Consider the following 57,671-nt stretch of genomic DNA (forward strand, 5'->3'; position numbering starts at 1 on the left):
CGCTCAGGCGCTGCGACTTCGCATACTTCGCGCTGGCCGGGATGCCAGGGCCATGCAGCCACTCGGCCAGTTCGGCCTCGCTCATCACCTGCGGATGCTTGGCCAGCAGATTGCTGCGCAGGTAGGCCACGAACTGATCGGTGGTCACGCTCTGGAAGGCGTGGCTGTCGAACCAGCCCCGCAGGAAAGGATCGAACACGGCGCGGCCGGCGCGCTGTTCGAGCGTGCGCAGGAACCAGGCTCCCTTCGGATAGGCCAGGCCTTCGTCGGTGTAGGTGCTCGAGCCCGTATCCGGGTCGCGCGTGACCAGCGCCTGCTTCTCCTTCGGGATGTCCTTCAGGGACTCGATCGCCTCCTCCTGCGCGAGCTGCAGGTTCATCAGCGCCACTTCTTCGCCGTACAGCACCTCGAGGATGCGGGTGGTGACGTAGGTGGTGAAGCCTTCGTTGAGCCACCAGTGCTTCCACGAAGCGTTGGTCACCAGGTTGCCCGACCAGCTGTGCGCCAGCTCGTGGGCGATCAGGTCGACCAGGCTGCGGTCGCCCGCGATCATGGTCGGGGTCAGGAAGGTCAGGCGCGGGTTTTCCATGCCGCCGATCGGGAACGAAGGCGGCAGCACCAGCATGTCGTAGCGTCCCCAGCGATACGGGCCGTAGAGCGACTCGGCAGCCTCGACCATCTTCTCGGTGTCGGCCAGTTCATATTCGGCGGCCTTGATGCGCAGCGGTTCGGCGTACACGCCGGTGCGGCTGCCCAGGGTACGCGCTTCGAGTTCGCCGATGCCGATCGCCAGCAGATAGGAAGGGATCGGCTGCGGCATGTTGAACTTCCAGCCGCCCTTGCCGGTGGCCTTCGGATCGTTATCGGCGCTCATCACGACGCGCAGGCCTTCGGGAGCCTCGATACGCGCGCTGTAGGTGAAGCGCACCGAGGGCGTGTCCTGCACCGGCACCCAGGAGCGCGCGTTGATCGATTGCGACTGGCTGAACATGAAGGGGCGCTTGCCCGACAGGGTCTGGGCAGGCGTGAGCCACTGCAGGGCGCTGGCGGTTGGCGCGGTGCGGTAGTGGATGCGCACCTTCGGCGCCTGGCTGGCCAGGTGCACGTGCAGGGCCTGGCCCTTCTCCTCGTCGAATTTATCCAGCGTGTACTTCACCGGGGTCCAGCGGCCCTTGGCGTCCTGGGCTTCGATCTTCGCAATGGTCAGTTCGCGCGTGTCGAGGTCGAGCGTGCGCGCGGATTGGTCGAGCCAGTCGAGGCTCAGTTCGGCGTAGCCGGACAGGGTCTTCTTCGCAAAATCGGCCTTCAGGTCCATGTGCAGCGCGCGCGTGCGGACCTGGTCGTAGTTGGCGTAGCTTAAAGGGTCGAGCGCGAAGGCATGCGCGCTCCACGTGCCAAGGATGGCGCACGCGGTGGCGCGCAGCAGGGAACTGGTTTTCATGGTGTCTCGTCGATGGTGAAGCGGCCCGGTCTGGCGCCGGGGAGAGCAGCTGAGCAGGATAGCACTTTCGATCTGAGGGTGAAAGCGCTGGCAAGGCCGGTGGGCGTTCAACTGCTGTAGTGCTGTGGGTTCCAGAACCCATCCTACGAAACCGGGAGCGGGATGATCAGGCGCTGTACCGGTGGGCACGGGGCGCCCACCCTACGTGACGGCATCCTCCCGTATTGACGCGCTACGCGGGCGCCGACTCTGCTATGATCCGCGCTTTTGCCCGCACCACCCTATGGATGCCTTCCTGGTCGCCACCGGCATCGTCGGCCTCGCTGAAATCGGCGACAAGACGCAGCTCCTTGCCTTCCTTCTCGCCGCCCGCTTTCGCCGTCCCCTTCCCATCGTCGCCGGCATCTTCGTCGCGACACTGCTGAACCATGCCTTCGCCGCCGCCGTCGGCGCGCTGGTGAGCGAGCTGCTCGGACCATCGGTGATGCGTTGGGTGCTCGGCCTTTCCTTCCTGGGCATGGCGGTGTGGACCATGATTCCCGACGAGGTCGACGAGACCGAAGCCTCGCTGGCGAAGTTCGGCGTGTTCGCCACCACCGTGCTGTCCTTCTTCATTGCCGAGATGGGCGACAAGACGCAAGTCGCCACCGTGGCGCTGTCCGCGCGCTACCAGGACATCGTGGCGGTCGTGGCCGGCACGACCTTCGGCATGATGCTGGCCAACGTGCCGGCCGTGTACTTTGGCGAGCGTATCGCCAACAAGATTCCGCTGACGCTGGTGCACGGGATCGCGGCGCTGATCTTTGCGGGGTTGGGGATTGCGACCTTGCTCGGCGCGGGCGAAAGCTTCGGATTCTAAGAATTACCCGTAGGGTGGGCGCTCCGTGCCCACGCGTGAACGATGAGCAGTGTTGGTCCACGTTGATGCGCCAACACCATGTGAGCGTCACGCGTGGGCACAGGGGCGCCCACCCTACGTTATGACGCGATGATACTCAACGCCAGCGCGCCATCCACTTGTCGTAGAAGCCCAGGTCGCGCGGCACGGCGCCGGGAATGGCGCAGATCGCGCCGGCGAATTCGTTGGCGCGCGCCAGCGCCAGTGCCAGCGGCCAGCCGCGCATGCGGCCCAGCAGGAAGATCGCCGAGAAGGCGTCGCCCGCCCCCACCGTGTCGATGACGAAGGGCGGCGCCGGCGTGTCGCGGGTGTCGATCGTGCTGCCGTCGCGGCCGAAGTAGACCGAGCCACGGTGCCCCAGCGTGACGATCAGCGCCTGCAGGCCGAACATCTGCACCAGGCCCGCGCAGGCGGAGCGGGTTTCGTCGGCGGCCATGGGCGGGTCGTTCGGCCCGAGCTGGAAGTACCAGCCGAACAGCGCCTGCAGTTCTTCCTCGTTGACCTTGGCGATGTCGGCCGCGTGCAGCGCGTGGAACACGGTGCGCTCGCCGACCTGGCCGTCGCGCAGGTTGAGGTCGAGGAAGCGGATCGCCGGCGTGCCCTGGCTGGCCGACAGCAGTGCCTGCAGCGTGCTGCGCGAACGGTCGCCGCGCTGGGCCAGGGTGCCGAAGTAGATGGCTGAAGGCGTGACGCCGGCCAGCGCCTTCAACGCCGCCTCGCGCTCGATGTAGTCGTAGGCCTGGTTCGGCACGATCACGAAGCGGTGCCCCTTGGCCGTGCGCTCGACCAGCACGCGGCCGGTCTCTTCGATGGCGTCGCGCTGCAGGCCGGCCTGCGACATGGCGAAGCGCTCGAACTCGGCGCGCACGCTCTCGCCGTTCCTGTCTTCGCCGACGCGGGTGATCATCAGGTTCGGCGCCATGAAGGCGGCAAGGTGGCGCGCGACGTTGAAGGGCGCGCCGCCCACGACCTGTTCGGTGGCGAAGTCGTCGACGAGCGCTTCGCCGAAAACGACTGCGGTCTCAGGCGAGGCCAAGGCTCAGCCTTCGAAGGGAACGGTGTCCTTGAAGGACGCGCGCTCGGCCAGCTTGTCGTGCAGGCGCGCCAGGTTCGGGTGCGCGCCGCGCCAGTCGATATCGGGGAAGCGGAACGTGAGCCAGCCCAGCGCGCAGCCGACAGCGACGTCGGCCAGGGTGTAGTTCTTGCCCATGCAGAAAGCCCCGTCGCCGAGCTTGTCGGACATCACCTGCAGGCCGGCGCGTACCTTGCCGAGCTGGCGCTCGATCCATTGCGGGCTCTGTTGTTCCTGTGGACGCAGGGTCTTTTCCAGGCGTACCAGCACGGCCGCGTCGAGCACGCCGTCGGCCAGCGCTTCCCACACCTTCACGTCCGCGCGGTCGCGGCCGTTCGGCGGCAGCAGCTTGCAGACCGGCGTCAGGGTATCGAGGTATTCGGAGATCACGCGCGAGTCGTAAATGGCGCTGCCGTCTTCCATCAGCAGGCAGGGCACCTTGCCTAGCGGGTTGGACTGGTGGATCCGGGTGTCGGCGGCCCAGACGTTGTCGAGCTCGAAAGTGTAGTCGAGCTTCTTTTCAGCCATGACGACGCGGACCTTGCGCACATACGGGCTGGTGTTCGAACCGATGAGTTTCATAGATGCTCGGAAAGGGGGAGTTTGATTAGAACCTGTCTCGGTAGGGAAGAGGAAGTTGATGGCGATGCATGGCAAGCGAGAGCAAGGCGTGAGGAGGCCGCATGGCGAGCCATGCAACGACGAACAACGCAGCAATCGCTTGTCAGGCGCGTCAGCAACGACTCTTCCCTGCTGAGATAGGTTCTATAAGTATAACATTGGCCTTGTGCCAAAAAACCGCCGCGCCAGGCGCGTTCGCTGCGTCCGCAACAAGGAGCCTTGCCCGGTCCAATGGTAAAATCCGCGTTTTTGCACGGACGCCCGCCATGACCGCTACCGCCCCACTTTCCTCCCTGTCGGCCCTGTCGCCGCTCGACGGCCGCTATGCCGCCAAGACCGACAAGCTGCGCCCGATCCTGTCCGAAGCCGGCTTCATGCACCATCGCGTGATGGTCGAGATCGCCTGGCTGCAGGCCCTGGCCCAGGCCGGCTTTGCCGAGATCAAGCCCTTCTCGATCGAAGCGAGCACCCACCTCGACGACCTGGCCGCCGGCTTCGACGAAGAGGACGCCGCACGCATCAAGGAAATCGAAGCGGTCACCAACCACGACGTCAAGGCGGTCGAGTACTGGCTCAAGGAGAAAGTAAAAGACGTGCCGGAGCTGGTCGCGGCGTCCGAATTCATCCACTTCGGCTGCACCTCGGAAGACATCAACAACACCAGCCACGGCATGATGCTCAAGGCCGCACGCGATACCGTGCTGCTGCCGGCCCTGCAAGCCATCATCGCCAAGCTGCTTGACATCGCCCACGTGAACGCCGAGCTGCCGATGCTCTCGCGCACCCACGGCCAGACCGCCAGCCCGACGACGCTGGGCAAGGAATTCGCCAACGTGGTCGCGCGCCTGCAGCGCGCCGTGAAGCGCATCGCGGATGTGGAAATCCTCGGCAAGATGAACGGCGCGGTCGGCAACTACAACGCCCACCTGTCGGCCTACCCGGGCTTCGACTGGCCGGCATTCTCGAAGGACGTGATCGAGAACCGGCTTGGCTTAACGTTTAACCCGTACACCATCCAGATCGAGCCGCACGACTACATGGCCGAGATGTTCGACGCCATCGCGCGCGCCAACACCATCCTGCTCGACCTGAACCGCGACATCTGGACCTATGTTTCGCTGGGCTACTTCAAGCAGAAGCTGAAGGCCGGCGAGATCGGTTCGTCGACCATGCCGCATAAAGTCAACCCGATCGACTTCGAGAACTCGGAAGGCAACCTGGGCCTGGCCAACGCGGTGCTGCGCCACATGGCCGAGAAGCTGCCGGTCTCGCGCATGCAGCGCGACCTGACCGATTCGACAGTGCTGCGCAACATCGGCGTCGGCTTCGGCTACGCCCTGCTGGCCTACGACAGCTGCCTGCGCGGCCTGAACAAGCTGGAAGTGAATGCCGCCCGCCTGGAAGCGGACCTGGACGCGAGCTGGGAAGTGCTGGCCGAGCCGGTGCAGACCGTGATGCGCCGCTACGGCATCGAGAACCCGTACGAACAGCTGAAGGAACTCACCCGCGGCAAGGGCATCACCCGCGAAGCGCTGCAGGAATTCATCGGCAAGCTGGCGGTGCCGCAGGAAGCGAAGGACCTGCTGCTGCAAATGACGCCGTCGAACTACACGGGCCTGGCGGCCCAGCTGGCCAAGGCGATCTGAGCCGGCGTACCGGTTTGAAAGCAAAAGCCCGCGTCAGCGATGACGCGGGCTTTTTTCTGTTTGTGGTGCAGGGAAACCTACTGCTGCCACACCAGCTTGACCGCCACCGTGCGCGGAATCTCGGAGCGGTAGGCGATCCCGCCATATTCCGCATGGCTGCCGTTCAGGTTCCTGCCCACGACCGACAGCTCCAGGTTCGGCCGCAGCCGCCAGCCGAAGCGGGCGTCGAGCGCCGTGTACCCGGGCACGGCCGGGCTGTCGAGATCGTCCACCTTGCGCAGCGCCACCTCGAACTCGCGCGCGGCGTCGATGCTGTAGTGCGAGCGCAGCTGCCAGACATGCGAGGGGTCGAGACCGACCCGCTGCAAGCCGCCGACATCGTTGCTGCCCTGCTTCAGGCGCAGGCGCTCGCGCATCGCGGTCAAGCCGCCGGACAGGCGCCAGGCCCTGGTCGCCTGGAAGCTGCCCCACATTTCGACGCCCAGCGCATGCCCTTCCATCAGGTTCGCGAAGCTGACCGCCGTCTGGCTCGGCGCCAGTTCCTGGGTGCGCAGGTGGTCATAGTCGTTGTAGAACAGCGTCGCCGAATACGACAGGCGCGACAGCGGCTGGCCGCGGTAGCCCAGCTCGAAGACCTTGGCCACTTCCGAGCGCACGTTTTCTCCGCCAGCGAGGATGTAGGGCGGGCGGCCAGGGATGTGGGCGTCGGCATCGATGCGCGAGGGCGCCCGCACCGCCCGCGAGGCCGCGGCCCAGAACGCGTGGCCCGGCGTCGCGCTCCACGACAGGCGTGCGCTCGGCAGCAATTCGGCACCGGTATAGGGATTGCGCTCGACGCGTGCGCCGAGGGTGGCGCGCAGCGTCGGCGTAAGCGCGATCTCGTCCTGCGCGAACAGGCTGAGCCAGGTCTGGTTCAGGCGTTCCGGCAGGAAGGCGACATACTGGCTGCTTTCGGTCCTGTCCCAGCTGTAGCGGGCATTCGCGCCCCAGGCGATGCTGTGCGCGCCGGTGGCGGCCAGCGTGTGCTGCAGCTGCAGGTCGACGATGTCGAGCGACTGGGTGAAAGTCGGCGGCACCTGGCGCCGCGTGTAGTCGTAGTAGAGCTGCACGTTGATGTTGCCGCCGTCGGCCAGCGTGTGCACCCATTCGCCAGTAAGGTTCAGCCCGCGGGTGTCCACCGTGTCCAGGCCGGGGTTTTCACCCGAGACGGCGATCGTTCCGGGCGCCGGCTGCTCGAAGGCGCCGCGGTTGGCGTTGCCGATGAAGCTGAAGCGGTCGGCGCCGCGTTCCCAGTCGGCGCGCACACCCACCTGGGCGGCGTGCCAGGCGTCGTCGATCGGGGCGCCGCTGGCCAATTCGGTATGCCCGCGGGCCTGCGCCTTGCCATACACGCGCCAGCTGCGTTCGCCGTTGCGGCCTCCCTGGCGGAAGGCGACGTCGGCGCCGTTGCTGGCGCCGCGCAGCACGGCCAGGCTGCCCTGGGTGTCGCGCGCCGAGCGCGTCGTGATGTTGATGACGCCGTTCACCGCGTTCACGCCCCACAGCGTGCCACCCGGGCCGCTGACCACCTCGATGCGGTCGATGTCTTCGAGCATGACGTCCTGCACGTCCCAGAACACGCCGGAAAACAGCGGCGTGTAGACCGAACGGCCGTCGATCAGCACCAGCAGCTTGTTCGGCGCGCTATTGCCGCCGCCGTTCAGGCCGCGCGCCGTGATGGCATAGCCGGCGCCATTGACCTGGGCCACCTGCAGGTTGGGCGCAAGGCGCAGCGCCTCCGGCAGGCTGGCGGCGCCGGCGCGGCGGATGTCGTCGGCCGTAATGACGAACACGGATGCCGGGGCGTCGAGCAGGCGCTCCGGCTTTTTCGATACCGAGGTGACCTGGATATTGGCCAGCTCCTCGATCGAGAGATCGGCGAACTCGCCCTGAGGCAGGCCAGGAGCGGAGGCGTCGTCCGCCGCGCTAGCGAGGCCCGGCGCAGCCAGGCCCAGCGCGGCGATGCCCACAAGAAGGGCCAAGGCACGCGGACGCGCGGGGAACGATGGGCGGTGCATAGCTTCCTTTGACACAGTGCGACAGGGCCGCGTTTTAATCATGAATTCGCGCTGACCTCGATTTTACATTCTGCGGCTTTGCGGCTGTGCACGTTTAACAAACCATGATAGTGTACAGAAAGAAATAGTGGCCTTTCCAGCACCTTGTAGCCTTTTTTGCTATAGTTTTCTTCCAATAAGTACTAGCCCGGACTATTCATGCAGCGTTACTCTTCCGTCGCCATTGCCCTGCACTGGCTGATCGCCTTGCTGGTTGTCGGCACCTTCACGCTCGGCCTGGTGATGACGGACATCCCCGGCCTGACGCCGACCAAGCTGCGCTATTTTTCCTGGCACAAATGGGCGGGCGTGACAGTGCTGGCGCTGGCTGCGCTGCGCCTCCTGTGGCGTCTGCGCAACCGTCCGCCGGCCTATCCGGACGCGATGCCGGCTTGGCAGCGCAGCGCCGCGCACGCGCTGCACGGCCTCCTGTATGTGCTGATGTTCGCCGTGCCCCTGTCCGGCTACTTCTACAGCCTGGCGGCCGGCGTGCCGGTGGTCTGGTTCGGCGTGTTGCCGCTGCCGGTGCTGATCGAGGCCGATGCTGCCTTGAAACCCGTGCTCGGCGCCCTGCATTACTGGCTCAACATGCTGCTGGCGGCCCTGGTCGCTTTCCACGTGCTGGCCGCGTTCAAGCATTTGCTGTTGGATCGCGACGGCGTGATGCAGCGCATGCTGCCGCTGTCTTCCAAATAAGTTGCAAATGAATTCAACACAAGGAGTCCCAGAGATGAAACCCATCCGCGCCCTGCTGGCCGCCGCCCTGCTCGCCGGCGCCGCTGTTCACGCCGCCCCGCTCAAGACCGACCCGGCGAAAAGCGGTGTCTCGGCCGTGTTCAAGCAGATGAACGTGCCGGTCGAAGCGAAGTTCAAGACCTTCACGGCCCAGATCGACTATGACGCGGCAAAGCCCGAAGCCTCGAAGGCCGCGGTCGACATTGCCACCACCAGCATGGACCTGGGCGACGCTGAGTACAACCGCGAGGTGGCCAAGAAAGAATGGTTCAATACGGCGCAGTTCCCGAAAGCGACTTTCGTATCGACATCGATCAAGCCGGCCGGCGCCGGCAAGCTGAACGTCGCCGGCAAGCTGACGATCAAGGGCAGGACCGCGGACGTCGCCTTCCCGCTCACGGTAAAGACGCAGGGAAAAGAACAGGTTTTCGAAGGGCAGTTGCCGATCCGGCGGTTGGCTTTTAACATCGGCGAAGGCGAGTGGAAAGACACGAGCATGGTCGCCGATGAAGTTGTCATCAAGTTCCGCGTCACCGCGGGCCAATAAGCCGAAAAGTAAGTTGAACCAGTCCGTTGAACAAGTAGATCAACCAACCAGGGAATGTAACCCATGAAACTCAAGTGCCTGATCGCTGCCACGCTGGCCACCAGCGCCAGCTTCGCCTTTGCCGCCGCCGATACCTACCAGATCGAGCCGAACCACACCTACCCGAGCTTCGAAGCCGACCACATGGGCATCTCGGTCTGGCGCGGCAAGTTCACCAAGACCTCGGGCACCATCGTGCTCGACCGCGCGGCGAAGACCGGCAGCGTCGACATCACGGTTGACATGAACAGCGTCGACTTCGGCCATGCAAAGATGAACGAGCACGCACGCAAGCCGGACATCTTCGACGTCGAAAAGTACCCGACCGCGACCTTCAAGGGCGACAAGATCCGCTTCAACGGCGACACCCCGGTGGCGGTCGACGGCCTGTTCACCCTGCATGGCGTGACCAAGCCGCTGACCCTGACGATCAACAAGTTCAAGTGCATCGACCACCCGATGCTCAAGCGCGAAGTCTGCGGCGCCGATGCGTCGGCCACTTTCCAGCGCAGCGACTACGGCGTCAACTTCGGCCTGCCGCGCTTCTCGCCGGAAGTGAAGCTGGCGATCCAGGTCGAGGCAGTCAAGCAGTAAAACGCACCAACGAAAAAGCCCCGCTACCGAAAAGTAGCGGGGCTTTTTACATCACGAAGCGATTACTTGCCGTCGCGATCCGAGTCACCCGGAATCGCGCGCTCGACGCGGTCCCAGGCGGCGCGGCTGGCGACCTTGGCGTGGTCCCAGGACAGGCGCGAATTGCCCTTGGTGCTGTTCCACTCGTCCGACAGGTGGTGCTCGTTCTGGTCAAAGCTGCCCTGGTAGCGGCCCTTGGCGTTGTAGCCCAGCGCGTAGGCCGGCTGGTAGTCGTCATAGGTGTAACCCGGGGTGTAGTGCGACTGGGTCTGGTAGTTGTCGCGCCAGTAGGCATCTTCGTGCGCCGGGTTGACCATGCCGCCGACGCCCTTGCCGGCCATGCCGCCGACCGCAGCGCCCACGCCCGCACCGACGACTGCGCCGATCGGGCCGCCGACGGCGCCGATCGAAGCGCCTGCCGCCGCACCGCCGCCGGCGCCGACGCCCTTGGCCAGGTTATGGTCGTGCAGCTCGTCGCCCGGCTTCGAGTTGATGACTTCGCCCGCGCCCTTGCCCACTGCGCCGCCGGCCAGGCCGCCGATCACGGCGCCGGCAGCCATGCCGACCGGACCGCCGACCGCGCCCACCGAAGCACCGGCTGCCGCGCCGCCCATGCCGCCGACGCCTTGCGCCAGGTTATGGTCGTGCAGCTCGTCGCCCGCTTTCGGGTTGACCACTTCGCCCGCGCCCTTGCCGGCCGCGCCGCCCGCCAGGCCGCCCACGACAGCGCCCGCAGCCATGCCGATCGGGCCGGCAACGGTGCCTGCAGCCGCGCCCAGGGCAGCGCCGGTGCCGGCGCCCACGCCCTTGGCCAGGTGGTGTTCGGGCAGGTCGTCGCCCGCTTTCGGGTTGACCACTTCGCCCACGCCCTTGCCGGCCATGCCGCCGGTCACGGCCCCGATCGCGGCGCCCGCCGCCATGCCGACCGGACCGGCCGCCGCGCCGATGCCGGCGCCAGCCAGTGCGCCGCCGACGGCGCCGACACCGGTGCCGATCACGTGCGAGCCGCCGCTTTCGGTCCACGAACGGTGGATGTGCTGGGCGTCTTCGTCCGAACGGGCGTTCACGCCCATCAGGATGCCGCCGTTCTTGATGCCTTCCTCATAGTGCTTGGCGCGCTCTTCCGGGATGCCGGCGCCGATCAGTGCGCCGATCAGGCCGCCGGTGATGCCGCCCGCGCCGGCGCCGGCCAGGGCCGCTGCCAGGGGGCCGGCGACCACCAGGCCGACGCCCGGCAGGACCAGCGTGGTGCCGACCGCGGCGATACCAGCGAGCACGGCGCCGATGGTGCCGCCGATGCCTGCGCCGATGCCGGCGCCTTCGGCCGCTTTGCTGCCCAGTTCGGTATCGGTGTCGCCGAAGTGGGTCTTGCGGGTCGAATCCGACATCATCAGGTTGACGTCGTCACGGCCATAGCCGCGATCGGAGATCGAGCTATAGGCGCGCTCGGCGCTGGCGCGATCAGGGAACAGGCCGGTGACCATGCGCGACTGCTGGTTGTTCGTCGTGTCGTAGCTCATGATTGATCCTTTCAAGGTTCGTGGTGCAGTGGACTTTGCAACATGGATCGTTGCCAGTTCACGAACAATATGCCTGCCCAGCCATATGCTTCTGTTCGCTGACGCACTCACCTCAGGACATTCCGAGAGGAAAGAAAAACACTGATAAAACAATGGCTTGGAACACGACTGCGCAATTCATCGTCTAACGTTACTTGCCGCACCGACCCACTGTGGCTGGCCTACGTAGACTTTTTCACATGGCCACGGCAATCAATTGGCCTGGGGTAGTCTTTTCACTATGAGGAGGAACTAAAATGCTATTCATCATTTGGATCGTAGTCGGTGGTATCCTGGGTTGGCTCGCCAGCATGGTCATGAAGACCGATGCTGAGCAAGGCATGATTCTGAACGTTGTGGTTGGTATCGTTGGCGCCTTCCTGGGCGGCTGGCTGCTTTCCCCGCTGTTCGGGACGGGCACCATCAATTCGGATGACTTCAGTGTCTCGTCGCTGCTGGTTTCCTTCCTGGGCGCCGTTATCCTGCTGGCCATCGTGAACCTGCTGCGCCGCGGCCGCGTTCGCTAATAAGAGTTGGTAAGTCCCTGATAAACCAACGCTTTCATGCGTTGGTTTTTTTTTGCTTGGAACATCGCATGCGCCCCAGAACCCTCGTCATCATCTTGATCACCAGCATCCTCACCTTGCTGGCGGGCTTTCTAGCCCTCAATTTCATGCCGAGCGAAAAACAGATCGAGACCCAGCTGACGCGCCAGTATGACATCCACGACGCCCAGTTCCGGCGTTCGATGGGCGTGCTGCTCGGTCCACCCATTATCGAGGGCAACAAGGTCGAGGTGCTGCTCAACGGCGACCAGATCTTCCCGGCCATGCTGGAAGCGATCCGCGGCGCGCAAACCAGCATCACCTTTGAAACCTATATCTACTGGTCGGGCACCATCGGCCACGAGTTTTCCCAGGCCCTGGCCGAGCGCGCGCGCGCCGGGGTCAAGGTCCACGTGATGCTCGACTTCATCGGCAGTATCAAGATGGACGACGAATCGATGCAGCAGATGCGCGACGCCGGCGTGCAATTGCAGCGCTACCACAAGCCGGCCTGGTGGAAACTGGCGCGCCTGAACAACCGCACCCACCGCAAGCTCCTGATCGTCGACGGCGTGGTCGGCTTCACAGGCGGCGTCGGCATCGCCGACCAGTGGCGCGGCAACGCCCAGGACGAGGACCACTGGCGCGATACCCATTTCCGCGTCGAGGGCCCGGTGGTGGGGCAGATGCAGGCTGTGTTCACCGACAACTGGACGAAGGCCACCGGCGTCGTGCTTGACGGGCCCGACTATTTCCCGCCGCTCACGCCCAGAGGCCCGATTCCCGCCCAGATGTTCTCGAGCTCGCCCACGGGCGGCAGCGCCAGCATGCACCTGATGTACCTGATGGCGATCACCGCCGCGCGCCAGTCGATCCTGCTGTCGGCCTCCTACTTCGTGCCGGACGAGCTGGCGATCCGCGCCCTGGTCGCCGCGGCGAAGCGTGGCGTCGACGTACGCATCATTACGCCAGGCAAGGAAATCGACTCCGACGTCGTGCGCATCGCCTCGCGCGAACGCTGGGGACCGCTGCTCGAAGCCGGCATCCGGATCGCCGAATACCAGCCAACCATGTACCACGTAAAAGCGCTGATCGTCGACGACATGATGGTCTCGGTCGGCTCGACCAACTTCGACAACCGCTCGTTCAGCATCAACGACGAGGCCAACCTGAACCTGCTCGACCCGGCATTCGCACGCGCCCAGCGCGAAGTCTTCGAGGACGACTGGAAGCGCGCGCGGCCGATCACCCTGCAGGCCTGGCGCCAGCGCCCGTGGACCGAGAAACTGGCCGGCGAAGCGGCCTCGCTGCTGGGAGCGCAACTGTAGTCATCGGTGATGCATCGCGTGCTGTTCTCGCATATAGGCGGCGTGGCGATACCCGTAGGGTGGGTGTCCCGTGCCCACCAGACGGATGAGCAGGCGCGGGGCAGGCTTTCGGTGGGCACGGGGCGCCCACCCTACAGCCGATCCGTTGATTCATCGCCTGATTCATCGCCTGAGCCGCCCGTGTCTTGACAGGCAATTAGTGGTTGACGAGCCAGCCGTAGAGTATCCATACTCCGGGTTGCTCCGCGGAGCCCGACGCATCCGACAACCATCCCTGACACACGCGAATGAAAAAGACTCTCCTCTCGCTCGCCATCCTGACCAGCTTTGCCGCACAAGCGGACGAAGGCATGTGGATGCCGCAGCAGCTGCCACAAGTAGCCCAGCAACTGAAAGCCGCCGGCCTGGAGCTGGACCCGAATACCCTGACCAAGCTGACCGAATTCCCGATGGGCGCCGTTGTGAGCCTGGGCGGCTGCTCGGCCTCCTTCGTGTCGCCGCAGGGCCTGGTCATCACCAACCACCACTGCGTCTACAACAGCGTCGCCGTCAACTCGACCCCCGAGCGCGACCTGCTGGCCAACGGCTTCCTGGCCAAGACCCTGGCCGAGGAAGTGCCGGCCGCCCCGGGCAGCCGCGTCTTCGTGACCGAGGAAGTGACCAACGTCACCGACCAGATCATCGACAAGAAAGTCGCCAAGCTGACCGGCAAGGCCCGCATTGATGCGATCGAGAAGAACCAGAAGGAAATGGTTGCCGCTTGCGAGAAGACCCCGGGCTACCGCTGCACCGTGCCGAGCTACTACGGCGGCCTCGAGTTCTACCGCCTGAAGCAGCTGGAAATCCGCGACGTGCGCCTGGTGCACGCGCCGCCGGCCGGCGTCGGCAAATTCGGTGGCGACACCGACAACTGGATGTGGCCGCGCCACACCGGCGACTACGGTTTCTACCGCGCCTATGTTTCGAAGGACGGCAAGGCTGCCGATTACTCGGCCGACAACGTCCCTTACGTGCCGAAACACTTCCTGAAGGTCGCCACCGAAGGTTCGAAGGAAGGCGATTTCATCATGGTCGCCGGCTACCCTGGCCGCACCAACCGCCACCGCCTGCCGTCGGAAGTGCAGTACACCTTCGACTGGAACTACCCTGCTTTTGTGCAGGCTTCGGGTGAAGTGCTGGCCATTATCGAGCGCGAGACCAAGAACGACCCGGCCGCCAAGCTGAAATACGCCGGCCAGATCGCCAGCGTCAACAACTACTACAAGAACCGCAAGGGCATGCTGACCTCGTACGAGAACAGCGACTTCCTGGCACGCAAGACCGCCGAGCACGCCGCACTGAAGGCCTGGGTCAACAGCGACGCCGCCCGCAAGAAGCAGTTCGGCGCCGACATCGAGACCGCCGAGAAGCTGATCGCCGAGCGCGACGCCCACGCCAAGCAGGGCTTCTACCTGGGCTACGCCCAGCCGCGCTTCCTGAGCTCGGCGCGTACCCTGTACCGCCTGGCCAACGAGCGCACCAAGCCGGACGCCCAGCGCAAGTCGGGCTACCAGGAACGCGACATGGCGCGCCTGACCTCGGTCATCACCGGCCAGGACCGCACCTATGACGAAAAGGTCGACAAGGCCCTGGTCATGAACTTCCTGAGCAAGTACCTGGCCCAGCCGGTTGCCGAGCAGGACAAGGCCTTCAACGACGCCCTGGGCATCCGCGCAGGCATGAGCCAGGACGAGCTGAAGGCCGCCCTGGACAAGGCCTACGCTGGTTCGAAACTGGCCAACAAGGAAGAGCGCACCGCCTGGCTGAAGAAGTCGCCGGCCGAATTCAAGACCAGCAACGACAGCTTCATCAAGGCCGCGGTCGCCATGTATGACGCCGACATGAAGGACGAAGCCAAAGAGGAAGAACTCGCCGGCAAGATCCAGAAAGCCTACTCGGGCTACATGAAAGCAAAAATCGCCTACATGAACAGCAAGGGCCAGGCCGTCTATCCGGACGCCAACAGCACCCTGCGCGTGACCTTCGGCAAGATCATGGGCCGTGACCATGGCGCCGACGGCACCGGTTCCTGGACCGCGTTCACCACCGTCAAGGGCGTGGTTGCGAAGCACACCGGCGAAGGCGAATTCAACGCCCCGGCCGCCCAGCTGGCCGCGATCAAGGCCAAGGACTTCGGCAAGTACGTCGACCCGGCCCTGAAGACGGTGCCGGTCAACTACCTGGCGACCCTCGACATCACCGGCGGCAACTCGGGTTCGGCAGCGCTGAACAAGCGCGGCGAACTGATCGGCCTGGCTTTTGATGGCACCCTGGACTCGATCATCTCGGACTGGGACTTCAACGCCGCCAACACCCGCGACATCCAGGTCGACATCCGCTACATCCTGTGGAACATGAAGCACGTCGACAAGGCGGACAACCTGTTGAAGGAAATGAACGCGCTGTAATTTTCAGTGAACGTTCCGCGAGGGAGGCCAAGGCTTCCCTCGACGCACAAAGCCACGCTGCCGCAAGGCGCGTGGCTTTTTGTTTTCTACCAACTGATATATTGACCAAAAGTAAAATCTATTTAATAATAAATTATCTGCCAGACACCCTGCCACTGCATGTCCTGATCGTGCTGCGCCACTTCGAAACGCTCCTGCTCGCGCCCACCAGAGCGCATCTTCTCGACAGCGTCCGGCAGCTCGCCTATTCTTTCGGCTTCGAATCCTTCGTCTATGGCGATAGCGCGCCCGGTCGCTCGCGCCAGCCCCAGCAGAGCTTTGATGCCACCGACCTCGTTTCAGGGCAGCTCCTCACGGCGTATCCAGAGAGCTGGACCAGGCGCTACATCGAGGCCGGCTACGTCGACGTCGATCCCCTGATTGCCCTGTGCAGCCGCTCTCCGCTGCCGCAGCTCTGGCATCGTCTGGCGCTGCCGGGCGACAGCCGTACCGGCGCGTTCTTCGACGAAGCGCGTCAGCACGGCATCGCGGCAGGCATGACCTGCTCGCTCATTGGCAGCAATGGCGCCCTGTCGCTGCTGAGCCTGACGCTGGAGCGCAACCGCGAGCGCGACCGCCGCGTCGTCGAGCGCCATGTCAGCCAGGGCCACATGCTGATCAGTTACCTGCACGAGAGCGTACGCCGCCTGGACGCGCAGGGCACGGCTGCCCCGGCGCCGGTGCGTCTGACCGCGCGCGAGAAGGAAGTGCTGACCTGGGTCAGCGCCGGCAAGACCTCCTGGGAGATCGCGCGCATCCTGGCGCTCGCCGAAAGGACGGTAGTCTTCCATGTCGACAATGCGATGAAAAAACTCGACACCAGCACCCGCACCCAGGCCGTCGCCAAGGCCTTTTCGCTGGGGCTGATCGCGCCCTGAGCCTTCCCTGCGCCGGCACCTGTAAGGGCTTACAGGTCCCTTCCCCGCGCCAGATTTCTACAATATGCACGCCTGTGCGATGTCTCGCCGTCGCCGCATGCCTGGCGTGCGCAAAACATACGAGCGCGCGGGCGCATGCGGTCCCGTCCGGGACGAGCACAAATCCACCAGCAAGGAATGAAATGAGCAAAACCGTTTTGACCGCCCTCTGCGCCCTCGCCCTGGCGGGCTGTTCCACCGTTGCCGAGAAAACCAACTTCGTCTCGGACGAATCGATCAAGTCGCAGGCTGCCGGCGCGATCGGCTACGCCCCGGCCGACCTGACGCTGGTAACGCGCCGCACCGAGGGCACCAATACCTATGCCGTGCTCAAAACCAAGGACAAGAAGGAATACGCCTGCACCATCAATGGCGGCAATCTCCTGACGATGGGCATGACCAATCCGCCCGTCTGCAACAAGCGCTGAATCCCCAGTCTGCCAAGCCTGGCCTCGCCCACCCGTTGAACGCGTTTCCTCCATCATGATTACCGATATCGACGATCTCAAGAAGCAACTCAACAGCCCTACGCCCAGCGAGGCCATGCAAGCCGAGAAGGAAGCCGCGGCGCTGGCCGAACAGGGCAATGTCGAAGCCGCCGAGATGCTCGTCAGCGTCTACGCGGACGGCACCCCGGCGCTGCGCGCCGACCGGGTCAAGGAATTCAAGTACACCAAGATGGCTGCCGAGCTCGGCTCGGCGTTCAGCCGCTACTGGCTGGCGAACCTGCAGCGCCAGTCGAAGGATTTCGCTGGCGCCCTCGAGAATGCCCGCCTCGCGCACCAGATGGGCGAGTCGAACGCGGCAACCCTGCTGGCGCGGATGATGCTGGCCGGCGAAGGCCAGCCGGCAAAACCGCTCGACGCGCTGCAACTGCTGTCCGAGAGCGTTGAAGGTGGATGCAACACCGACGCGGCCATCCTGCTGGCGGAAGTCTACCTGGGTGGCAAGCACATTCCATGCGCGCCGCAGAACGCCTACGACGTGCTGCAGCGCCAGGCCGGCATGTTCGACATCATGCGCCATGTTTCGCCGCCAACGTATGCGCGCTCACTGTACCTGAAGGCCGAGGCGATCCGCATGGGCGCCACCCCGGCCGCTGGAGAATCCTACGCCGACCTGATCGGCAAGGCAGCCCAGTTCGGCGAAGAGGACGCCGTCGCCGTGAGCCAGGGCATGAAGAACGATGCCGAGGAACGCCAGCGCGAGGCCGAGTGGGAGGCCATCGCGCGCTTCCCGGCCTACGGCGGCAAATGGAAGATGTTCCCGAACATCGGTCGGCTGGTCGCCTCGGTCAGCAAGAGCCATACCTCGGTATCGAGCTTCAACGGCAACGTCAGCACGACCACCTCGCACTGGCGCGTCGCCACCTTCGAAACCGCCTCTGGCCGGCAGTTCACGGCCAGCATTCCGGCCCGGGACAGCCTGGTCCAGGGACGCGCCTACGCCGTCCTGTTCGTCGGCCCCGAGAACGAGGACAGCGGCGTGCCGACGACGATCTTCGACCTCGAGGACGGCAGCGTGACCAAGGCCAACGGCAACATCGTCACGGCCTATCCGAAGAACAGCACCAAGCTGCTGGCCTTCCTGGCCGGCTTCGCGCTGGTATGGATGGTGTTCGCTGGCCTCGCCCTGCTGGCCTCGGCGACGCCCTTCGGCCTCATCTGGCTGGGCGTGACCGGCACGCTCATCTACAAGCTGCGCAAGAAGCGCCGCGGCGGCTACGACGAAGCGGTGCAGCAGGCCGGCTACTTCTTCGGCAAGCACTGCGCCAGCCTGCGCTGAGCCCGTCCATGGCCGCCGCCGGCGGCCAGCAAGAAAACGCCGAACTGAACTGAACCCCATAAGTTGGACACCAACTTATGGGTTTTTTTCATGGCGAAGTATGACGAGCAATCCAAGCTGTCGTTGGCGCGGCAATACTTAACTGGCAAGTTGAAACGAAAAGGGCTGAGCCCTGTGCAATACAGAACCCAGCCCTTGGCTGTCTAGCAAACTTTACGAGGTCAGTTCAGTCGAGCACGGCGTTTTTGGTGCGACGCTCCGGCCGGTCAGTCCTTCCTGTTCAGCCGGCTGTGCCGCACGCTGTACAGGAAGTAGGTCGCCACCGCAGCCGCCATCCAGATGAAGAACACGCGGTAGGTCGCCATTGGCAGGTCCTTCATGATATACAGGCAGGCGGCAATCGACAGGCCCGGGATCACGTAGGGACCAAAGGGCACCTTGAAGCCGTGTTCGGCATCCGGGCCCTGCTTGGCGCGGATCACGGGCACCGCGATCGAGACCACGATGAAGGCCGTCAGCGTGCCCATGCTGACCATGTCCCACAGGAAGGTGGCGTCGACCAGGCCGGCGATCAGGCCCACCACCAGGCAGACGATCAGGGTGTTCGACACGGGCGAACCGGTGCGCGGATTGACCTTCTGGAAGGTCTTCGGGATCAGGCCGTCGCGGCTGATCGCGTACAGGATGCGCGTCTGGCCGTAGATCGTCACCAGGGTCACCGAGAACACCGAGACCACGGCGCCGGCCGACAGCACCAGCGCCGGCCAGGCCTGGCCGGTGACGTTCTGCAGGATCACCGACAGGCCGGCCTGCTGGCCTTCGAACATGTGGGCCGGTTGCGCGCCCATCGCGGCCATCGCCACCAGCAGGTAGAAGGCGGTGACGATGATCAGGGCCGCCAGGATCCCGATCGGCACGTTGCGGCGCGGGTCCTTCACTTCCTCGCCGGCGGTGGCGATGGTGTCCAGGCCGATGAAGGAGAAGAACACGGTGCCGGCGGCGGCGGTCACGCCGGCCATGCCTGCGAAGCCCTTGCTGGTGTCCGTGTTGAAGAAGGGCTGGAAGTTATTCGCGTCGAAACCGGTAAACGCGATCGCCGCGAAAAAGGCCAGGATGGCCAGCTTGATCACCACCATGACCGCATTGGTCGTGGCCGATTCCTTGGCGCCGCGCACCAGCAGGATGCAGCACATCCCCACCAGCAGCACCGGCGGCAGGTTGAAGTTCCCGGCATGCACGCTCAGGTTGCTGTGGTCGGACACGAACATCGGCGAGCGCAGGTGCTCGGGGATCTGCCAGCCGAAGGCATTTTGCAGGAAGTTGTTCAGGTAATCGGACCAGCCGATCGCCACCGCGCTGCCGGCCAGTCCGTATTCGAGCAGCAGGCAGGCCGCGACGATGAAGGCCGCGAATTCGCCGACGGTGGCGTAGGCGAAGGAATACGAGGAACCCGAGGCCGGCACGCGTCCCGCCAGTTCGGCATAGCACAGGGCGGTCAGGCCGGCGGTGAGCGCGGCGATCAGGAACGACAGGATCACGGCTGGTCCCGCCTTCGGCACGGCTTCCACCATCGTGAAGAAAATGCCGGTGCCGACGGTGGCGCCGACGCCGATCATCGTCAGCGGGAACAGGCCCAGCGAGCGCGTCAGGGTGCCGCCGCCGTGGCTGTGGCTGTCGTCGTGCGCACGCTCAGCCGATTTGGTACGAAACAGCTTCTGGCCCAGGGTCAGATTCACGGAGTGTCCTTTGGTCACGCTAAATTGGAAAATGGCTGAGCATGAAGAAACAGCCAAAGTTCGCGATTATAGGGCTGTTCTGCTGTGGCTGAGAAAATAGTTTTCTCAAAATATGCATCCGCAATGCGTATTTATGAGCTAGAATATTTCCGTCAATTACAGAACAGTATCCGATGCGCCTGACCCGCTTTTCCGACATCGGCCTGCGTGTGCTGATCTATCTCGAACGCGCCGGCGAACGCCCGCATCCGGTGACGGTTGCGGAGATCGCCACGCAGTTCGACATCCCGCTGAATCACTTGGTGAAGGTGGTCGGCCACCTGGCCCGTGCCGGCTGGGTGCGCGCGATGCGTGGACGCAACGGCGGCCTGCGCCTGGCCGCCGATCCGCAGGTGCTGACCGTCGGCCAGGTATTGCGCGAGCTCGAAGGCGACGACGAGCTGGTCGACTGCGAGGGCACGAAGTGCGCCCTCAGCCTGGATTGCCAGTTGCGCGGCGTGCTGCGCGCCGGCATGCGCGCCTTCTACCAGGAGATGGACCGCTACACGCTGGCCCGTATCACGGAAGGCAATACCGGCGAGCAGATCGTGCGCATGCATAAGATGTTCTGGAGTGGCAGCCCCGACAGGCTGTCTCCAGGCTTTTCGTAGGGTGGGGACTTGTCCCCACGCGGTACAGCGGATGCCGTACCGACTGCTTGCCCAGTGCAAGCATTTTTTAAAACTTTAAAGTTGCATTTAAAATGCAAGAACTGAGGAATACACGATGATCTCCGCCGCTTCCCGTCCCTACATCGATGCCAGCGTCCCCGTCCTGCGCGAACACGGTCTCACCATCACCACCCTGTTCTACAAGAACATGCTGGGTGAGCATCCGGAGCTGACGCGCCTGTTCAACATGGGCAACCAGGCGCGCGGCGCGCAGCAGCAGTCGCTGGCCTCGGCCGTGTTCGCCTACGCGGCCAACATCGGGACGCCGGAAGCCCTGGGGCCGGTAGTGAAACGCATCGTCCACAAGCACGTGTCGGTCGGCATCCGCGCCGAGCACTACCCGATCGTCGGCCGCCACCTGCTGGGCGCGATCGCCGCCACCTTGGGCGAGGCCGCCACCAAGCCGCTGCTGGACGCCTGGGCCGAAGCCTATAACTCGCTGGCGAACCTCCTGATTTCGGCCGAAGCCGAGATGTACAGCACCGCCGGCGTCGAGCCCGGCGAAACCCGTCCAATGCGCGTGACCGAGGTGAAGCGCGAGAGCGACAACGTGCTGTCGATCCGCTTCGTCCCGCTTGATGCCAAGCCGCTGCCGCCCTTCCAGGCCGGCCAGTACGTCAGCGTCGCCGTCGACCTGCCGGGCGGCCGTCACCAGCTGCGCCAGTACAGCCTGTCCGACGCCGCGGGCAAGGACAGCCTGCGCATCTCGGTCAAGCGCGAAGACGCCCAGGACAGCACGCCGGCCGGCGAAGTGTCGAACTGGATCCATGCGAACGTGCAGGTCGACAGCGTGCTGCAGGTGACCCACCCGTTCGGCGAATTCACGCCGGATACCGAATCGGACGCGCCCATCGTGCTGCTGTCGGCCGGCGTCGGCATCACGCCGATGGTATCGGCACTCAACCGCATCGCCATGGTCAATCCGCAGCGCCAGGTGATCTTCGCCCACGCCGCTCGCGACGCGCGCCATCACGCGCTGCGCGACGACGTGGCCGCAGCGCAGGCCGTGATGCCGAACCTGCAGGTGGCAACCTTTTATGAGGAAGTGAACGGCGAAGCCGGCGTGCTGGCCGGGCGCATGGACGTGGCGCGTTTGCCGGCCTGGGACCGCGAAGCGGCCGAGGTGTGGATCTGCGGCCCGCTGAAGTTCATGCAGGCGCAGTGGCTGGCCCTGCTGGACGCCGGCGTGCCTCCGGCGCGCCTGCACCGCGAGGTGTTCGGGCCGGAGTTGCTGGATCACCTGCTGTAAAAAACGCGGCGTTTCCCGTAGGGTGGGCACTTTGTAGTGCTGGCATTTAGCCAGCCCCACTGCCCACGCGTTACGGGCGTATCCTTACCACGTGCCGTGAAAGGTCGCTCGCACGGCGTCACGGTGCCACGATCGATGGGCCGTGGCTCGCGGCTACTTCGCGGGCGATACCTCACCATCCATAGCCAGATCAGCCGCACGTAACGCGTGGGCACAGCGTGCCCACCCTACGGCCGCCGTTCCGTCCGTCTTCTTACAGAATCTGCACCGTGCGCCCGCTGATATTGCGCTGGGCCGGCTGGCCGTACACGCGGATCGGGCCCGAGCCGCTCGCCTGCGCGAACACCGACTGGCGCACGGTGGCCGAAATGCCGCCCGAGCCGCTGGTCGACAGCTCTCCCTTTTCGCTGCTCAGGTTCGCCATGTCGACGCTGCCCGAGCCGCTCACGCTCGCGTTCAGGCGCTGCACCGTGCCGCTGGCCTGCACCAGGCCCGAACCGCTGACCGTGGCGCGCGCGTACTCGCCGCGCACCTGGCCGACGATCAGGCGCCCCGAGCCGCTGACGGCCATCTTGGCGCTGCCGGCACGCAGTTCACTGGCATCGATCTTGCCCGAACCCGATACCCGCGCATCGAGCTCGGCAACCTCGCCGTACAAGCGCGTCACGCCCGAGCCGCCCTGGCGCACGTCGAGCGGCTCGCCCTTCAGGTCGCGCACCGTCACGTGGCCCGAGCCGCCGGCGTTCAGTTCGGTCAGGCGCGGCACGGTGTAGGTCACCTTCAGCGGCGTGGTGCTGCGCAGGCGCCCTTCGGTGCCGATGTGCAGGGTCGAGCCGCGCGTTTCGGTCTGCACCAGGTGCACCAGGTTGCTGTCGCCCTCTACCACCAGCGAAGGGGCGCCGCCGACGCGCACCTCGACGATCATCGAGCCGCCGACATCCAGCCCGGTCAGCGCGGCCACTTGGCGCGTATCGCGCGTCGCTACACCGTCGCCGTCGACGGTCTTGCCGCTGAACGGCGTGTGAACCGCGTATTCGCTGCCCGGAGGCGCGGCGACGATGATGCAGCCGCTGAGGGTAGCGGCGACGGCGATAGCAAGCAGAGTACGCATGGTGTGAACCTTTTTCCTGTCGTGGTTGGGCGCCGCAGCGCCGATGTTGCCACTTTAGGATTTGCTCACACCGCTGTCGCCTTCCCTGCGACGGATTGCGCTTTTTACGGCCTGAAGCGTAAAAACGGGGACCTCAGCGCTGGCCGAGCCGGGTTTCGCCGAACAGGGTCTTGTACTGGTGCGGCTGCGAGCGCCAGTACTGGGGCGGCGCGGCCACCTGGGCGCCCAGCTCGGCGGCGGCATGCCAGGGCCAGCGCGGGTTGTAGAGCATCGCGCGTGCCAGCGCCACCATGTCGGCCTGGCCCGATTGCAGGATGTGCTCGGCCTGGGTCGGCTCGGTGATCAGGCCCACGCCGATGGTCGGCATCGTGGTCTCACGCTTGATCCGTTCGGCAAAGGCGATCTGGTAGCCGGCGCCCACGGGAATCTTCTGCTGCGGCGACAGGCCGCCGCTCGAGACGTGGATGAAGTGGCAGCCGCGCGCTTCCAGCGCTTTGGCGAAGACGACGCTGCTCTCCAGGTCCCAGCCGCCCTCGACCCAGTCGGTGGCCGAGATGCGCATCCCGACCGCCACGGTCTCCGGCACCGCCGCGCGCACCGCCTCGAACACCTCGATCGGGAAGCGCATGCGGTTTTCCAGGGAACCGCCGTATGCGTCTTCGCGCCGGTTCGACAGCGGCGACAGGAACTGGTGCAGCAGGTAGCCGTGGGCGCCGTGCAGCTCGATGGCGTCCAGCCCCAATGCATGCGCACGGCGGGCCGCGTCCACGAAACCGTCCTTCACGCGCTGCAGTCCTTCGGCATCGAGCGCCAGCGGCACGGTCTCGCCTTCGGCGTGGGGCACGGCGGACGGCGCCACGGTCTGCCAGCCGCGCGGTTCATCCGGCTTGATGTTGGCCCCGCCCAGCCAGGGCGCGGCGCTTGACGCCTTGCGCCCGGCGTGCGCCAGCTGCACGGCGATCTTGATCGGCGAGTGACGGCGCATCGCGGCGACGATCGGGCGCAGCGCCTCGGTATGCGCATCGGACCACAGGCCGAGGTCGTCGGGCGAGATCCGGCCCTCGGGCGTGACGGCGGTGGCCTCGATGATGAGGAGCGCCGCGCCGGACAGGGCCAGCTGGCCGAGGTGGATCATGTGCCAGTCGGTGGCCAGGCCATCAATGGCCGAGTACTGGCACATCGGGGCGATGGCGATACGGTTGGACAGCTCGAGCGGCCCGAGTTTATAGGGGGAAAACAACTTGCTGCTCATGAAGGGCTCCGGGTTCTTGTTCGAGCCACAAAGTCTAGCGAAGCTTGAGCAATTGTGCAGATGCAAGGAAGCGTTTGGATTATTGTAGGGTGGACACCTGTGTCCACGCGGTGCCGCGCCCGAGTCGCGGAGCAGCATGATCTCGCCGGGGTTGTAGGGTGGGTTCTTGAACCCACGCGGTACGGTACATGAACAATCGTAACGCGGACTCGTTCGATGTCGCGTCTGCTCATCGGGTGAGACCGCGTGGACACAGGTGTCCACCCTACAAAAACAAAAAAAGCCGCGATTCCTCGCGGCTCTTGCACTACACGTTACGCCATCAACTCACGCGCACCACCATCAACCCGGCGCGCAAACCCACCCGCACATCGGGATTCGGGAACACCACCATCTCCTCATCATGAAAAACGGTGTACACCGTTTCCCCATCGGTGGCGATCACCTCGCCACGCTTGAGCGAGGCGAAGTTCGGCGTCTCCTTCGAGAAGCTCATCGTGAACGCGTCCGACAGCTTGACCACTTCCTGCGCCACCTTGAACACGTGCGGTTCGGTTTTCGCAGGCAGGCCGGGCAGGCCGCGCAGCAGGGCGTCCAGCGCACGCGACGCGTCGGCGAACTGGGCCAGGTTGTTCTGGCCCAGCGTGCCCACGCGCCCCAGCTCCACCGTACTGCCCGCGGCGCCATGGTGCTCGCTCGAGTAGTAGCTGTAGGTGCCGGCCGACTTCGGGTTCATGATGATGGCGCCAATCGCCGCCTGCCCGAGCCAGCCGATCAGGGCCTCCTTGCGCTCCTGTGCGATCAGGTCCGGCACGATCGCGAACATCGGATAGTGCGAGGCGCGGATCGCGGTGTGCAGGTCGAGGTGCCAGCGCACCGGGCCGGCATCGGCGAAGAAGGCCTTCGTCGCGGCGATGATCTCGTCCGCGCGTGCGCTCTCGAAGGTACCCGCCAGCGCCCCACGATCCGACCTGAACATGCGGTTCAGGTCGGCGTCGATGAAGCGCTTGCCGGCGGCGATGGCGTCGATGTTCCCGACGCACAGCATCAGGTCCACGGCAAGAAGCCGCGGCTCGCGCGACAGCGCCTCGATCACGTGCGCGACCATTTCGATCGGCCCGGTCTCGTCGCCGTGCACGCCGACCGACAGCAATACCGCCGGACGGGCGGTGTTGCCGTCGGCGGCACCGCTATCCCTCTTCACCGTCAGGATGCCCTTCGCGGGCGTCCCGACCACAAAACCGGCATCCGTGAAACGCTGCGCGACCTGGCCGAAATCGGCCTCGGCCAGCGCGCGCACCGCTTCAGGCACCACGGGTGGTTGGGCGGGCGCGCTCATCTCAGGCAGCCAGGCGCTCGGGGTTCGAGCCTTCCGACAGCGCCCAGACGTCCAGCATGGCCTGCTCGAGGTCGAGCGCCTGGGAATAGCCGGTCAGGCCCTTCTCCGCCGTCACGGCGTCGACCGCGGCGATCGGATCGCCGCTGCCGGCGCGCTCGATCACCTGCAGCAGCAGGCGCTGCTGGGTGCGGCGCAGTGCCTGCATCGCGTAGTTGCGCAGCTGTTCCTGCGACTTGCTCTGGGCCGGCAGCTTCAGGCCGCGCTCGAGCGTGTCGATGCCGGCGCGCTCGCGCAGCGCCATGCCGACCTGCAGGAACTGGGCCAGCGACATGCCGGCCGGACGCTGCACCGACACCGCCGCGAACAGGAAGGTAGCCAGCGACTCGATGGTCTCGACCGCTTTCCAGGCACCGACGAAGTTCTTGCTCAGGCCGGCATGGCCATCGGCTTCCGACTTGGCCGGCATCAGCTGGCGCAGCTGGTCGCCGTTCGCGAACAGCGAGGTCAGTTCCGTCATGCCATCGGCGCCCTGCGGCAGCGACAGCACGCCTTCGATCACGGCGCGCAGCAGTGCGCGGGTGCGGGCGTCGACCGCGATCGAGACTTCACGCGGCACGTTCAGCGCGTCGGCGTCGAGCGCATCGAACACCGGCGCCAGCTGCAGCGCCGACCAGCCGCGGCCCCAGGCCTTGACGACCTCGGTCTCGTCGACACGGTGCTCGGCAGCCAGGTCGCGCAGCATCAGCGGACCGCAGCGGTTGACCGCCTCGTTGGCCAGCACGGTGGCCAGGATGGCGTTGGCCAGCGGGTGATCCAGCGGATCGCGGGTAGCGACCAGTTGCGCCGGGAAGTAAGGACGCAGCACGGTCTCTGCCCATGGCTCGTCCACCAGCGGCAGCGCGGCCAGGGTGCGCTTGAAGCGGTTCTTGACGTTGGCGATGACGACCGCCAGTTCCGGCGCCGTCAGGCCCTGGCCGAGCGCCTTGCGGCGCTGCAGTTCGGCGTCGCTCGGCAGCTGTTCCAGCTCGCGCGAGACGGCACCTTCGGCTTCCAGGTTCGCGATCAGGGCGGCGTAGCTGTCGACAACCGACGCGCTGCCTTGCGCCTGGGCTTCGCGGGTCAGCAGGTGGGTCTGCTGGGTGTTGTCGCGCAGGACCAGTTTCTCGACGTCGCCAGTCATCTCGTTCAACAGGCGGTTACGGTCGGCTTCAGGCAGCTTGCCGGCGCTGACTTCGGTGTCCAGCCAGATCTTGATGTTGACTTCGTGGTCCGAGCAGTCCACGCCTGCCGAGTTGTCGATCGCATCGGTGAAGATGCGGCCGCCGTTCAGTGCGAACTCGATACGGCCGGCCTGGGTCGCGCCCAGGTTGCCGCCCTCGGCCACCACCTTGCAGCGCAGTTCGTTGCCGTTGACGCGGATACGGTCGTTGGCGCGGTCCTTCACCTGCGCATGGGTCTCGTTCGACGACTTGATGTAGGTGCCGATGCCGCCGTTGTAGAACAGGTCGACCGGGGCCATCAGGATGCGGTGCATCAGCTCTTCCGGCGCCAGCGCGGTTTCCTCGATGCCGAGGACAGCGCGCACCTGCGGGGTCAGCTCGATCGAACGGGCGCTACGCGGGAACACGCCGCCGCCCTGCGAGATCAGCGATTTGTCGTAGTCGTCCCACGACGAACGTGGGAGCGCGAACATGCGCTGGCGTTCCTTGAACGAGACTTCGACGTCCGGTGCCGGATCCAGGAAGATATGGCGGTGGTCGAATGCAGCCACCAGCTTCAGCTGGCGCGACAGCAGCACGCCGTTGCCGAACACGTCGCCCGACATGTCGCCCACGCCGACCATGGTGATCGGGGTCGTGCTCATGTCGTGGCCCAGTTCGTAGAAGTGGCGCTTGACCGCCTCGAAGGCGCCCTTCGCGGTGATGCCCATCTTCTTGTGGTCGTAGCCGTTCGAGCCGCCCGACGCAAAGGCGTCGCCCAGCCAGAAGCCGCGCTGCACGGCGATGCTGTTGGCGATGTCGGAGAAGGTCGCAGTGCCCTTGTCGGCTGCCACCACCAGGTAAGGATCGTCCTGGTCATGGCGCACGGTCGCTTCCGGCGGCACGATCGCGCCGCGCACGCGGTTGTCGGTCACTTCCAGCAGGCTGGAGATGAACATGCGGTAGCAGGCTTCGCCTTCGGCGGCCATCACTTCACGCGGCGCGTCCTTCGGCATCTGCTTGCAGACGAAACCGCCCTTCGAGCCGGCCGGCACGATGACGGCGTTCTTGACCATCTGCGCCTTCACCAGGCCCAGCACTTCGGTGCGGTAGTCTTCCATGCGGTCCGACCAGCGCAGGCCGCCGCGGGCGACCGGGCCGCCGCGCAGGTGCACGCCTTCGAAGCGGCGCGAGAACACGTAGATCTCGCGGTAAGGGCGCGGTTCCGGCGCCAGCGCGAGGCTGCTGGTGTCGACCTTGAAGATGATCTTCTCGCCGCTGTTCTGGAAGTAGTTGGTGCGCACGGTCGCCAGGGCCAGGTCGACCAGGGCGGCCATGATTTCCTCGGTGTCGGCATGGTTCACGCTCGACAGACCGGCCTTCAGCGCGGCCAGCTTGGCGCTGCCGGCATTGTGCTCGGCGTCGCCCAGCTTCGGATCGAAGCGCTGGATGAAGCCGGTGACGAATTCCTTGACCAGGGCCGGCTGGGTGCGCAGGGTCTCGGCCATGTAGCGCACCGAGAACTTCGAGCCCAGCTGGCGCCAGTAGCTGATGTAGGCGCGCACTAGCTGCACTTCGCGCATCGACAGGCCGCCCTCGACGGTCAGGCCGTTCATGCGGCCGTCTTCGGCTTCGTCGTTGAACAGGGCCGCGAACAGCTCTTCGGCGACCGGCGCGATGCCCGGTTTCACCAGCTTGCTGCCGCTCTCGTCGTCCACCGCCAGCGCGGTGACATGGTGGCGCACGCCGTCGGCGGTCGTGATGGCCCAGGTCTGCTCGCGGTCGACCGCGATGCCGGCGTTCTGCAGGGCCGGCAGGATGCGCGACAGCGAAGGCACGTTCTCGCCCGAGTACAGGCGGATCGAGGCGTCGCGCGCGGCGTTGCCGTCGCCGCTGCCCGGTTCGATGCGCACGGCGACGCGCTCGTGCTGGCCGATGCTCAGCATGGCCTGCAGGTCACGGAAGGCGACTTCCGGCGCGGTCGCGGTGACGAAGGACACCGGCAGGTTGGCGCCGAGCTTGCGCAGGGCGCTGCGCTGGGCGTGCTCTTCGACGCCGTTGGTCATGGCGGCGAAGCGGTCGTGCCAGCCGTCCAGCACGGACAGCAGCGGCTGCTGGATGTCGGTTTCGAGGTCGAGCGGGTTGCGGGCGGCGTGGGCGATCAGGTAGACGCGGGCCAGCGGACCGTCGGCGACCAGGGTCTGCACGCGCACGTCATGCGCGCCCGAGCTGTCCTTCAGGGCCTGTGCCAGCGAAGCAGCCACCGCTGCGCTGTAGCGCTCGCGCGGCAGATAGACCAGCGCGTTCAGGTGGCGGCCGTAGACGTCGCGGCGGGCGAAGACTTTCGGGCGCGGCTGCTTGTACAGCGAGACGACCGAGCTGCACACCTGTGCCAGCCACTCCGGATCGGCTTCCAGCGCTTCGGTGCGCGGCAGCGACTCGAGGATTTCCAGGAACTTCTCGGCGCGGAAGCCTTCCTGGCGCACGCCGGCCAGGCTCAGGACCTTGGCAACGCGGCCGCGCGCGAACGGCAGGCGCGCCAGCGGGGTCGAGGTGGCGGCGCGGGTGAACAGGCCGACGAAGCAGTGCTCGCCGAGGATGTTGCCTTGTGCATCGGTGTTGCGCACGCCGATGAAGTCGAGCGGCTGGTCGCGGTGCAGGGTGCCCTCGACGTCGGCCTTGACGATCGACAGGGTCTCGGCGCGGCCGGCCAGGGTCTTCAGTTCGCCCGGGATGTTGGCCAGGCAGGTGCCGTAGACCGGGTGCGAGGTGTCCTTCAGCACGCCGATGCGGCTCGGGATGTCGCGCGCCAGTTCGTCCTGGCCCGGCTGTACGACGTAGTAGGCGTAGCCGAAGGGCTCGAAGCCTTCGTTCTTGGCCCACTCGAGGAAGGCGGCCACTTCCTGGCCGGCCGGGGTGCCGGAGGAGGCGGCGGCCGCGGCCACTTCGGTCATGCGGTCGCCCATGGCGACGGCATCGCGGTGCACGACGGCGGCGTCGTTGGCGACCATGCGGATGCGCGCGGTCAGCTTGTCGAGTTCTTCGAAGGCGAGTTCGTCGTTCAGCAGCACCAGCACATAGGATTCCAGCGGTGCGCCGGCTGCGCCGACGGCAGTGACGACGCCGTTCGCGTCACGCTGGACCGGCAGCACGGCGTTCATCACGCCGGCGGCAAGGACGCGTTCCTTGCGCAGGGCCATCACGAACGAGTCGACCAGGTAAGGCATGTCGTCGTTCAGGATCAGCAGGGCGGTCGCGATACCGCCTTTGGTGTCGGTGTAGCGCATCTGCGCGATCTGGCAGCCCTGCCCGGTGCGCTTGGCAACCTGCATGAAACCGTCCCACAGGACGGGGGCCAGGGCTTGCGGCGCGATGCCGGCCAGGTCCTCTTCGTCGAGCGACCCGAGCCAGGCGCTGATCAGCGCGGTCACCGGTTCGCTTGCGCCTGCTGCAGGCTGGTTCGTGACCAGCGTGAGGGTCTGGGTGCGCAAATCTTGCGTCATGTCGTTCATTCTGCTTCTCCAATGCTTGATGTTGTCGCAGCAAGCGCGCTACGGCTTGTGGCTTTGCGCGCCCCGGCGTTTGGTGGACAGGGTTGTCCCGTCCAGGTCCTTGGCTTCCTTGTCCCGGAAGCGTGTAACTCGTTATCGTTCGATGGCGGTGCATCGTGTGCCGTCCATCGGCGTTTTGCTGCTTTGTGGCGGCGTGGTGCGTGCCGCGTTGTCTCTGCTCTGCTGCCGTACCGCGTGGGTTCGAGAACCCACCCTACGGTGCTTTGCTGCTTGCGGTGCTACGCGCCGCGTTACCTGTTCTTTACCGCCGTACCGCGTGGACTCGGGAGTCCACCCTACGGTGCGTCGCTTTTGTAGGGTGGGCACTTGTGCCCACGCGGTCTCACCGTTCGGTCATCCAACACCCTCAAACCACACCACGGTTTTCGTAGGGTGGACACCTGTGTCCACGCTGTCTCACCGGTCGATCACCCTGCAAATCAACAGAAGTCGTACAGGCCCGGCAAGCCGAGAATGCGCTCCAGCGCCTCCAGCGCCGTATGGCACTCGATCGCCAGCTGCGGGTCCATCAGGTCCTTCGGTTCGACGCGGTCGCGGTAATGCTTTTCAACCCACTCGACCAGTTGCGCATACAGCGCCTCGGTCATGATCACGCCGCCGTGCATGGCTGCGGCCTGCTCGTCGGTCAGGGCCACGCGCAGGCGCAGGCAGGCGGGGCCGCCGCCGTTGCGCATGCTCTGGCGCAGGTCAAATTCGATCAACTCGTCGATCGGCCTGCCGCTCGTCACCAGGCCGCCCAGGTAGCGCGCCACCGCCTCGTTCTCGCGGCACTCGTGCGGCACCACCAGGGCCATCCTGCCGTCCGGCTTGGACAGCAGCTGGCTGTTGAACAGGTAGCTCGCGACGGCGTCGGCCACCGGCACCTGGCCGGCATCCACACGCACCGGCACGAATTCGAAGCCCACGTCAGCGGCCGAGCGGCGCAGCGCCTCGATGGTCGCCGCCTCGTCGGCAAAGGCCTGCTCGTGATAGAACAGCACGTTGCCGTTGCCGACCGCGATCACGTCGTTGTGGAACACGCCCTGGTCGATCACGTCCGGATTCTGCGAGGCGAACACGGTGCGGCTCGGGTCCAGCCCGTGCAGGCGCGCAACCGCCTGCGAGGCTTCCAGCGTCTGGCGCGCCGGGTATTTTTTCGGCGCCGGGGCGGAAGGATCGAACTCGACGCGGCCATACACGAAGAACTCGACGCCCGGTGCGCCGTGGTCGGCCGCAAAGCGCGTGTGGTTCGCCGCGCCCTCGTCGCCGAAGGCCGGCGTCGACGGCAGGGTGTCGTGCACTACGAAGTGGTCGTGGTTGGCGAAGATCGCGCGCAGCGTGCGAGTGGCCTGCACATGCTCTTCCGAGCGGTGCAGCTTGTTGTTCAGGTTGGCGGCGGTGAAGTGCACGCGGCCGTCGCGGGTGTCGCTTGATGGGCTGACGGTCGCCGCGTTCGCGGTCCACATGGGCGCGGCCGACCAGGCGCAGGACAGGATCACCGGGGCCTCGCGCCAGGCTTGCGCCAGCACGTCGGCATCCGTCCCCGAAAAGCCGAGGCTGCGCAGCAGCCGGAAGTTCGGACGCGCCTGCGGCGGCATCACGGCCTGCGCGAAGCCGCGCGCGGCCAGCGCACGCATCTTGGCCAGGCCCTGCAGCGCCGCTTGGCGCGGGTTCGAGGCGCTGCGCACATTGCTGAACGAGGCCACGTTGCCGAACGAGAGGCCGGCGTAGTTGTGCGACGGACCGACCAGGCCATCGAAGTTGTATTCGCGAGCGTTACGCATAGATTAGAAGCTCAATTAAAAGCTCAGACCAGGCGACAGCTTGGCCGGCATTTCCAGTTCGGAGGTTTCGATCGACGCGACCGGATAGGCGCAGTAGTCCGCCGCGTAATAGGCGCTCGGACGGTGGTTGCCGGACTTGCCGACGCCGCCGAACGGCGCCGAGCTGGCGGCGCCCGTGGTCGGACGGTTCCAGTTGACGATGCCGGCGCGGGCGCGCACCGCGAAGCGCTTCCACAGTTCTTCCGATGGCGACAGCAGCGCGGCGGCCAGGCCGAATTCGGTGGCGTTCGCCACTTTCATCGCGCTGTCGAAATCCTTCACACGGATGACCTGCAGCAGCGGGCCGAACCACTCTTCGTCCGGAATCCCTTGCGCATCGGTGACGTCGACGATACCGGCGGTGACGAAACCGGCGTTCGGGTCGAGCTGGCGCATTGGCAAGAGCACCTTGCCGCCCTTCTGCGCCATCTCGGCTTGCGCCTGCACCAGGCGCGCAGCCACCGCGCTTGATACGACCGGCCCCATGAAGGGCTGCGGATCGGCATTCGACGGGCCGACCTGCAGTTTGGCCGCCACCTCGACCAGGCGCTCGATGAAGGCCCGGCCCTGCTCGTTGTCCTGCACCACCAGGCGGCGTGCGCAGGTGCAGCGCTGGCCGGCCGAAATAAAGGCCGACATCACGGTGTGGTGCACGGCGGCGTCGACGTCCTTGACGTTGCCACTGAGATCCCACACCACCAGCGGATTATTCCCGCCCATTTCCAGCGCCAGCATCTTGCCCGGCTGGCCGCCGAACTGTTTATGCAGGGCGGCGCCGGTCTGGCTGCTGCCGGTGAACAGCACGCCGTCGATCAGGGGATTGGCGCCCAGGGCGATGCCGGTGTTGCGGCCGCCATTCACCAGGTTCAGCACGCCCTTAGGCAGGCCGGCCTTTTCCCACAGCTCGACCGTTTTCACGGCGGTGCGCGGCGCGTATTCGCTCGGCTTGAACACGACGGTGTTCCCGGCGATCAGGGCCGGCACGATGTGGCCGTTCGGCAGGTGGCCGGGGAAGTTGTACGGGCCGTAGACGGCGAATACGCCGTGCGGGCGGTGGCGCAGCACGGCATTGCCGTCGGCGACCTTGGTGTTGCTTTCGCCGGTGCGCGCGCCATAGGACTGGACGGAGATGTCGATCTTGTTGGCCATGGTCGCCACTTCCGTGCGCGCTTCCCACAGCGGCTTGCCGACTTCCTCGGCGATGATGGCGGCCAGCTCCTCGGCGTGTTCCTTCAGCAGGTCGCGAAAACGCGTGCAGACGGCGATGCGCTCTTCCAGCGGGGTCAGGGCCCAGCCCTCGAACTGGTCGCGCGCGGCCTGGGCGGCGCGGGCCACGTCTTCTTCGTTGGACTCGTTGCTGCTCCAGGTCTGGCGGCCGGTGGACGGGTCGACCGTGACCAGTTCCGCGCCGCTGCCGGCGAGCCATTCGCCGTTGATGTAGTTCGACAGGTTAGCCATTGTTCTTCCTTACGTTGAGTGACAGCGTGCGCACCGTGTCGCCCGCCTGGCAATGCAGCAGCGCCAGCTCCTGCGCCGACAGCGCGACCTGCGCGCCCTCGATCGTGGTCTGGGCCAGCACCATCCGGAAATCGTGCAGCTTCGTGTTCGACACCAGCAGGCACTCGGTCTCGCCTTCGGGACGCCCTTCGGCGGCCACGCGCAGCACGCTGTCGCGCACCGAGCGCAGGTCCGACACGCGGCCCTGCAGCACCGGGCCGGCGTCGAAGATGTCGACATAGCCGTCGTAGTGCATGCCTTCCTGCTCGAGCAGCTTGCGCGCCGGCAGCGTGGAGCGGTGCACCTGGCCGATCACCTCGCGCGCCGACTGCGGCAGGTAATCGACGTACAGCGGTTGCCGCGGCATCAGCTCGGCGATGAAGGATTTCTTGCCCATCGCGGTCAGGCCGTCGACGTGGTTGAAATCCATCTTGAAGAAGTGGCGGCCCAGGCCTTCGTAGAAGGGGCTGGTGCCGTCTTCCAGCAGGTAGCCGCGCATCTCGGCGATGATCTTCTCGGTGAACAGCTGCTGGAACTGGGCGATGAAGAGGAAGCGGCTTTTCGACAGCCACTTGCCGTTGTAGCCGACCCGGTAATCCGGCTGCAGGAACAGCGAGCACAGCTCGGTGGCGCCGGTCAGGTCGTTCGACAGGTACAGGGTCTCCATGCGCGTGAACACGTTCAGTTCGCGGCTGGAGTGCACCAGGGTGCCGATGCGGTAGTTATAGAAGGGCTCGGTGAGGCCGACCGCGGCCTTGATCGCGCACACGCCGGCCAGGCGGCCGTTTCCCGTGTCCTCAAGCACGAACATGTAGTCGCGTTCGTGCGGCGGAATCGTCTCGGCGAACGAGGCGACGGCGCATTCGACGCGGTCGCCCAGCATCTTGCGGTCGGGTTTCAGGGTGGTCATGCCGCCGCCGACCTGGGTGGACAGGTCGATCAGGGCGTCGAGGTCCGATGCGGCGATGGAACGGATGACGAGCATGGTGCCTCCCTCAGATTCTGACGCAGATGACGGAGTCGCCCGGCGCCACGCCCAGCGCCTGCTGGGCCGCGGCCGGCAGGCAGATCGCGTCGGAAGTATCGCAGGGCGGGCAGGCCACGGTGACGGCGCGGAAGCGCTCGGCGCTGGTGGCGACCGCATAGGTGACGGTGGCGCCGCCCTCGCGCGACGCGCTCTCGACGCGGCGGTGCTGCGAGCCGCAGAACGAGCGCAGCGACAGCTTGTGGGCCGCCAGGATCGGGCCGCCGTCGAAGATGTCGACGTATTCGTCGGCCTCGAAGCCCTCTTCGGTCAGCAGCTTGAAGGCCAGCTGGCCGCTCGGGTGGATCTGGCCCATGGCCGCCTGGGCGTCGCCCGGCAGCAGCGGCACGTAGACCGGATAGTGCGGCATCAGCTCGACGATCAGGGTGCGGTTGCGCGCGCCGCCGATGATGCGCTCGGCGTCGAGGAAATCCATCTTGAAGAACTTGCGGCCCAGGGCATTCCAGAACGGCGACCGGCCCTCGCTGTCGGTCACGCCGGCCAGCGGCACGAAGAAGCGGTCGCCGAAGCGGTGCGGCGCCAGCGCCGCGTACAGCAGGCGCGCACGCGACAGCAGCGCTGCTTCGATGCCGGCGCGCTCGCGGTCGCGTAAATTAAAACCGGCCAGTTGCGAGCAGGCCGTCAGCTCGGAGCAGAGCGTCAGCGCGTGCACGCTGTGGGAGATGTTCAGGTCGCGCGAGACCTGCTGGATGACGTCGTTGCGGAATGCGAAATAGGTGCCGTTCGATCCGGCCGAGGCGTGCACGGCGGCGGTGCCGACGACTTCGCGGCTGGCCGTATTTTCGAGCACGAACAGGTAGGACTCCTCGCTGGGGATATCGACCTGCGCCGCGAAGGAAGCGATCGAGCGCTCGACAAAGGCGGTGATCGCCTCGCGCGTGCGCGGCAGCGTGTGCACTCCCGGCGTCGACACGGCGGCCAGGCTCTCCAGCGCGCCGATATCCGACAGTTCTACCGGACGGACAACATACATGTGAACTCCCAAAAAGACCTCGGTACGACGAACACGCCATGGCCCGCGTTCCTGCGCGGGCCATGGGTCAAGGCAACATCACTGCGGTTCGCGGGTCAGGCGGCCAGGAATTCCTCGACCGCGGCGCGCAGGATGCGGTCGGCTTCCGCGATCTGCTCGTCCGACACGATCAGCGCCGGCGCCATGCGCACCACGTCCATGCCGGCGACCAGCAGCATCAGGCCCATCTTCTCGGCGACCTTGGTCAGGTCCTTGGCGCGGCCCTTGTAGCCTTCCGCCATCGGCAGGCCGATCAGGAGGCCCATGCCGCGCGCCTTGCCGAACAGCTGAGGGTAGTCGGCGCTCAGCTTGTCGAGGTTGGCGAAGATCTTGGCGCTGGCTTCCTTCACGCGCGCCAGGAAGGCCGGCTGGTTGATGGTCTCGATCACGTTCAGCGCGACGGTCGCGGCCAGCGGGTTGCCGCCGTAGGTGGTGCCGTGCGAGCCGACATTGAAGTGCTGGGCGATCTCGTTCGTGGTCAGCATTGCGCCGATCGGGTAACCATTGCCCAGTGCCTTGGCGCTGGTGAGAATGTCCGGGGTCACGCCGACGTCCATGTAGGCGTACAGCGAACCGGTGCGGCCCACGCCCGACTGCACTTCGTCGAAGATCAGCAGGGCGCCGGTCTTGTCGCACAGCTCGCGCAGGGCCTGCAGGTATACCTTGTCACCCGGGATCACGCCGCCTTCGCCCTGGATCGGCTCGACGATCACGGCCGCGACGTCGTCGAAGATTGCAGCACGCGCCGCTTCGATGTCGTTGTAGGCGATGTGGTTGATTTCCTGCGGCAGCGGCTCGAAGCCTTCGGTGTACTTCGGCTGGCCGCCCACCGAGACGGTGAACAGGGTGCGGCCGTGGAAGGACGACAGGCAGGAGATGATGCGCGACTTGTGCGGGCCGAACTTGGTGTGCGCGTACTTGCGGGCCAGCTTCAGGGCTGCTTCGTTCGCTTCCGCGCCCGAGTTGCAGAAGAAGGCGCGGTCGGCGAAGGTCGCTTCGGTCAGGGCCAGCGCCAGGCGCAGGACCGGCTCGTTGGTGTAGCCGTTACCGAGGTGCCACAGGGTATTCAGCTGCTTGATCAGCGCGTCGACCAGCACCGGGTTGGCGTGACCCAGGCTCGAGACCGCGATGCCCGAGGTGAAGTCGAGGTAGTGCTTGCCTTCCTGGTCCCACACGTCCAGGCCCGAAGCGCGCACCGGCACCATGCCGGCCGGGGCGTAGGTCGGGACGAGGACTTCGTCGAAGGTCTGCCGAGTGACAGGCCGCGTTGTGACACCCGAATCGAGCTTTGCGTTCATGACTTTTTCCTCATCCATGTAAGTGACAGGCGCGCCTGGAGACGGGCGCCGAACCTGGTCATTATAGGAAGACGGGGTGGCAAGTTCTTGCAGAAGTGCGACGGGGATTTTCATTTTTGGTCGCAGCGACGCAACGTAGGCTCAGGACTGTCCATGTCCCTACCGTTAGCACTGAGAGAGCCATTGTGCAAGTACCAGTTGACTCAAAACGAAATTCACTCTGTAAGGACACAATACAAAGCGTCTCCTAATTTTCTATAGAACCACCTACTGTAGAAAACTAAGCGCTGACGAATTAAACACTCACCATCAAAGGCAAAACCCAGTCTCGCAATACCACGGGTCATTTGAAAGAGCCTGAAACATTGCTGCTTTCCAAGAATTTTTATGGATGGCCGTTTCTGACATGGCACGAGCTCGAAGATGTTGCTGTATCGCCGCCTGACCAACTGGAGCAACAAAATCTATTAACAACGTACGTAGGCTTGCCAATTCATTAGCGGCTAATACGGAAAACCTAGCCCCCAACTTTAATGATTCAAAATGGGAAACAACACGAAGCTGATCTGTTGGCGACCATGCGCCTGGGGCTTTCGCGTAGTACCTTACCGAGGGCGGAATAGAATGCTTAATCTCAGCAAATAACCATTGATCACTAACAAATGAACCATGATCATAATAAGGATGAAGTGACTGCTCAGCTGCAGATAGCGCAACAGCCGAAGATTTACCCGTATTACAGTCTCTGCATGCCGGAACCAAATTGCAAGGAAGAATGGAAAAGAATGGGAACTTACTTTTTGGAAGGTAATGATCAAGTGTGATTGCATAACCAGCACCACACAATGGACAAATACCATTAGGCGCACTTGCAATCAGAGCGTTATAAAACACTCGAGCAGGCATTCCGTTATCAACCATGTAATAGCTGTACAGTGACTTCACCTCCTTTTTGGTTACTGCACCCACTATCACTTCATCATTTTTTCTGTCGTTAATTGGATATTTATACAAATTCCCATTCGCGGCAAGAGCCGTATATCTTTGCGCTACAGCCAATATGTCTGCGCCTGCACCATTCACTCTGCCTTTCAATGCATCGTCTTTGATTCCGGCCACACAAGCATTATAAACATCCGTAGGATCCATTATAGGCTCGACCATTGCACGCATTACGCTCGCCCCTCCTCACGAGCACTAATTAACGCACGTAAAACGGCCTGTCCTTCGAAACCGATTTTTCCTGAATATTCACCGACAATGGCATCGAACGTTTTCCCCTCATCGACAGCGCGCGCCAACAGATCGTGGAATCCAGACTTTGAAACTTCTAGCTGAAAAACTTCGCGAGTGAGCACCCCGACATTTTCTCCAAAGGTTTCCTGCTCTGGACGATCAGCATTGGCAATTAACCCGTTGCGACGCAATTTCCAGACGCACTCGCGTGGGACCTCCTGAAGAATAACAGGGGAATGCGTGGCAATTATAGCTACACCATTCCTATTGGTAAGAAGATCAGCTAAAGCGCGAGTAAAAGCCGACAACAAAGGAGGATGCAGATGACTTTCTGGTTCATCCATCAATACCAGAGTTTTCTCATCAACCTTCTCGACTAATTTAGTAATAGTAAGAAGAATTATCGCGTGCCCTGAACTCATCTTCTCGAAGAGCTTTCTTTTAAATCCCTTCAACTGTTGAAGATTTTCGTCGTACGCCAATCGCGTCAGGTCCATCTCCGCAAAGTTTGCATCGGACTCTAGAAAACGGATCGCCCTTAACCAACGCTCTTTTTTCTTTTCTAGGCTAAAACAATTGGCTAGACTCCTTACGAAGTCTCCTGCGAATTTTTCTATATTTTTATGCTCACTTCGAACAGCATTGTTCTCGACCACAACCTTTTTAAGGCCAACATAGCAGTATTTTATATGCTGCTCCGGATCTTCGTTATCCATCGGCGGATCAAAAGGATCAAATGCACTGAATGACACCGAGACTAGCGCTGTAAAATAATTGTTCTCAATTTTTTTGGGTCGAAACCCCTCCATATCCCAAAAAGCGCCAAACCCACGTTGATCTGGATCGCCGCTTCCCACCAAAGCAGAGATCATCCCGTTCAATAGTGTAGTTTTCCCTATGCCATTTCGACCTATTAATACATGAATATTAGTTGCCGGCTTCGAATCGGGCCGCACTTCGAACCTTAGCTCAATGCCTGCACTTTCTGGTCCGGGCAATACCTTGTAGACAAAATCATAAGATGTTTGCTCCGCTCCGCCTTGCAGAATCCTCGAAAATTGCCCTTGGATTGCAGAGTAACTAGTGCTACGCAATAAGGAGGTAGTGAACGCTTTTTCGTCTTCAAACTGAGAAAAGGCGCTTACATCTGCAACGACGTCTCGAAGCGCAATAAGCACTTCAGTTTTAATTCCGCCGGGTAATGCCTCAATATTCTTATAATACTCTGCATCCTGCCCTAAGGAAAAGTAAGCCGAAGGCAGGAAGTCAAACTCAGCAGGAATTTGGTGAGCAGTCCAACCTGAAGTCTGTCCGGCAAAACCGATCTTTACTTGTCCTATAGTGATTTTTTCGCCTAAATGATTAAAAACAATCAAGGTAAACAGCGTCTTAAAGCCGAAATCATCCCAGTTATCCTGACGCAAATAGGCGATATTTCTTCCACCTATAGGCAAACCGGCGCCATATTGTAGGTTCTTAAATTTCATTTACGCTCGCTATTAATCTTAATTCCAACTTAAATACTGTAGACACATCTTTTGATACAGCAGCAAGCTCACTGACCTATATGAAAATGCCTGAGTTAGCGAGATATTCAACTTAAGACAGACGATAACGCTTAGAAGGTGAGCCGATGACTGCACACGCAGCCATGAAGAATGCTTCATACTAGTTACTCAGGTGCCGACGGCTACTATCAGATTTTCCAGCACTATTGGGAAGTAGAAAAAGCCCATTCTCCAACTCGCTCGGCCAATTCTAATGGCTCACTACTGGAGAACGTTGCGACACCTGCGTCTGCAATATCATCAAGGAAATCGAGACTTCTCTGTCGAATTGCGACCTCGTCCGACGTTTTTGCGACAGGAAGCACAACAAATAAAGCTGGCGCCTCCGTCCGGCCGCTGAGGTTATGTGCGGTGGTTATCTCATTATTTGCTCTAAAAATATGCCGCTCAATTGTCGAAAAATTTGCATATCGTGCAGAAACAACTGACCCATAACTTCTTCCATTATTGAACGCAATACTGAGCTGCCGCCTCCCGAGAACGATTGCGCGACCAGGAATAATGATATTTTTAGGAGCCTTAACGATATCAATTGCCTTAAGCATTTCCGCATAGGCCCAGTCGTCATTCATTGGATCGTCACGCTGTGTGGGCTCAGCCCATATTGCTGCAGCATGACGCTTTAATAACCGAGTTAGCTCAGCCTCAACATTGTTGGCAGAAAAAAAACCGTTATCGACCATTCTGACATGAGGAGTGGCACATCTAGTTGTTTCTAGCTCCCCACGAAAACTACTGAGCATCGCCAGTTCACAACCACTAAGCAGACCTGAAATATCGATGGCCGAGGTCGATTCGCCATAAAGCTTTACAAGTCGAGTAAGCGAGGGAACCCAACGGATATATAACGATTGATCACCTATGATATTTGCAACGGCACCGATTACGAATTCCTGCTGACTACCTAGATCGGGTCTGAAAAACAGTGTCCCCCAATTCCCTGAAAATAATGGCTCTGGGGCGGGCGTAGCCCTTTTAAGTAATTCCGTAAAGTTCATTAGATTAGCCTTCCGCAACTGGTGGCAAATGTATTCGCAACCGCGCGACCACTCATATAATTCAGAATTATTTCAGCCGTTTCATGATCAAGCAAACCTTCTAAATTAGCCCTTATTAACACCTCAATGCTACCCCAAACCCCTTGCGTCTTATTGTGTTCAAAAATTGATTCGCTAGCCCAAGCAGCTATCATAGATCCCGGCAGCTCCCTATTCGCTAGCTCTACCAGCTCATTTCGCGGAGATGCTAAAGGCCATGTCGTGTGCCAATGGATACCCCCGCCAACACAGCCTTGATCAATCGCCAGATATTTCAGATCATCAACATAAAGGAAATTTCCTTCATGGCGGTCGTTATTTCCGGTTACGTGATCAACACTAGATAATATTTTGCAAAATTTACTCTGCAGAAATACCTTTGTTTGCTTAGCCGTAAATGTAGACAACTGTCTAACATATTTGAATGGAACAGCACTCTGCTCCAAAGAGGTGGCCCAACAGGCAATTAAACCTGTTGACTTATCAACGAACGGCTTAAGCTTTACGCCGATACCAGCCAAATTCGTTTCTGACAGCAAGACGATGGCTGCTTGTGACGGCTGTTCAACACCACGCGCTTGATTTGCGATAAAACCGATGACTTCGTTCGCGACACCACAAGTATTGCTCTCATACAATTTTATGACGGCATCTGAAGAGTCACTGTTGCCGGGCCATACGAGGCGACCCACAAAGACAGGTTGGGCACCATTGAGTTCCGACGGTGGAAGACTTACCGAGAAACCACGGTAAGAGTCGGCAGTTAGAACAGGAATCATGTTCGCAGGTAGCAATGTTACGAGAGCGCAAAACTCGGATAATACGCGAGAAATTCGTGTAGAAACTTGCAAATTGTCACGCCCGAGCCTCCGTTATCGATCACGAAAATTTTACGATTGCTCTCTCATGAGTTATAGAGTAAGGCCAGCTTAAAATTCTGGCGCACGGTTAGCTTGAGTGCTCCAGTTAGCTAAACTCGAACATCACTCCGCCAGCCTCCGCTGCCTCTCCTCCCGCGGCGTATTCCCAAACAACGCCCCGAACGCCGTCGAAAAGTGCGACCCCGACGAAAACCCGCACATCAGCCCCACCTGAACGATCGAGTAATTCGTATCCAGCAGCAGCTGCCGCGCCCGCTTCAGCCGTAGCTCGAGGTAGTAGCGCGACGGCAGGCTGCCAAGATACTGTTTAAAGAGCCGCTCCAGCTGCCGCCGCGACACACCGGCCAATTGCGCGATCTCGTCGGTCGACAGCGGCTCCTCGATATTCGCTTCCATCAAGGTCACCGCTTCCGTCAGCTTCGGCTGCAGCGTGCCGAAACGCGCCTGCAGGGCCACGCGCTGGCGCTCTTCCCTGCCCCGCACGCGGTCGACGCAGAGGATTTCCTTCACCTGCGCCTGCACGGTCGAGCCGAAAATCATGTCGATCAGGGTCAGCGCGAAGTCGACCGAGGCGGCGCCGCCGCAGCAGGTCAGGCGTTCGCCGTCGATCTCGTAAAGGTGGGGGGTGAACACGGCCTGGTCGGCGCGGCTGTCGGCGTCGGCGTACAGGGACCAGGGCAGCGCGGTGCGCACGCCGTTCAGGGCGCCCGCTTCGGCCAGCCACAGCACGCCGGCGCCGACGCCGCCCCAGAAGGGCGCGGCGCGGCAGCGCTCGACCACGGCGCGGAAGTTGGCGGGCTTCAGGCCGGCCTGGGCCTCGTCGGCGGCGAGCAGCACCAGGTGCCAGTGGCGCTGGCTGTCGCCGGCGAACTTGTCGGGGCTGCGCACGTCCACGTGCAGGCGCTCGGGGCCGAGGATCTTGGCGGCCAGGCGCAGCGGCTGGGCCAGGCCCGACCAGCTCATCGTGTCCGGCTCGCCGGCGTTGACGAGCAGGATGCGCAGCGGCCGTTCCTGCGCCAGGACGGGCAGTTCAGCTTGCGACATGAGGGCGGATCGGGAAGGTGTTCACTCGGGCGCGAGCGCGGCGGCGGGCCGGCTTTCGGAATTCCATTGGCTGACTATCATACCGGAGATCAATAGCAAACCGCCCAGCCAGCCACGGGCGGTCAAGGCTTCGCCCAGCCAGAAGTAGCCGAAGAAGGCGGCCGCCGCCGGCTCGAAGGCGTAGACCACCGCCGCTTCGTTGGCCGAGGTGCGCGACTGGCCCCAGGTCTGCAGCGAGATGATGGCGGCGGTCGCCACCACGCCGAGGTAGGCGAAGTTCCAGCCGGCGTGGCCGAGATTGCCGAGCACCTCGCCCAGGTAGGCCGCGCGCGCTGCGGCATCGTCCGGCAATTCGCGCCCCAGCAGCCACACCAGGGCGCACAGGGCGACGGTGCCGATCTGGGCGGCGGTAACGGTCAGCAAACGCGTCGCGCGCCGCGTCTGCACTTCCATCACCTTGATGTAGACGCCGAAGCACAGCGCGCTCATCAGGGCAAGGGAGTCACCCAGGCCCCAGGCGCCGCCATCCCAGCACAGCGCGGCCAGGCCGGCGATCGACATGACGAGGGCCAGCACGATGCGGCGCTCCGGCAGGCGGCCGGCCAGCACGCCGAGCAGCGGTACGACCAGCACGTTCAGGCCGCAAATGAAGGCGTTGCGGTTCGAGCTGGTCAGGGCCAGGCCCTCGACCTGGAACACGAAGCAGAAGAACAGCAGGACGCCGAGGATGGCGCCGGCGCGCATGTCGGCCAGCTTGCCGCGCCACAGGAAGGGCGACAGCAGCAGCGCGGCCAGGGCGAAGCGCACCAGGATGATCCACACGGCCGAGAAATGGCCGGTCAAGTCCTTCATTGCCGGAAAGGTCGTGCCCCACACGAGGGTGACGAGCAGCAGGGCGAGGATGCCGTGGAGGTGGCGGGGCATGTGTGGCTGATGGGCAAAACGCGTATGGTACGCCGCCCGGCCGTAAAAGGCGATAAGGCCGTGCCAGTCATATGCAACCAGGCGGCCATGGGTTGCCCGTTCCGGAGCGCGCACTGGCCAAACCGGCGCCATTTTCCCCGCCATGCATAGCGTGGCGGCGGCGGCAAAAGCCCGCTGGCGGCTATAATCCCTGTTCATGGGGGAACGATATTTAAAGAGCGTCCGCTTGCTGGCCGAATGCCTGCAGGGCTTCGAGCGGTATTCGGGCGAATCGGTACGGCAATACGGCTTGACGCATGCGCAGTTCGACATCATCGCCACGCTCGGCAATACCAGCGGGATGAATTACAAGGAACTCGGCGAGCGCACCCTGATCACCAAGGGCACGCTCACCGGCGTCATCGAGCGGCTCGAGCAGAAAGGCTTGGTGCTGCGCGAACGCAGCCTGGACGACAAGCGCTCGTATTTCGTGCGCCTGACGGACAGCGGCGATGCCGTGTTCCGCGACGTGTTTCCGAAAGTTATTGATCACGGCAAACAATTGTTTGCCGGATTCAGCGACGCCGAGTTCGATGAAGTCGATGGGGCGCTGAGAAAGCTGCGCGAACGGATACTCGGGTCCCCTTAGAGCCAATATCACAACAAAAGGAATCATCTTGAAAACTTCCCTGATCGCAGGCAAAAAGCCTGCCCACTTCGACAAGCACATCATCGGCAACCTGCTGCTCGACGTGGCCTCGGAAGCTGAAGTGCGCGAGGAAGCGATGCTGATCGGCGTACGCAACGAGGACGGCGAGATCTATCGCCTGATCGGCGCCACCAAGCTGAACAGCTTCATGAACGCCGTCGAAGAACTGTTCGACCTGGGCCTGGTCGACGAACTGCAGGACACCGAAGAGCCGAAGGAAGACTGCGACGCCATCTTCAGCGAGCCCTGATCCGGGCGTTGTAAAATGATGCTCTGAGGCAAATACTCCAAAGTAGAGTTATCCATTGGGAGTATAATTTTTCGATGGACAGACTCGACGCCCTCAAGAGCATCGCCGCCCAGGCCATCCGGGGCGAGCTCAGTTTCCCTACCAATGTCGACGCCACGCTCAAGCTGCAGCGTGCGTTGAGCGATCCCGACTGCCACGCCGACACGGCGGCCCGCCTGGTGCAGGCTGAGCCGCTGCTGGCGGCGCGCACCGTCGCGATCGCCAATTCCGTCACCTATAACCGCGCCGGCAACGACGTGACCAACGTGCGCGCCGCCGTGCAGCGCGTGGGTTTCCGCACGCTCGGCGCGCTGGCGGCGTCCGTCATCGTCCGCCAGCTGAGCAGCGAAATCACCGATCCGGCGCTGCGCGCCCGCGCCGACCAGCTCTGGCGCCACTCGGCCCACGTGGCTGCGCTGGCCCAGGTGATCGCGCGCCGCGTCTCGTTTGTCGATCCCGAGACGGCGATGTTCGCCGGCATCGTGCACGAGGTCGGCGGCTTCTATCTGCTGTCGCGCGCCCACGAATATCCGGGCCTGCTCGAAGGCGGCGCCGAGGACTGGCTGGAGCATGGCGAAGTGGCGATCGGCCGCGGCGTCCTGCTCAAGCTGGGCGTGCCGGCACCGGTGATGGGCGCGATCGAAGCGATGTGGAACGGGTTGCGGGCGCTGCCGCCCGAGACCCTGGGCGACACCCTGCTGCTGGCGAACGACCTGTCGCCGGAACCATCGCCGCTGCTGGAGCGGCCGGGCGCGACGACCGCGCAGGCTGCGGCGACCATCGATTTCGCGGTGGGGGATGGAACCCTGGCGCGGATCATGGAGGAGTCGGCGGAGGAAGTGCATAGCCTCACGTCGGCGTTGATGTAAGCGCTCTCTTCTTTTCCCTGAAACCCGATTGACGTGAGTGGGGCTGTTGCCTGCCCTGCTGGCGGCTTGCCTGATCCGCGTGGGCACAGGTGCCCACCCTACGGTCACCGTTACCAGCGAGTTCATACGAAACCCGGATACGCGACGTGTCCCGTAGGGTGGGCACCTGTGCCCACGCGGATCCAACACACCAATAACGTCACAGGCAACAGCCCCACGCTCGCCCGCATTCCCTTCCTAACCGCACGCACAAAAAAAATGCCCACTCCGGAGAGTGGGCAAAGTCCAAAACTAGGGATGTCCTGAAAGAGACAGTTTCACTATAGTTCCCGGTTCCCGCACACTCTGTGCGCCAATTCACATTCGTGTGACATTGTCGATTTATTTCCACGACAGGCGGACGAGGCAAAAAAAAACCCGCTCCAGTGGAGCGGGTGAAGTCCAAAACTAGGGATGTCCTGAAAGAGACGGTTCCACTATAAGGTTCCGCTACCCCGGCGCTCTGTGCGATAACTCACACAAACTCGGGAAATGTCACATTTCAAAGAATTCCTTGTAAAAATCGAGGCGTGGAAATAGACAGGGAATAAAAAATGCCGCTCCAGCGAAAGCCCGAGCGGCATTTTCATGCGGACTGGATGATCAGACGACGGCGCCGTCGGTCTCGTCCTTTTCCTTGATCGGCTTGATCAGGTCTTCGCGCTTGACGCCGAACCACATCGCCAACGCGGCGGCCACGAACACCGACGAGTAGATGCCGAAGCAGATACCGATCGTCAGGGCCATCGCGAAGTAGTGCAGCGAAGGGCCGCCGAAGAACAGCATCGACAGCACCATCATCTGGGTCGAGGCGTGGGTGATGATGGTACGCGAGATGGTGCTGGTGATCGCGTGGTCGATGACCTCGGTCACGCTCATCTTGCGCTGCTTGCGGAAGGTTTCGCGGATCCGGTCGAAGATGACGACCGATTCGTTGACCGAGTAGCCCAGCACCGCCAGGATCGCCGCCAGCACCGTCAGCGAGAATTCCCACTGGAAGAACGCGAAGAAGCCCAGGATGATGACGACGTCGTGCAGGTTGGCCAGGATCGCGGCGACCGCGAATTTCCACTCGAAGCGCACGGCCAGGTAGATCACCACGCCGACCACGACCATGATCAGGGCGTTCAGGCCGCTTTGCGCCAGTTCGTCGCCGACCTGCGGGCCGACGAAGTCGACGCGCTGCAGGCTCACCACTTCGGCGCCGGCCGCGTTCGCGCAGCTGGTGCGCTCGATCTGCTGGCCCTTCTCGGTCACGTTGATCTGCTTCGGGGTGCCGCCTTCGGAGGCGCAAATCGCCTTGAAGGCTTCGCCCGACACCGTGGCGCCGGCGGCGGTCTTGACCGGCGGCAGGCGCAGCATGATGTCCTGGGCGGTGCCGAAGCTGGCCACTTCCGGTGCTTCATGGCCGATGGCGCGCAGCGTGCCGCGGATCTTTTCCTGGTCGGCCGCGTGTGGATAACGCAGTTCCATCACGGTGCCGCCGGTGAACTCGACCGAGAAGTGCAGGCCCTTGGTCACCAGGAAGAACACCGCGGCGACGAAGGTCAGCGCCGAGATCACGTTGAAGATCAACGCGTGGCGCATGAACGGGATGTCCCGTTTGATTTTGAAAAATTCCATGACGTTTCCTAATCCTTAGTTCTTTTCAGCGGGCAGGCCCGGTTTCCAGACCGTGCCGACCGACAGCTTGGCCAGCTTCTTGCCGCGACGGCCGTACCACAGGTTCACGAAGCCGCGCGAAACGAACACCGCCGAGAACATCGAGGTCAGGATGCCCAGGCTGTGCACCACGGCGAAGCCGCGCACCGCGCCGGTACCGAAGATCAGCAGCGCCAGGCCGACGATCAGGGTGGTCACGTTGGAGTCGAAAATCGTGTCCCAGGCATGGCTGAAGCCGTTGGTGATCGCCTGCTGCGGCGTGGCGCCGGCGCGCAGCTCCTCGCGGATACGCTCGTTGATCAGCACGTTGGCGTCGATTGCCATACCGAGCGCCAGCGCGATTGCCGCAATACCCGGCAAGGTCAGCGTTGCCTGCAGCATCGACAGCAGCGCCAGCAGGAACAGCACGTTGGCGGCCAGCGCGATGGCGCTGAAGACACCGAACATGTGGTAGTAGACGATCATGAAGACGGCAATCGCCACGAAGCCCCACAGGGTCGAGTGCAGGCCGCGGCTGATGTTTTCGGCGCCGAGCTGCGGGCCGACCACGCGTTCTTCGATGAACTCCATCGGCGCCGACAGTGCGCCCGAGCGCAGCAGCAGCGCCAGCTCATTCGCTTCCTGGGCGTTGCCGATGCCGGTGATCTGGAAGGTCGAGCCCAGTTCGCTCTGGATGGTCGGGGCCGACGGCACGGTGTACTTGCCCTTCTCCTTCAGCAGGATCGCCATGCGCTTGCCGACGTTTTCGCGGGTGACGAGGCGGATCTTGCGGCCGCCGTCGCCGTTCAGGTCGACCGAGACGGCCGGCTGCTGGTTCTGGTCGAAGCTGGCGACGGCGTTGGTGATGTAGTCGCCGGTCAGGATGATGTCTTTCGAGACGACAATCGGGGCGCCGCGGCCTTCGGTGAACAGTTCCGAGTTCAGCGGAATCGCGGCGGACAGTTCGGTGCCCGGGGTGATGGTCGGATCGACCAGGCGCAGTTCGAGGGTGGCGGTGCGGCCGATCAGGTCCTTGGCGCGCGCGACGTCCTGCACGCCCGGCAGCTGGACGATGATGCGGTCGGCGCCCTGGCGCTGGATGACCGGCTCGGTCACGCCGAGTTCATTGATACGCTTGGACAGGGTCGAGATGTTCTGGTTGACGCCCTCTTCCACGATGCGCTTGAGCGCCTCGGGCTTCATGGTGGCGACCAGCTTCAGCTCGGTGCCATCGGCGGCATCCTGCAGGGCCAGGTCGGCAATCTGCTTGGTCAGCACGGTGCGGGCGGCGGCACGGGTCTGCTCGTCGCGGAAGCTGACTTCGATCGCGTTGCCGTTGCGCTCGATGCCGGAGTGGCGCACGTTGGCGTCGCGCAGGACGCTGCGCACGCTGGCCTGGGTGCCCTTCAGGCGGGTTTCCAGCACGGCCTTCGAGTCGACCTGCAGCAGGAAGTGGACGCCGCCGCGCAGGTCCAGGCCGAGGTTCATCGGCAGCGCGCGCATGGCCTGCATCCAGGCCGGGGTATTCTTCACCAGGTTGACGGTGACGATGTAATCGGGGTCGCTCTGGTCGCGGTTGAGCTGGCGTTCGAGCGCGAGCTTGGCCTTGAACTGGGCATCGGTGGTGTCGAAGCGGGCGCGCACGGCGGTCGAGTTACCCGAGCCGTCAAGCGTGACCTGGTTGGCCGGAACACCCTCGCGTTTCAGCACTTCCGCGACCTGGGCCGTGGTGTCGCTGTTGATCTTGACCGTCGTTTTGCCGGTCGTCACTTGCAGCGCCGGCGATTCGCCGAAGTAGTTGGGCGCCGTGTACAGCGCGCCAAGCAGGAGCGCGACAGCGATCAGTATGTATTTCCAGAGCGGATAGCGATTCATAGTGTTCCAGCGTTCTATGTTGAGCGGCGCGCGGCCCTGGCGGGCCGCGACGCCCGGCTTACAGGGACTTCAGGGTGCCCTTCGGCAGCAGCGTGGTCACTGCGTTCTTCTGCACGATCATCTCGGTGCCGGCTGCCACTTCGATGGTGACATAGGTGTCGGTGACCTTCGAAACGCGACCCAGGATGCCGCCGGCGGTGACCACCTCGTCGCCCTTCGCGAGCGCATCCATCATGGCTTTCAGCTCTTTCTGGCGCTTCTGCTGGGGGCGGATCATCAGGAAGTACATGACCACGAACATGATCAGCAGCGGCGCGAAGGTCGTCAGGTTGCCCATCAGGCCAGGATCGGCGGCGGCGGTGGTTTGCGCGTAAGCGTTGGAAATGAACACAAGGACTCCGATTATGAGATAAAAAAAACAGCGCTGTATTCTAGCACCGGCGAACTGCCAGCGGCCATTCCGCCGCATCTGGGGATGGCTGTAAAAAATGCAAGTAGGAAATCAGAATAACAAGCAAATGTCTGCTGCTGGGCCAGGGGTTCGGTTTTTGTAGGGTGGACACCTGTGTCCACGCGGTCGTGCTGCGGCAAGCCGCATTGGATGAGCTTGCCCGAGAACGCCGGTCATATGTTTTGGTTGAGCTTAAATCCTCGCTTGCTCAAAGGGAGCACAGCGTGGACACAGGTGTCCACCTTACGAAAGCCCCCAGTCCGCCACATTCGGCGGAAGTGGCCGCTCACGCACCATTCAAAACCAGCGCGGACTCAGCAGGAATTTCCCGGCGGGAGTATGATCCGCCCCCTCATCAATTGGTCCCCTTACTTGCCCTGTGCAGCCGTCCCCGGCCGCAATGGGCCTGTTTTACCCTAGCAAAAAGAATCACAGCCATGCCAGCACTTTTCACCCCCTTCTCCCTCAAGGACGTCACCCTGCGCAACCGCATCGCGGTGCCGCCGATGTGCCAGTACAGCGCCACCGATGGTGTCACCAACGACTGGCACTTCACCCACTACGAGAGCATCGCGCGCGGCGGCGCCGGGCTGGTGATCGTCGAGGCGACCGGCGTGTCGCCGGAAGGCCGCATCACCCCGGGCTGCCTCGGCCTGTGGTCCGACGAGCACGTGCCGGGCCTGGCGCGCATCGCCGCCGGGATCAAGGCCGGCGGCGCCGTGGCCGGCATCCAGATCGGCCACGCCGGCCGCAAGGCCAGCGCCCAGCGTCCCTGGGAAGGCGACGACCACATCCCTGCAAGCGACCCGCGCAGCTGGGAAACCATCTCCCCGTCCGCGGTCGCCTTTGGCGCCAACCTGCCGCAGGTGCCGAAAGCGATGACCATCGCCGACATCGAACGCGTCAAGGCCGACTTCGTCGCCGCCGCCCGCCGCGCATTGGCGGCCGGTTTCGAGTGGCTGGAACTGCACTTCGCCCACGGCTACCTCGGCCAGAGCTTTTTTTCAAGGCACGCGAATCAGCGTACCGATGCCTACGGCGGCGACCTCGCCGGCCGCAGCCGCTTCCTGCTCGAGACCCTGGCGGCGGTGCGCGCCGTCTGGCCCGAGCGCTTCCCGCTGACGGCGCGCTTCGGCGTGATCGAATTCGACGGCCGCGACGAAGAGACGCTGACGGAATCGATCGAACTGACGCGCCAGTTCCGCGCCGGCGGCCTCGACCTGCTGAACGTCAGCATCGGCTTCTCGACCCCGGACGCGAACATTCCCTGGGCCTCGGGCTTCCTGGCGCCGATCGCCGAGCGCGTCAAGCGTGAAGCGGGCCTGCCGGTGGCCTCGTCGTGGAACATCGATTCGCCGACGGTCGCCAACCGTGTCGTGGCGGACGGCCAGATGGACCTGGTGATGATCGGCCGCGCCCACCTGGGCAATCCGCACTACCCGTATGCGGCGGCCAAGGCGCTGGGCCTGGACAAGCCGTCGTGGACGCTGCCGGCGCCGTATGCGCACTGGCTCGAGCGCTATCGCGCGGCGGAGTAATGAAGTAGACGTGCAATAAAAAACGCGGCCCTTGAGCCGCGTTTTTTATTGATTGTTCGGGTACGCGAACGTGCGTTGAACGCGTGGACGGGAGACCCGTCCACCCTACGGGTATCGATACCTAAGCCGAAGGAACGTAGGGTGGACGGCTCCGCCGTCCACGCGTTCAACCAGCCCACGCATAGCCACGGAAGAATTACACCCCGCGCGCCCGGTCCGCGTTGAACTGCAGGCGGAACGCGTTAAAACTGTCGGCATCGATCGCGTCGCGGATCTCCTGCATCAGGTTCAGGTAATAGTGCAGGTTGTGGATCGTGTTCAGGCGCGCACCCAGGATCTCGTTCGAGCGGTGCAGGTGGTGCAGGTAGGCGCGCGAGAAGTTCGTGCAGCAGTAGCAAGTGCAGGACTCGTCCAGCGGCGCGGTGTCGTCTTTATAACGCGCGTTCTTGATCTTGACGTCGCCGAAGCGCGTGAACAGCCAGCCGTTGCGCGCGTTCCGGGTCGGCATTACGCAGTCGAACATGTCGACGCCGTTGGCCACGCCTTCGACCAGGTCTTCCGGCGTGCCGACGCCCATCAGGTAGTGCGGCTTGTTCTCCGGCAGGCGCGGGCCGACGTGGGCCAGGATGCGCTTCATGTCCTCTTTCGGCTCGCCCACCGACAGGCCGCCGATCGCCAGGCCCGGGAAGTTAATATCTTCCAGGCCGGCCAGCGACTCGTCGCGCAGGTGCTCGTACATGCCGCCCTGGACGATGCCGAACAGCGCGTTCGGGTTCTCGCCGCGATTGAATTCGTTCATCGAACGCTGGGCCCAGCGCAGCGACATGCGCATCGACTTGGCCGCTTCCTCGGCGGTGGCCGGACGGCCATCGATTTCGTAGGGCGTACACTCGTCGAACTGCATCACGATGTCCGAGTTCAGCGAACGCTGGATCTGCATCGACACTTCGGGCGACAGGAATTTACGCGAGCCGTCGATCGGCGAGGCGAAGGTCACGCCCTCTTCCGTGATCTTGCGCATTGCGCCCAAGGAAAACACCTGGAAGCCGCCCGAGTCGGTCAGGATCGGCTTGTCCCAGCCCATGAAGCCGTGCAGGCCGCCGAACTTGTCGAGCACCTCCGTGCCCGGGCGCAGCCACAGGTGGAAGGTGTTGCCCAGGATGATCTGCGAGCCCACTTCCTTCAGTTCAGTCGGATCCATCGCCTTGACCGAGCCATAGGTCCCGACCGGCATGAAGATCGGCGTTTCGATGGTGCCGTGGTTGAGTTTCAAGCGGCCGCGGCGCGCATGCGACAGGCCGCTGGTGTCTTTCTTCAGTAGCGTAAATTCGAGCATCGGTATTCTTAACGGGAGGTGGTAGTCAGCAGCATGGCGTCGCCATAGCTGAAGAAGCGGTATTCGCTGGCGATCGCATGGGCGTAGGCCTTGCGGATCTCCTCATAGCCGGCAAAGGCCGACACCAGCATCATGAGCGTCGACTTCGGCAGATGGAAGTTGGTAATCAGGCGCGTCACCGTCTTGAAGCGGTATCCCGGGGTGATGAACAGCGCCGTGTCGTTGCTGCCGGCCACCAGCTCGCCGGACTGGGACGCCGATTCCAGCGCGCGCAGGGAAGTGGTGCCGACGGCCACCACGTCACGGCCGGCCGCCCTGGCGGCGCGCACCGCGTCCACCGTCTCCTGCGAGATGGTGTACCACTCGGAGTGCATCTTGTGTTCGGACAGGTCTTCCACGCGCACCGGCTGGAAGGTGCCGGCGCCCACGTGCAGGGTGACGTAGGCAAGCCTGACGCCTTTTGCCTGCAACTTGTCGAGCAGCGGCTGGTCGAAGTGCAGGCCGGCGGTCGGCGCGGCGACGGCGCCCGGCTCCTTCGAGTACACGGTCTGGTAGCGCTGCTCGTCGAATTCGTCGGCGGTGTGCTCGATGTAGGGCGGCAGCGGCAGGCGGCCGTGGGCCTCGATCAGGTCGAACACGTCGCCTTCGAAGGCGAGGGTGAAGAACTCGCCGGCACGCTCGCCGACGGTCACGTAGAAGGCGTCGGCCAGGCGGATGCGGTTGCCGGGCTTTGGCGACTTGGAAGCGCGGACCTGGGCCAGCACCGTGCGGTTGTCCAGCACGCGTTCGACCAGGACTTCGACCTGGCCGCCGGTTTCCTTGACACCGAAAAAGCGCGCCTTGAGCACGCGCGTGTTGTTCATCACGAGCAGATCGCCCGGCTGCAGCTGGTCGACGATGTCGGCGAAACGGCGGTCGGTGATGCGGTCGCCGTCGAGCTGCAGCAGGCGCGAAGCGCTGCGGTCCGGCAGCGGAACCTGCGCGATGCGCTCGGGCGGCAAATCAAAATCGAAATCGGAAAGCGAGTACATTCTGGTCAATTCTGGGAAAATGGGGGCTGGCAGCTTTACAATAGAGGCTGCAGCGCGTGCGGCGAACCCTCTATTTTACGCTGATGCACGCCAACCTGCCGCGTTTATGCCCGCTTCCAAGACCACATCCGCTCCCAAAACCACAGAAAGCAAGCTCGCCAGGCTCGGCCTGCGCAGCGACATGGACCTGGTCCTGCACCTGCCCATGCGCTACGAGGACGAGACCAAGATCGTGCCGATCCGCGAGGCCTGCCTGCGCGGCGGGCATGTGTCGCAGATCGAGGGCGTGGTCACGAAAAACGAGATCGCCCTGAAACCGCGGCGCCAGCTCCTTGTGACGATCGCCGACGACAGCGGCGACATCCTGCTGCGCTTCATGAATTTCTACGGCAGCCAAGTCAAGCAACTGGCCGAGGGCGTGCGCGTGCGCGCCCGCACCGAGGTGAAGCATGGCTTCTTCGGCGCCGAGATGGTCCACCCCACCTATAAAGTGGTCAACGAGGGCGCGCCGCTGCCGACCTCGCTCACGCCGGTCTACCCTTCCGGCGAAGGCCTGTCGCAAAACATCCTGCGCCGCGCGATCGCCGACGCCATGCGCCGCGTCGACTGGGTCGACACCGTGCCGCCGAGCGTGCGCCGCAAGCTGGGCCTGATGGATTTCGAGCCGGCCGTGAAGCTGCTGCACTACCCGCCCAAGGACGCCGACGAGTACGCGCTGATGGACAAGTCGCATCCGGCCTGGACGCGCATGAAGTTCGACGAGCTGCTGGCCCAGCAACTCTCGCTGAAACGGGCCCAGCGCGCCCGCCGCGACAAGGGCGCGCCGACCCTGCGCGCGGTCGGCGAGCTGTCCGAGGCATTCCTGCGCGCCCTGCCCTTCCAGCTCACCAATGCCCAGCAGCGCGTGGTGAAGGAAATCCGCGCCGACCTGCGCGAAGGTTACCCGATGCAGCGCCTGCTGCAGGGCGACGTCGGCAGCGGCAAGACCGTCGTCGCCGCGCTCGCCGCGGCCCAGGCCATCGACAGCGGCTACCAGGCCGCGCTGATGGCGCCGACCGAGATCCTGGCCGAGCAGCATTTCAGGAAGATCGCCGCCTGGATGGAGCCGCTCGGCGTGAAGGTCGCATGGCTCACCGGCAGCCTGAAGAAGAAGGAAAAGACGGCGGCCGCCGAGATGGCCGAATCGGGCGAAGCCCATCTCGTGATCGGCACCCATGCGCTGATCCAGGACAGCGTTCAGTTCGCGAAACTGGGCCTGGTGCTGGTCGACGAGCAGCATCGCTTCGGCGTCGGCCAGCGCCTGACCCTGCGCAACAAGGGCAGCGACGGCCTGGTGCCGCACCAACTCATGATGTCGGCCACGCCGATCCCGCGCACGCTGGCGATGACCTATTACGCCGACCTGGAAGTGTCCGTCATCGACGAGCTGCCGCCCGGCCGCACGCCGATCGTCACGCGCGCCATCGACCAGAACCGCAGGGACGAGGTGATCGAGCGCGTGCACGCGGCGGCGCTCGAGGGCCGGCAGGTCTACTGGGTGTGTCCGCTGATCGAGGAATCCGAAGCGCTGCAGCTGCAGACGGCGACGGAGACCTACGAAACCCTGGCCGAGGCCCTGCCCGACCTGCAGGTCGGCCTGGTGCACGGACGCCTGAAACCCGCCGAGAAGCAGGTGATCATGGACGCCTTTGCCGCCGGCGAGGTGCACGTGCTGGTGGCGACCACCGTCATCGAGGTGGGCGTGGACGTGCCGAATGCCTCGCTGATGGTGATCGAGCACGCCGAGCGTTTCGGCTTGTCGCAGCTGCACCAGCTGCGCGGGCGCGTCGGCCGCGGCTCGGCGGCCAGCGTGTGCCTGCTGCTGTACCAGAGCCCGCTGGGCCAGGTGGCCAAGCAGCGCCTGATGACGATGCGCGAAACCACCGACGGCTTCGAGATCGCGCGGCGCGACCTGGAGATCCGCGGTCCCGGCGAATTCCTCGGTGCGCGCCAGTCGGGGCAGGCGATGCTGCGCTTTGCCGACCTGGAGACCGACCAGTGGCTGGTCGAGCATGCGCGCGACGTGGCGGCGGCCCTGCTGGAGGGCGAGAAGCCGGAGTACATCGCCATCGTGGATGCGCACCTGGCGCGCTGGCTGGGTGGGCGCGAGGAGTTCCTGAAGGTTTGAGGCAGCGGATCGGTTCCCGTACCGGCGGGTTCGAAAGCCCACCCTACGAGACTGCGTGCGCGATCTCTGATCAACCCCCGCACAGCGTGGACTCGGGAGTCCACCCTACGAACTTCGCGAACTTGTAGGGTGGGCACCTGTGCCCACGCGGTGCAATGTGAATACCGATTCCCGACCCGCGACGCGCCGGTGCCAGTTTCGTAGGGTGGGTTCCTGAACCCGCGGTACACATCATGCTTACCGATCAGCAGCCCGCGCTGCGCCGCTTACGGACGCATCCTTACGCACCGGTCGCGCCGGTGAACACCAACCGGTTCCCGAACGGATCCTTGATCGCCATCTCGCGGCTGCCCCAGGGCGTGTCGTCGACACCCGGCCGCGCATAACCATAATTCTTCGCCGCCAGCTGCGCCTGGTAGGCATCGACATCGTCGACCTCGATGCGCAGCGCGGCGCCGGGGCAGCAGTCGCCATGGTGTTCGCTCAGGTGCAGCACGCAGTCGCCGTGCGACACCTGCAGATAAAGAGGAAGGCCGGGCTCGAAGCGGTGCTCCCAGTCGACGGCGAAGCCGAGAAAATCCACATAGAATGCACGCGCCTTCGCCTCGTCGAAGATGCGCAGGATCGGAGTGACGGCGCCCAGCTTCATGGTGCGCTCCCGCTCAGTCGACGCGCGTCAGTTCGACGCCGTCGACCGTCATCTTCCACTTGTCGCCCTCGCGGTGCGGCGGCTTGCTGACGACGAAAGTCGAGCGCACGAAGCCCCAGCCGATGTCGAAGTTGTCGCCATCAAAACCCTGGAGGTCGACGCTCAGGTCCATGTTCTTGCCGGGCCGGTCGCGCTTGTACTTGATCTTGCCGTCCTTGGCCATCTGGATGCGCATGTCCTTGCCCTGCCAGTCGCCCACATAGGCCAGCTTGTCGGCCGGGACGGGAACAGGCGCGGCATGAGCCGCCAGCGGTAGCAGGCAGGCGGCGGCAAGGACGGCGGCGCGAAGGGAATGCATGAAGGCTCCAGAGCAGGTAGTAAGCCGCCCAGTATTTGGCGTTCTGAATTTCATGTCAACACGCATACGCCGGCGGCGTTGCGCCGCTGCTGCACATCTACACCGTGCGGTCGGCCTCGTACACGAGCCCGATCTGGCGCCGGATCTCGTCCATCACGCCCATCAGCGCCAGCGTCTCGTCCTGCGTCATGGCGGGGCTCTCCAGCAGGCCGGCCTGGAAGCAGCGCTGGGCCTCGATCGCTTCGTGCACATAGCCGTTGCCCAGATAAGGCGTGTCGACCGTGCGCGTGCTGCCGTCCTCGAGTGCCACCGTCACCGAGCGGGCGCGATGGAACATGGTGTTCATGCGCACGTGGCCGCGCGTACCCGAGACGGTCAGTTCGCCCGGCGTGCGCGCCAGGAAGGAGCAGCTGCACACCGACATGCCGCCGCCTTCGTGCCTGAGCGTGAAGCCGGTCTGGACGTCGACGCCGGTCGGCCCCATCTGCGCCTGGGCCTTGACCGCCGTGACCGGCCCGAGCAGGCTGGCCGCGATCGACAGCGGATAGATGCCCAGGTCGAGCAACGCGCCGCCGCCAAGTGCAGGGTTGAACACGCGGTGTTCGGGACCAAAGTTGGCGGTAAAACCGAAGTCGGCCACGACCTGGCTGACCTCGCCGATCTCGCCGGAGGCGATGATGCGCTTGACCTCCGCCAGCGCCGGCAGGTAGCGCGTCCACATCGCTTCCATCAGGAACAGGCCTTTGGCACGCGCCAGCGCCACGACCTCCTCGGCCTCGCGCCGGTTCATCGTGAACGCCTTTTCGACCAGCGCGCCCTTCCCCGCTCCCAGGACCAGCAGCGCATTGGCGGCGTGCTGGGGGTGGGGCGTGGCGATGTA

At 63.9% G+C, this 57,671-nt stretch carries 47 protein-coding genes (2 of these 47 only partly in view); 18 read left to right on the forward strand and 29 right to left on the reverse strand.

All coding sequences use genetic code 11. From position 1 onward, the window contains the following. Window positions 1–1,441 carry the 5' portion of a M1 family metallopeptidase gene (locus tag ACSUZJ_RS23310; RefSeq protein WP_499412019.1) on the reverse strand. The gene continues 416 nt to the left of window position 1, outside the view, so the window shows 1,441 of its 1,857 coding nt (coding positions 1–1,441); the start codon lies at window positions 1,439–1,441; its stop codon lies beyond the left edge, outside the window. Between the two features lie 283 nt (window positions 1,442–1,724). Between ACSUZJ_RS23310 and ACSUZJ_RS23315 the strand changes: the two genes are divergently transcribed. After that, window positions 1,725–2,300 carry a TMEM165/GDT1 family protein gene (locus ACSUZJ_RS23315; RefSeq protein ID WP_499412021.1) on the forward strand — a complete coding sequence of 192 codons (576 nt, stop codon included), beginning with the start codon at window positions 1,725–1,727 and terminating at the stop codon, window positions 2,298–2,300. 136 nt (window positions 2,301–2,436) lie between these two features. On the opposite strand, the gene ACSUZJ_RS23320 is transcribed toward ACSUZJ_RS23315, so the two are convergent. Both ACSUZJ_RS23320 and ACSUZJ_RS23325 read right to left on the reverse strand, forming a co-directional pair. Next, window positions 2,437–3,375: a PfkB family carbohydrate kinase gene (locus ACSUZJ_RS23320; protein WP_499412022.1), complete on the reverse strand. Its 939-nt coding sequence runs from the start codon at window positions 3,373–3,375 to the stop codon at window positions 2,437–2,439. A 3-nt stretch (window positions 3,376–3,378) separates the two neighbouring features. Beyond that, window positions 3,379–3,993, reverse strand: a complete 615-nt coding sequence (locus ACSUZJ_RS23325; RefSeq protein ID WP_499412023.1) for a glutathione S-transferase C-terminal domain-containing protein — start codon at window positions 3,991–3,993, stop codon at window positions 3,379–3,381. 305 nt (window positions 3,994–4,298) lie between these two features. On the opposite strand from ACSUZJ_RS23325, the gene purB reads away from it, so the two are divergent. Next, complete coding sequence (purB, locus tag ACSUZJ_RS23330) at window positions 4,299–5,678, forward strand: adenylosuccinate lyase (RefSeq protein ID WP_499412025.1); 1,380 nt, start codon at window positions 4,299–4,301, stop codon at window positions 5,676–5,678. Between the two features lie 77 nt (window positions 5,679–5,755). Here purB and ACSUZJ_RS23335 read toward each other — a convergent pair whose 3' ends face one another. Beyond that, window positions 5,756–7,735, reverse strand: a complete 1,980-nt coding sequence (locus tag ACSUZJ_RS23335; protein ID WP_499412026.1) for a TOL_0244 family TonB-dependent receptor — start codon at window positions 7,733–7,735, stop codon at window positions 5,756–5,758. Between the two features lie 198 nt (window positions 7,736–7,933). Here ACSUZJ_RS23335 and ACSUZJ_RS23340 point away from each other — a divergent pair, with 198 nt between their 5' ends. The 3 genes from ACSUZJ_RS23340 to ACSUZJ_RS23350 all read left to right on the forward strand — a co-directional run bounded on the left by ACSUZJ_RS23340 (window position 7,934) and on the right by ACSUZJ_RS23350 (window position 9,689). Then, a complete protein-coding gene (locus ACSUZJ_RS23340; protein WP_499412027.1) occupies window positions 7,934–8,470 on the forward strand; it encodes a cytochrome b in 537 nt (178 codons plus the stop codon). 34 nt (window positions 8,471–8,504) lie between these two features. Further along, window positions 8,505–9,056: a YceI family protein gene (locus ACSUZJ_RS23345; RefSeq protein WP_499412029.1), complete on the forward strand. Its 552-nt coding sequence runs from the start codon at window positions 8,505–8,507 to the stop codon at window positions 9,054–9,056. 63 nt (window positions 9,057–9,119) lie between these two features. Then, window positions 9,120–9,689: a YceI family protein gene (locus tag ACSUZJ_RS23350; RefSeq protein ID WP_499412030.1), complete on the forward strand. Its 570-nt coding sequence runs from the start codon at window positions 9,120–9,122 to the stop codon at window positions 9,687–9,689. Between the two features lie 62 nt (window positions 9,690–9,751). Here ACSUZJ_RS23350 and ACSUZJ_RS23355 read toward each other — a convergent pair whose 3' ends face one another. Beyond that, window positions 9,752–11,248 (reverse strand): hypothetical protein, encoded by a 1,497-nt coding sequence (locus ACSUZJ_RS23355; RefSeq protein ID WP_499412031.1) that lies wholly within the window; start codon window positions 11,246–11,248, stop codon window positions 9,752–9,754. A 296-nt stretch (window positions 11,249–11,544) separates the two neighbouring features. On the opposite strand from ACSUZJ_RS23355, the gene ACSUZJ_RS23360 reads away from it, so the two are divergent. The 6 genes from ACSUZJ_RS23360 (at window position 11,545) to ACSUZJ_RS23385 (ending at window position 18,348) form a co-directional block, all read left to right on the forward strand. Then, window positions 11,545–11,814 (forward strand): GlsB/YeaQ/YmgE family stress response membrane protein, encoded by a 270-nt coding sequence (locus ACSUZJ_RS23360; RefSeq protein WP_036212790.1) that lies wholly within the window; start codon window positions 11,545–11,547, stop codon window positions 11,812–11,814. 68 nt (window positions 11,815–11,882) lie between these two features. Further along, the gene (locus ACSUZJ_RS23365) at window positions 11,883–13,160 is read left to right on the forward strand and encodes a phospholipase D-like domain-containing protein (RefSeq protein WP_499412032.1); all 1,278 of its coding nucleotides are present in this window, start codon (window positions 11,883–11,885) and stop codon (window positions 13,158–13,160) included. A 287-nt stretch (window positions 13,161–13,447) separates the two neighbouring features. Further along, window positions 13,448–15,607, forward strand: a complete 2,160-nt coding sequence (locus ACSUZJ_RS23370; RefSeq protein ID WP_499412034.1) for a S46 family peptidase — start codon at window positions 13,448–13,450, stop codon at window positions 15,605–15,607. A 101-nt stretch (window positions 15,608–15,708) separates the two neighbouring features. Next, window positions 15,709–16,524, forward strand: a complete 816-nt coding sequence (locus tag ACSUZJ_RS23375; RefSeq protein ID WP_499412035.1) for an autoinducer binding domain-containing protein — start codon at window positions 15,709–15,711, stop codon at window positions 16,522–16,524. 182 nt (window positions 16,525–16,706) lie between these two features. After that, the gene (locus ACSUZJ_RS23380; protein ID WP_499412037.1) at window positions 16,707–16,991 is read left to right on the forward strand and encodes a hypothetical protein; all 285 of its coding nucleotides are present in this window, start codon (window positions 16,707–16,709) and stop codon (window positions 16,989–16,991) included. Between the two features lie 55 nt (window positions 16,992–17,046). Next, on the forward strand, window positions 17,047–18,348 hold the full coding sequence (locus ACSUZJ_RS23385) for a tetratricopeptide repeat protein (RefSeq protein WP_499412038.1): 1,302 nt from the start codon (window positions 17,047–17,049) through the stop codon (window positions 18,346–18,348). A 266-nt stretch (window positions 18,349–18,614) separates the two neighbouring features. On the opposite strand, the gene ACSUZJ_RS23390 is transcribed toward ACSUZJ_RS23385, so the two are convergent. Then, window positions 18,615–20,084 (reverse strand): APC family permease, encoded by a 1,470-nt coding sequence (locus ACSUZJ_RS23390; RefSeq protein WP_499412040.1) that lies wholly within the window; start codon window positions 20,082–20,084, stop codon window positions 18,615–18,617. Between the two features lie 173 nt (window positions 20,085–20,257). Between ACSUZJ_RS23390 and ACSUZJ_RS23395 the strand changes: the two genes are divergently transcribed. Next, entirely contained in the window at window positions 20,258–20,734 is a 477-nt protein-coding gene (locus tag ACSUZJ_RS23395) for an RrF2 family transcriptional regulator (RefSeq protein ID WP_499412042.1), read from the forward strand. A gap of 115 nt (window positions 20,735–20,849) precedes the next feature. Then, window positions 20,850–22,043 carry a globin domain-containing protein gene (locus ACSUZJ_RS23400; RefSeq protein ID WP_499412044.1) on the forward strand — a complete coding sequence of 398 codons (1,194 nt, stop codon included), beginning with the start codon at window positions 20,850–20,852 and terminating at the stop codon, window positions 22,041–22,043. Window positions 22,044–22,296: 253 nt separating this feature from the next. Here the strand turns inward: ACSUZJ_RS23400 and ACSUZJ_RS23405 are convergent, their stop codons facing one another. The 15 genes from ACSUZJ_RS23405 to ACSUZJ_RS23475 form a co-directional block, all read right to left on the reverse strand. Then, window positions 22,297–23,154: a head GIN domain-containing protein gene (locus ACSUZJ_RS23405; RefSeq protein ID WP_499412045.1), complete on the reverse strand. Its 858-nt coding sequence runs from the start codon at window positions 23,152–23,154 to the stop codon at window positions 22,297–22,299. Between the two features lie 133 nt (window positions 23,155–23,287). After that, window positions 23,288–24,406, reverse strand: coding sequence for an NADH:flavin oxidoreductase/NADH oxidase (locus ACSUZJ_RS23410; protein ID WP_499412047.1), 1,119 nt, complete (start codon window positions 24,404–24,406; stop codon window positions 23,288–23,290). 322 nt (window positions 24,407–24,728) lie between these two features. Further along, window positions 24,729–25,745 carry a succinylglutamate desuccinylase gene (locus tag ACSUZJ_RS23415; RefSeq protein WP_499412048.1) on the reverse strand — a complete coding sequence of 339 codons (1,017 nt, stop codon included), beginning with the start codon at window positions 25,743–25,745 and terminating at the stop codon, window positions 24,729–24,731. A 1-nt stretch (window position 25,746) separates the two neighbouring features. Further along, complete coding sequence (locus ACSUZJ_RS23420) at window positions 25,747–30,456, reverse strand: NAD-glutamate dehydrogenase domain-containing protein (protein WP_499412049.1); 4,710 nt, start codon at window positions 30,454–30,456, stop codon at window positions 25,747–25,749. Between the two features lie 479 nt (window positions 30,457–30,935). Then, window positions 30,936–32,279, reverse strand: a complete 1,344-nt coding sequence (astB, locus tag ACSUZJ_RS23425; protein ID WP_499412050.1) for an N-succinylarginine dihydrolase — start codon at window positions 32,277–32,279, stop codon at window positions 30,936–30,938. A 15-nt stretch (window positions 32,280–32,294) separates the two neighbouring features. After that, complete coding sequence (gene astD / locus ACSUZJ_RS23430; protein ID WP_499412052.1) at window positions 32,295–33,776, reverse strand: succinylglutamate-semialdehyde dehydrogenase; 1,482 nt, start codon at window positions 33,774–33,776, stop codon at window positions 32,295–32,297. Then, window positions 33,769–34,800: an arginine N-succinyltransferase gene (astA, locus tag ACSUZJ_RS23435; RefSeq protein ID WP_499412053.1), complete on the reverse strand. Its 1,032-nt coding sequence runs from the start codon at window positions 34,798–34,800 to the stop codon at window positions 33,769–33,771. Before astA ends, astD begins: the two co-directional genes overlap by 8 nt. A 10-nt stretch (window positions 34,801–34,810) precedes the next feature. After that, window positions 34,811–35,833, reverse strand: a complete 1,023-nt coding sequence (locus tag ACSUZJ_RS23440) for an arginine N-succinyltransferase (protein ID WP_499412054.1) — start codon at window positions 35,831–35,833, stop codon at window positions 34,811–34,813. Window positions 35,834–35,928: 95 nt separating this feature from the next. Then, window positions 35,929–37,170 (reverse strand): acetylornithine/succinylornithine family transaminase, encoded by a 1,242-nt coding sequence (astC, locus tag ACSUZJ_RS23445; protein ID WP_499412055.1) that lies wholly within the window; start codon window positions 37,168–37,170, stop codon window positions 35,929–35,931. Between the two features lie 309 nt (window positions 37,171–37,479). Beyond that, the gene (locus ACSUZJ_RS23450) at window positions 37,480–38,343 is read right to left on the reverse strand and encodes an HNH endonuclease (protein ID WP_499412057.1); all 864 of its coding nucleotides are present in this window, start codon (window positions 38,341–38,343) and stop codon (window positions 37,480–37,482) included. Then, window positions 38,343–39,893, reverse strand: a complete 1,551-nt coding sequence (locus ACSUZJ_RS23455; RefSeq protein ID WP_499412058.1) for an AAA family ATPase — start codon at window positions 39,891–39,893, stop codon at window positions 38,343–38,345. The genes ACSUZJ_RS23450 and ACSUZJ_RS23455 overlap by 1 nt, the downstream gene beginning before the upstream one ends. 224 nt (window positions 39,894–40,117) lie before the next feature. Further along, window positions 40,118–40,972 (reverse strand): hypothetical protein, encoded by an 855-nt coding sequence (locus ACSUZJ_RS23460; protein WP_499412059.1) that lies wholly within the window; start codon window positions 40,970–40,972, stop codon window positions 40,118–40,120. Then, entirely contained in the window at window positions 40,972–41,790 is an 819-nt protein-coding gene (locus ACSUZJ_RS23465; protein ID WP_499412061.1) for a hypothetical protein, read from the reverse strand. The genes ACSUZJ_RS23460 and ACSUZJ_RS23465 overlap by 1 nt, the downstream gene beginning before the upstream one ends. Window positions 41,791–41,994: 204 nt before the next feature. Beyond that, window positions 41,995–42,936: a GlxA family transcriptional regulator gene (locus tag ACSUZJ_RS23470; protein WP_499412062.1), complete on the reverse strand. Its 942-nt coding sequence runs from the start codon at window positions 42,934–42,936 to the stop codon at window positions 41,995–41,997. A gap of 21 nt (window positions 42,937–42,957) precedes the next feature. Continuing rightward, window positions 42,958–43,860, reverse strand: a complete 903-nt coding sequence (locus tag ACSUZJ_RS23475) for a DMT family transporter (RefSeq protein WP_499412063.1) — start codon at window positions 43,858–43,860, stop codon at window positions 42,958–42,960. A gap of 196 nt (window positions 43,861–44,056) precedes the next feature. Between ACSUZJ_RS23475 and ACSUZJ_RS23480 the strand changes: the two genes are divergently transcribed. The 3 genes from ACSUZJ_RS23480 (at window position 44,057) to ACSUZJ_RS23490 (ending at window position 45,706) form a co-directional block, all read left to right on the forward strand. Beyond that, window positions 44,057–44,488 carry a MarR family winged helix-turn-helix transcriptional regulator gene (locus ACSUZJ_RS23480; protein WP_499412064.1) on the forward strand — a complete coding sequence of 144 codons (432 nt, stop codon included), beginning with the start codon at window positions 44,057–44,059 and terminating at the stop codon, window positions 44,486–44,488. Window positions 44,489–44,516: 28 nt separating this feature from the next. Then, window positions 44,517–44,798: a hypothetical protein gene (locus ACSUZJ_RS23485; RefSeq protein WP_499412065.1), complete on the forward strand. Its 282-nt coding sequence runs from the start codon at window positions 44,517–44,519 to the stop codon at window positions 44,796–44,798. 74 nt (window positions 44,799–44,872) lie between these two features. Continuing rightward, on the forward strand, window positions 44,873–45,706 hold the full coding sequence (locus tag ACSUZJ_RS23490; protein ID WP_499412067.1) for an HDOD domain-containing protein: 834 nt from the start codon (window positions 44,873–44,875) through the stop codon (window positions 45,704–45,706). Between the two features lie 642 nt (window positions 45,707–46,348). On the opposite strand, the gene secF is transcribed toward ACSUZJ_RS23490, so the two are convergent. Genes secF through yajC form a run of 3 tightly spaced genes read right to left on the reverse strand, consistent with a single transcriptional unit; the run spans window position 46,349 to window position 49,652 of the window. Continuing rightward, on the reverse strand, window positions 46,349–47,368 hold the full coding sequence (gene secF / locus ACSUZJ_RS23495) for a protein translocase subunit SecF (protein ID WP_499412068.1): 1,020 nt from the start codon (window positions 47,366–47,368) through the stop codon (window positions 46,349–46,351). A gap of 15 nt (window positions 47,369–47,383) precedes the next feature. Then, on the reverse strand, window positions 47,384–49,261 hold the full coding sequence (gene secD, locus ACSUZJ_RS23500; protein ID WP_499412070.1) for a protein translocase subunit SecD: 1,878 nt from the start codon (window positions 49,259–49,261) through the stop codon (window positions 47,384–47,386). Window positions 49,262–49,319: 58 nt separating this feature from the next. Continuing rightward, window positions 49,320–49,652, reverse strand: a complete 333-nt coding sequence (gene yajC / locus ACSUZJ_RS23505) for a preprotein translocase subunit YajC (protein ID WP_499412072.1) — start codon at window positions 49,650–49,652, stop codon at window positions 49,320–49,322. A gap of 497 nt (window positions 49,653–50,149) precedes the next feature. On the opposite strand from yajC, the gene ACSUZJ_RS23510 reads away from it, so the two are divergent. After that, a complete protein-coding gene (locus ACSUZJ_RS23510; RefSeq protein ID WP_499412074.1) occupies window positions 50,150–51,250 on the forward strand; it encodes an NADH:flavin oxidoreductase/NADH oxidase in 1,101 nt (366 codons plus the stop codon). A 196-nt stretch (window positions 51,251–51,446) separates the two neighbouring features. On the opposite strand, the gene tgt is transcribed toward ACSUZJ_RS23510, so the two are convergent. Next, window positions 51,447–52,586 (reverse strand): tRNA guanosine(34) transglycosylase Tgt, encoded by a 1,140-nt coding sequence (gene tgt / locus ACSUZJ_RS23515; protein WP_499412075.1) that lies wholly within the window; start codon window positions 52,584–52,586, stop codon window positions 51,447–51,449. A gap of 8 nt (window positions 52,587–52,594) precedes the next feature. After that, complete coding sequence (queA, locus tag ACSUZJ_RS23520) at window positions 52,595–53,617, reverse strand: tRNA preQ1(34) S-adenosylmethionine ribosyltransferase-isomerase QueA (protein ID WP_499412076.1); 1,023 nt, start codon at window positions 53,615–53,617, stop codon at window positions 52,595–52,597. A 106-nt stretch (window positions 53,618–53,723) separates the two neighbouring features. On the opposite strand from queA, the gene recG reads away from it, so the two are divergent. Continuing rightward, window positions 53,724–55,784: an ATP-dependent DNA helicase RecG gene (gene recG / locus ACSUZJ_RS23525; RefSeq protein ID WP_499412077.1), complete on the forward strand. Its 2,061-nt coding sequence runs from the start codon at window positions 53,724–53,726 to the stop codon at window positions 55,782–55,784. Between the two features lie 280 nt (window positions 55,785–56,064). Here the strand turns inward: recG and ACSUZJ_RS23530 are convergent, their stop codons facing one another. From ACSUZJ_RS23530 to ACSUZJ_RS23540, 3 genes are all read right to left on the reverse strand, one after another. Continuing rightward, complete coding sequence (locus ACSUZJ_RS23530; protein ID WP_499412079.1) at window positions 56,065–56,433, reverse strand: glyoxalase superfamily protein; 369 nt, start codon at window positions 56,431–56,433, stop codon at window positions 56,065–56,067. A gap of 13 nt (window positions 56,434–56,446) precedes the next feature. Next, on the reverse strand, window positions 56,447–56,791 hold the full coding sequence (locus ACSUZJ_RS23535) for a hypothetical protein (RefSeq protein ID WP_499412080.1): 345 nt from the start codon (window positions 56,789–56,791) through the stop codon (window positions 56,447–56,449). A gap of 97 nt (window positions 56,792–56,888) precedes the next feature. Beyond that, window positions 56,889–57,671, reverse strand: partial view of a Gfo/Idh/MocA family protein gene (locus ACSUZJ_RS23540; RefSeq protein ID WP_499416651.1) — the 3' portion only. Its footprint extends 210 nt past the window's final position; only the last 783 of its 993 coding nucleotides appear in the window; its start codon lies off the right edge, out of view — the gene reads right to left on this strand; the stop codon is at window positions 56,889–56,891.

It is taken from the genome of Telluria sp. B2 (assembly GCF_051789535.1).
GTDB lineage: Bacteria > Pseudomonadota > Gammaproteobacteria > Burkholderiales > Burkholderiaceae_D > Telluria.

Coding starts and splice junctions, on each gene's coding strand:
- ACSUZJ_RS23365 (WP_499412032.1), top strand. CDS start 11,883: ATGCGCCCCAGAACCCTCGTCATCATCTTGATCACCAGCATCCTCACC.
- ACSUZJ_RS23385 (WP_499412038.1), top strand. CDS start 17,047: ATGATTACCGATATCGACGATCTCAAGAAGCAACTCAACAGCCCTACG.
- ACSUZJ_RS23490 (WP_499412067.1), top strand. CDS start 44,873: ATGGACAGACTCGACGCCCTCAAGAGCATCGCCGCCCAGGCCATCCGG.
- ACSUZJ_RS23455 (WP_499412058.1), bottom strand. CDS start 39,893: ATGAAATTTAAGAACCTACAATATGGCGCCGGTTTGCCTATAGGTGGA.
- recG (WP_499412077.1), top strand. CDS start 53,724: ATGCCCGCTTCCAAGACCACATCCGCTCCCAAAACCACAGAAAGCAAG.
- ACSUZJ_RS23440 (WP_499412054.1), bottom strand. CDS start 35,833: ATGTATGTTGTCCGTCCGGTAGAACTGTCGGATATCGGCGCGCTGGAG.
- purB (WP_499412025.1), top strand. CDS start 4,299: ATGACCGCTACCGCCCCACTTTCCTCCCTGTCGGCCCTGTCGCCGCTC.
- astA (WP_499412053.1), bottom strand. CDS start 34,800: ATGCTCGTCATCCGTTCCATCGCCGCATCGGACCTCGACGCCCTGATC.
- tgt (WP_499412075.1), bottom strand. CDS start 52,586: ATGCTCGAATTTACGCTACTGAAGAAAGACACCAGCGGCCTGTCGCAT.
- ACSUZJ_RS23345 (WP_499412029.1), top strand. CDS start 8,505: ATGAAACCCATCCGCGCCCTGCTGGCCGCCGCCCTGCTCGCCGGCGCC.
- ACSUZJ_RS23355 (WP_499412031.1), bottom strand. CDS start 11,248: ATGAGCTACGACACGACGAACAACCAGCAGTCGCGCATGGTCACCGGC.
- ACSUZJ_RS23475 (WP_499412063.1), bottom strand. CDS start 43,860: ATGCCCCGCCACCTCCACGGCATCCTCGCCCTGCTGCTCGTCACCCTC.
- ACSUZJ_RS23405 (WP_499412045.1), bottom strand. CDS start 23,154: ATGCGTACTCTGCTTGCTATCGCCGTCGCCGCTACCCTCAGCGGCTGC.
- ACSUZJ_RS23350 (WP_499412030.1), top strand. CDS start 9,120: ATGAAACTCAAGTGCCTGATCGCTGCCACGCTGGCCACCAGCGCCAGC.
- ACSUZJ_RS23530 (WP_499412079.1), bottom strand. CDS start 56,433: ATGAAGCTGGGCGCCGTCACTCCGATCCTGCGCATCTTCGACGAGGCG.
- ACSUZJ_RS23415 (WP_499412048.1), bottom strand. CDS start 25,745: ATGAGCGCGCCCGCCCAACCACCCGTGGTGCCTGAAGCGGTGCGCGCG.
- ACSUZJ_RS23410 (WP_499412047.1), bottom strand. CDS start 24,406: ATGAGCAGCAAGTTGTTTTCCCCCTATAAACTCGGGCCGCTCGAGCTG.
- ACSUZJ_RS23335 (WP_499412026.1), bottom strand. CDS start 7,735: ATGCACCGCCCATCGTTCCCCGCGCGTCCGCGTGCCTTGGCCCTTCTT.
- ACSUZJ_RS23465 (WP_499412061.1), bottom strand. CDS start 41,790: ATGATTCCTGTTCTAACTGCCGACTCTTACCGTGGTTTCTCGGTAAGT.
- ACSUZJ_RS23460 (WP_499412059.1), bottom strand. CDS start 40,972: ATGAACTTTACGGAATTACTTAAAAGGGCTACGCCCGCCCCAGAGCCA.
- ACSUZJ_RS23450 (WP_499412057.1), bottom strand. CDS start 38,343: ATGCGTGCAATGGTCGAGCCTATAATGGATCCTACGGATGTTTATAAT.
- ACSUZJ_RS23400 (WP_499412044.1), top strand. CDS start 20,850: ATGATCTCCGCCGCTTCCCGTCCCTACATCGATGCCAGCGTCCCCGTC.
- astC (WP_499412055.1), bottom strand. CDS start 37,170: ATGAACGCAAAGCTCGATTCGGGTGTCACAACGCGGCCTGTCACTCGG.
- astB (WP_499412050.1), bottom strand. CDS start 32,279: ATGCGTAACGCTCGCGAATACAACTTCGATGGCCTGGTCGGTCCGTCG.
- ACSUZJ_RS23395 (WP_499412042.1), top strand. CDS start 20,258: ATGCGCCTGACCCGCTTTTCCGACATCGGCCTGCGTGTGCTGATCTAT.
- ACSUZJ_RS23420 (WP_499412049.1), bottom strand. CDS start 30,456: ATGAACGACATGACGCAAGATTTGCGCACCCAGACCCTCACGCTGGTC.
- ACSUZJ_RS23535 (WP_499412080.1), bottom strand. CDS start 56,791: ATGCATTCCCTTCGCGCCGCCGTCCTTGCCGCCGCCTGCCTGCTACCG.
- ACSUZJ_RS23360 (WP_036212790.1), top strand. CDS start 11,545: ATGCTATTCATCATTTGGATCGTAGTCGGTGGTATCCTGGGTTGGCTC.
- queA (WP_499412076.1), bottom strand. CDS start 53,617: ATGTACTCGCTTTCCGATTTCGATTTTGATTTGCCGCCCGAGCGCATC.
- ACSUZJ_RS23315 (WP_499412021.1), top strand. CDS start 1,725: ATGGATGCCTTCCTGGTCGCCACCGGCATCGTCGGCCTCGCTGAAATC.
- ACSUZJ_RS23480 (WP_499412064.1), top strand. CDS start 44,057: ATGGGGGAACGATATTTAAAGAGCGTCCGCTTGCTGGCCGAATGCCTG.
- secD (WP_499412070.1), bottom strand. CDS start 49,261: ATGAATCGCTATCCGCTCTGGAAATACATACTGATCGCTGTCGCGCTC.
- ACSUZJ_RS23380 (WP_499412037.1), top strand. CDS start 16,707: ATGAGCAAAACCGTTTTGACCGCCCTCTGCGCCCTCGCCCTGGCGGGC.
- ACSUZJ_RS23370 (WP_499412034.1), top strand. CDS start 13,448: ATGAAAAAGACTCTCCTCTCGCTCGCCATCCTGACCAGCTTTGCCGCA.
- secF (WP_499412068.1), bottom strand. CDS start 47,368: ATGGAATTTTTCAAAATCAAACGGGACATCCCGTTCATGCGCCACGCG.
- ACSUZJ_RS23510 (WP_499412074.1), top strand. CDS start 50,150: ATGCCAGCACTTTTCACCCCCTTCTCCCTCAAGGACGTCACCCTGCGC.
- astD (WP_499412052.1), bottom strand. CDS start 33,776: ATGGCTAACCTGTCGAACTACATCAACGGCGAATGGCTCGCCGGCAGC.
- ACSUZJ_RS23325 (WP_499412023.1), bottom strand. CDS start 3,993: ATGAAACTCATCGGTTCGAACACCAGCCCGTATGTGCGCAAGGTCCGC.
- ACSUZJ_RS23470 (WP_499412062.1), bottom strand. CDS start 42,936: ATGTCGCAAGCTGAACTGCCCGTCCTGGCGCAGGAACGGCCGCTGCGC.
- ACSUZJ_RS23340 (WP_499412027.1), top strand. CDS start 7,934: ATGCAGCGTTACTCTTCCGTCGCCATTGCCCTGCACTGGCTGATCGCC.